Genomic DNA, 57,671 nt, shown 5'->3' with positions numbered 1-57,671 from the left:
GTGCCGCCGAGGGATGGCGCAGCAAACACGCCAGTCAACAACGCACCCACAATACCGCCCACGCCGTGGACGCCGAACACGTCGAGTGAGTCGTCAGCGCCCAAGAGGCGTTTCAAACCGTTCACACCCCACAGACACAAGAAGCCGCCAGCAGCACCGATCACGATGGCACCCATGGGGCCCACGAAACCGCAAGCTGGGGTGATCGCCACCAAGCCGGCCACAGCACCAGAAGCAGCGCCCAACATAGAGGCCTTGCCTTTAGACAATGCTTCACCTGCAATCCAAGCCAGGGTCGCAGCAGCCGTCGCCACCAAGGTGTTCACGAAAGCGAGGGCAGCAACACCGTTGGCTTCCAGGTTAGAGCCGGCGTTGAAACCGAACCAACCCACCCACAAGAGAGATGCGCCAACCATGGTCAACGTCAAGCTGTGAGGTGCCATGGATTCTTTGCCGTAGCCTGTGCGTTTGCCGATCACGTATGCGCCGACCAAACCAGCCACCGCAGCGTTGATGTGCACCACAGTACCGCCAGCGAAGTCCAAAGCACCCTTGGCCCACAACCAGCCAGCAGCGGCAGTCACAGTTTCCAAAGTCGCAGCATCCGTGATGGCGTCTGGGCCGTCCCAATACCAAACCATGTGGGCCACGGGCAAGTAGCTGAACGTGAACCAGATGGTGCAGAACAACAACACAGCCGAGAAGCGCACACGCTCAGCAAATGCACCCACGATCAAGGCACACGTGATGGCTGCGAATGTGGCTTGGAACGCCACGAATGACAGCTCAGGAATCACAACACCTTTGCTGAACGTGGCAGCAACGGAGTCAGGCGTGATGGTGGCCAAGAACAACTTGTCAAAGCCGCCGAAGAACGGTGAACCGCCAGAGAATGCCAAGGTGTAGCCGTAGACGACCCACAACACATAAATGAGTGAGCTCACGACAAACACTTGCATCAGCACTGACAGCATGTTCTTGCTGCGGACCAAACCGCCGTAGAACAAGGCCAAGCCTGGGATGGTCATCAAGATCACCAACAGCGTGGACACAGTCATCCAAGCGGTGTCGCCTTTGTTAGGCACAGGTGCGGGGGCTGCAGTGGCAGCCGTTGCGGCAGCAGCGGGCGCTGCAGCAGGAGCTGTGACTTTGACGTCAGCAGCAGGGGCAGTTTGTGCCATCGCGGCGGTGCCGCCAAGCAGCAGACCAAACCCGAGGGCCAGAGAGGCTAGAAATTTTTTCATGATGCGTCTTCTTTCTTAAAGCGCTTCCACGCCGGTTTCGCCGGTACGGATGCGGACAACTTGTTCGAGGTCGTAAACAAAAATCTTGCCGTCGCCGATTTTTCCGGTACGGGCAGAACCTTCGATGGCTTCGATGGCGCGGTCAACGTGTTCAGCGTCAACGGCGGCTTCAATCTTGACCTTTGGCAAGAAGTCAACCACGTACTCAGCACCGCGATACAACTCGGTATGGCCTTTCTGACGGCCGAAGCCCTTGACCTCAGTAACAGTGATACCTTGCACCCCAATTTGGGAAAGGGCCTCGCGGACCTCGTCCAACTTGAAAGGTTTGATGATGGCGGTGATGAGTTTCATGGTTGCTCCTAGAGAAGACAGTTAGCTTGGGTTAGAAGCTGTACTTGACGCCGACGACCAAGGCGTTTTTCGACGTGTTGTAACCATTTGAGGTCAGGTTGTCGTTGTATTTGGCTGTTGTTGCGATCGAAGCAACGCTGGCAGACAAACCGTCACCCAAGTCTTTGCTCAAAGTCAATGAGTAATCGGTGTAGCTGTAACCAGCGTTGTTAGCCACGGTTTGACGACCAGCATGTGGGGCGAAGGTGTAACCATTGCCCAAGTCGAAGTTGGCGGTCAAATCAAAATAGCTGCTGTGCTTAGAGCCACCGTTGGCATGCTGACCGAACAAATCAGACAATGTGTATGAGTACTTGGCAGTCAACACACCATAAGTGGCGGCGCCATAAATTTCATCAGTATTTGGATTGGAATAATCGGCACCAATTTTGTTGTAAGTGTTGTTCACGTATTGGTAACGAAGGTAGCCCACGTCATACGCAATGCCAGCAGCTTCAAATTTATAGCCGCCGTACAAGTCGAGCTCAACAGGGCCTTTGGTATCAACACTGTTGTGCGTGCCCGCTTCCTTGATCCACTTGATGGTCGAACCCCAAGCGCCCAAATAGAAGCCATTGGCATTGGCATAGTCCACGCCACCTTGCAAAGCTGCGTCGCCTTTGGTTTGTGCGATACCGCGGTAACGGTATTGGCTCACCACGCCCACGTTGTAAGTGACTTCGGGTGCAACAGGCGCAGTTTGCGCGAATGCAGCAGAAGAGGTGGCCAAGATGGCCAACACGATTTTGGACTTGAGGTTCATAGTTTTCTCCATTGAAAAATTAAGAGGGATACACCTACTTAGCAGGGTCCGTGCCAGCGTTGAAATCCACAAAAGTGCGCTCTTCACTAGAACTAAGACCCAAAGTGATGCAGTAGTCTGGCTACTCATCCATTTTGATGCACACAGTTGGTGCATCACTTTGTCTTACATGCCCCGCTATGGGGATGAAAACTCAAAAAGAGAAGATTTATGACGCTCGCGTTAATTCACAGCCGCGCACTCTTGGGTTTGCAAGCACCGGCCGTGACCGTTGAGGTGCATTTGGCCAATGGCCTGCCCAGCTTCACCTTGGTGGGACTGGCGGATACCGAAGTTAAAGAAGCGCGCGAACGCGTGCGCTGCGCCATTCAAAACGCAGGCTTGGATTTCCCAACGAACAAACGCATCACGGTGAACCTCGCGCCCGCCGACTTGCCCAAAGACTCTGGCCGTTTTGACTTGCCGATTGCTTTGGGCATCTTGGCGGCGAATGGTCAGCTCGACGAGGCCGCATTGGCTTTGCATGAGTTTGCGGGCGAGTTGTCTTTGTCGGGCGAGCTGCGTCCCGTGCGCGGCGCACTCGCCATGGGGCTGGCCCTGCGCAGTGCGGGGGTGCGCACGCGGTTGGTGTTGCCGCCCGGCAGCGCAGAAGAGGCCGCACTCGTGCCCACCGCCGAGGTGTACCGCGCCCAACATTTGAGCGATGTGGTGGCGCACTTTGCCAAACCCGAGGTGAAAGGCTTGGTCGCGCAACGCGAAGAGGCCACGACGCACCCGGTACACACGACCGAAGGATGGTCGCGCATTGAGACGCCCACCTTCAGCGCACCCGCCGCCGCTCACCACCCGGACCTTGCCGACGTGAAGGGCCAAGCAGGCCCGCGACGCGCCCTAGAGATTGCAGCAGCGGGTGGGCACTCTCTTCTATTAGTAGGACCGCCCGGCACAGGCAAGTCCATGCTGGCGCAACGCTTTGCGGCCTTGCTGCCCGACATGACGTTGGACGAGGCCTTGGAAAGCGCTGCGATTGCCAGCCTAGCCGGTCGTTTTGAGTTGAACCAGTGGATGCAGCGCCCTACGCGCAGCCCGCACCACACGGCCACCTCGGTGGCCTTGGTGGGTGGCGGCACACCGCCTAGACCGGGGGAAATTTCTTTGGCACACAACGGCGTGTTGTTTCTGGATGAGTTGGCCGAAGTCAAACGCAGCGCACTCGAAGCGTTGCGTGAACCGCTGGAGAACGGCCACATCACCATTTCACGCGCGGCCACACAGGCCAAATTTCCGGCGCGTTTTCAACTCATCTCGGCCATGAACCCCTGCCCTTGCGGCTACTTGGGCTCGCCCCTCAAGGCTTGCCGATGCACGCCCGACCAAGTGGCGCGTTACCAAGGCAAGCTCAGCGGCCCATTGCTAGACCGCATCGACTTGCAGGTGGAAGTGCCCACGTTGGCCACCGAGGTGTTGATGCAAAGCGGGACGGGTGAATCCACAGCCACCGTTCGTGCGCGTTGTTTGGTCGCGCACGCCAAAGCACTGGTGCGACAAGGCGCCCCCAACCACGGTTTGCAAGGCCAAGCCTTGGAAACGCACATGCACCTCGATGCAGCAGCGGCCACGTTTTTACAAAACGCTGCCAGCAAGCTTGGCTGGTCTAGCCGCAGCACACACCGTGCACTGCGCGTGGCGCGCACGATTGCCGACTTGGCCGACAGCACATCCGTGCAAGTGGCGCATGTGGCCGAAGCACTGCAATACCGGCGCGTGTTGGTCAACCACTGACAGGCATCACACGCGGGTGCCCAGCACCACGCCCTCGCGTTGCAACTGCGCCATGACGTGCGCCCCTTCACGCACAAAAACGGCGGGCTCGGGGTGCGACAGCCATTGGGCCAACACCCTCAGCGCTTGTTCGCCCGTTTGTCCTTCGCGCAGAAGGTCCAACAGCTGCCCACGAAACACGCTGCTCGACAACACATGCAAGGCCTCATTCGTATCGCGCAACATCGACACATGGGTGCTTTCCATGCCCTCGGGTTTGTGTTTGGTGTCTATGCCACGCACAGGCCAGGCGTACGCAGCCTCGACATGGGTGGGGTTGAGCACCACGGGGTGCTGCATCACATCGCCCTGTGCGTCAAACGCAGGCCAATCAACGGGCGCCGCCATCACGGCACTTTGCAACCAATCAAAGTGGGCCAGGTCGTGCAGCCAAGCTTGCAGGCTTTGCATCTCTGGGCTTTCACACACATGGTCCACAAAGGCACGTTGCACGGCGTTGGGCCAAGGCGCATGGCTGGGGGCATTTTTGAGGAATGCGCGCACGGCGTGTGCCCACACCCGCTCACCCAACAAAGCGCGCGTCACCGGAAACGCTGGGTCAAGCACCTCGCACAAATGCGTCACCATCGCTTGCGTGCATGCTGTGACATCCGCAGCAGCTACTCCCTCAGGAGCAGGCACGCACACCGGGTCGCGCAAGTGGCGGGCCAGTGCAAATTGGCATTGGCGGAAATCGTTCAACATGCCACGGCCTCCAAATCCAGCTGCTTCACATCGTCAACGCAGCGGGCCACGCGGCGGTGTGTGTGCGCAAGCACATCCGCCAACAACGGAGACTCGCTGCCGACACGCACATAGTCCACGCTTGCCAATGGCAGTTCTTTTAAGAACGCATGGGCGTCAAAACTGAACCGCAAGGCGTTGGCGGCCAACGCATGTAAATCCAAATGCAAGCTGCAGCCCGACGCACGCACCACGGCGCTGATGAATTGCGCCTCGTTCATCTCCACTTGCAGTGGCTTCATGTGATGCGCCACGTTGCGAATACCGATGCGCAAACCCAAGGCCTCTTGCACTTGGGCAATGCGCGCCACCGTCCAAGCCACCGCCGCTTGCGTGCTGGGAATCGGCAGGTTGATGAACAAGGGGGCATCGTCAGCGCTCCACGCGAGGGCTTCTGAAAACACTTGGACGTTGTGTGTGGCCATGAAGACACGCAAGTCGCGCAGCACGTCTGGGTCCAATGCGCTCGGGCCACCCAAGGACAGGCTTTGGCTCAAACACACACTGGGGTAGCGTTGGGTCAGCTGTTGCAAATCTTGGCCAACGCGACCGCCCACCCCCACCCAGTCGGGCGGTGTGAGTTCTAAAAACTGCAACGCGTCTGGTGCGCATTTTTTCAGCGGCGCCAGCAGCGCGGGGCGCAAGGCCAAGCCTGCCCCGTGCAAGATGTGATGTTTCATAAAGTACCGTCCTATCCATGGGCCAACACTTGGCCTCAGGCGACTACTTCGACACCGATTGGCGGAACATGACGAAACGAATTTGCAAATTAACTTCTTTTTAACTTCGGCCCCAAACTCTCACAAATCACACAAGCGTCAGATTGGATGTTTCAGGCTTCGTATGATCAGCGCTCATGCCTCGTTCCCATTTTTCCCGTCACGATGCCCGCTTCGTTTGGGCGCTGTCCGCGCTGCAACTCATCGCTTGGGGCAGTGTGTTTTACGGTTTCGCCTTGTTCATGGTGCCGTTGGAACAAGCCTTGGGCATGAGCCGCGCCGAGTCGTCGCTGGGCTTTAGTTTGATGCTGTTGGCCGAGGGCGTGCTGGCGTTCCCCGTGGGTCGTTGGATTGACCGCGGTCACGAACGCGCGGTGATGACAGGCGGCTCGCTGCTGGTGGGGTTGGCTTTTTTTCTGCACAGCCGCATTCACACACCCACCGAGTTTTATGCGGTGTGGACGTTGCTGGGCGTGGGCTTGGCGGGCACCTTGTACCCACCGGCTTTTGCGGTGTTGACGCGGCGCTTTCCTAACCATTTCAGACGCGCCATCATCACGCTCACATTTTTGGGTGGTTTGGCCAGCACGGTGTTCATGCCGTTGGTGGCGTGGTTGATCGACGCCTTCGGCTGGCGCGATGCGCTGTGTGTGCTGGGCGCCATACACGTGCTGGTGTGTGTGCCCGTTCACTGGATGCTGCTGCGCAATGCGCCGCAGCGTGCTGTGCTTGCCAGTGCGCACACGGATAGCGACACACTCGCCGGCTACTTGCGCCAGCCCACGTTTTGGCAATTGGCGGTGTTTGTGGTGTTGCTCATGGGCGTGACGTCTGCGCTGCCCGCACACATGGTGAGCCTGTTGCGCGAAGCGGGCATGGATGCGTCATGGGCCATTGCCGTACCCGCCAGCATTGGCGTGTTGCAGGTGATAGGCCGCTTGGGTTTGTACCTGACCGAGCACCGCGTGAATGTGCACGCCGCCAACCGCTGGGTGACGGTGCTGATTCCTCTCGGGTTTTTGATGCTGCTCATCAGCGCTGGCCACGGCATGTGGGGCGCGGTGTTTGTGGTGTTCTACGGTTTGGGCAACGGCATGCTCACCATCGTCAAAGGCACGGTGATGGCGCAATACGTGAGCCGCGAACACATGGGCAGTTTGAACGGTTTGCTGGGATTGCCCATGGCACTGGCGCGCGCCGCAGCGCCGTGGCTCATGGGGCTGCTGTGGTCTGCCGAGACGGGCTACACGGCGGGGCTGTGGTTGATGTTGGTTGCCAGCGTGGTGGGCGTGGCGGCTTTGTGGTCCGCGCAAAAAACCATCGCCTTTGACAAGTAAAAAAGCCCGTATTCAGCGGGCTTTCATGCAAACCACGCGTTTACAAATTAGGCGCCAGCAAACGCTCTAAGTCTTTCACCGCCACGCCTTGGCGTTGCGCCAAGTCTTGCACTTGGTCGTCGCCAATACGGCCCACGTTGAAATACTTGGCTTCGGGGTGGGCCAAGTAAAACCCGCTCACGCTGGCGGCGGGCGTCATGGCCAAGCTGCTGGTCAAACCCATGTCGATTTCTTCGCACTGCAAGACACGGAACATGTCTTGTTTGGCGCTGTGGTCAGGGCAGGCTGGGTAGCCGGGTGCAGGACGAATGCCTTGGTATTTTTCTTTGATGAGGTCTTGGTTACTCAACGCCTCGTCTGCCGCGTAGCCCCACAAATCGGTACGCACGCGGTGGTGCATGCACTCGGCAAAAGCTTCGGCCAAGCGGTCGGCCAAGGCTTTGAACAAAATGGCTGAGTAGTCGTCGTGCGCGTCAATGAAGCGCTTTTCTTGCTTCTCTGCGCCTAGTCCTGCAGTTACAGCAAACAAGCCAACATAGTCAGCCGCTTGGGTTTGGTCGGCCACAAAGTCAGACAAACAACGGTTGGGGTTGTTGTTGGGCTTGACCGTTTGTTGGCGCAAGCCGTGCCATGTCATCACCTGCTGCTGACGGGTTTCGTCGGCGTACAAAACGATGTCGTCGCCCACGCGCTGCGCGGGGTACAAGCCCACCACCGCGTTGGCGGTGAGCCAGCGGTTGGCGATGATTTTTTTCAGCATCGCTTGGCCATCGGCGAACACCTTCTTGGCTTCCACGCCCACCACGGCATCTTCCAAGATGGCAGGGAATGGACCGGCCAAATCCCAAGTTTGGAAGAACGGTGCCCAGTCGATGTATTTTTCTAGCTCAGCGAGGTCAAAGTTTTTGAAGACGCGGCGGCCAATGAACTTGGGTTTCGCGGGCTTGTAATTGTCAAAGCTCACGGGCGTGGCATTGGCACGCGCTTGGGCCAAGGTGACCAACGGCGTTTGTTTTTTGTTGGCGTGTTGCTCGCGCACCTGGGCATAGTCGGCATTCAACTCGGCAATGTATTTGGCCGCTTGGTCTGACAACAAACCTTGTGCCACGCTCACGCTGCGTGAGGCATCGGGCACGTAGACCACGGGGCCGCTGTAGTTGGGGGCAATCTTCACGGCGGTGTGCACGCGGCTGCAGGTCGCACCGCCAATCAGCAATGGCATTTGGCGGTTGCGGAAATACGGGTCTTTCTCCATCTCGCTGGCCACGTATTGCATTTCTTCCAGCGACGGCGTGATGAGGCCGGACAAGCCGATGATGTCTGCGCCCTCTTCTTTGGCCTTGGCCAAAATTTCATGGCAGGGCACCATCACGCCCATGTTCACCACTTCGTAGTTGTTGCACTGCAAAACCACGGTGACGATATTTTTGCCAATGTCATGCACGTCGCCCTTGACCGTGGCGATGACCATCTTGCCCTTGGCTTTCACGTCTTGGCCCGCTTCGGCTTGCAAGCGTTTCTCTTCTTCAATGTAGGGCACCAAGTGCGCCACCGCTTGCTTCATCACGCGGGCCGACTTGACCACTTGCGGCAAGAACATCTTGCCTTGGCCAAACAAATCACCCACCACGTTCATGCCGTCCATCAACGGACCTTCGATGACGTGCAGCGGGCGACCGCCCTTGGCCAAAATGTCGCGATACGCCTCTTCGGTGTCAACGGTGATGAAGTCGGTGATGCCGTGCACCAGTGCGTGGCTCAAACGATGCGCCACCGTCACAGGGGCCTCGGCAGTGCCGCGCCAAGCCAACTTTTGGCTGTCGTCTTTGGCTGCGCCTTTGGCGCTCTCGGCCACTTCAATCAGGCGCTCGCCTGGCGTGAGGTGCGCTTCGCCTTCTTTGTATTGGGGGACGCGGTTCAACACCACGTCTTCCACGCGCTCGCGCAGCGTGGCTTCGAGGTCGTCATACACGCCCACCATGCCGGCGTTGACGATCCCCATGTCCATGCCCGCTTGAATGGCGTGGTACAGAAACACGGTGTGGATGGCTTCGCGCACGGGGTCGTTGCCACGGAATGAAAAGCTCACGTTCGACACACCGCCACTCACCTTCGCGCCGGGCAGGTTTTGCTTGATCCAACGCGTGGCGTTGATGAAGTCCACCGCATAGTTATCGTGCTCTTCAATGCCGGTGGCAATGGCAAAGATGTTGGGGTCGAAGATGATGTCTTCGGGTGGAAAGCCCACCTCGTCTACCAACACGCGGTAAGCGCGTTCGCAAATTTCAATCTTGCGGGCGTAGGTGTCGGCTTGGCCTTTTTCGTCAAACGCCATCACCACCGCTGCCGCGCCGTAACGCTTGACCAGCTTGGCTTGGCGCTTGAACTCGTCCAAGCCTTCTTTCATGCTGATGGAGTTGACGATGCCCTTGCCTTGAATACAACGCAGGCCCGCTTCGATGACCGACCACTTCGATGAGTCCACCATCACCGGCACGCGTGCAATGTCGGGCTCGCCCGCCATGAGGTTCAAGAAACGTACCATCGCGGCTTGGCTGTCCAACATGGCTTCGTCCATGTTGACGTCAATCACTTGTGCGCCGTTTTCCACTTGCTGACGCGCGACGGCCAAGGCTTGCTCGTACTCGCCGTTCAAAATCATGCGCGCAAAGGCTTTGGAGCCAGTGACGTTGGTACGCTCGCCAACGTTGACAAACAAACTGCCCTCGCCGATGGAGACTGGCTCAAGGCCAGACAGCTTCATGGGGGGAACTGCAGTGGAATTCATGGGGGTACTCACCTGGGGCTAACAAAACAGGTGAGCGTCGTTGCAAAAGATTCGGCCCCAAGCCTGACTTCACGCGCAAGTCCTGAAAGGACGGGTGAAGCTGCAACGCTCCTTGAGGAAGGCGATATTTTAACGGGTCGCGCAACCCGCATGCGCCATGCCTAAACAGATGAGCTTTTCTCTGTTACTTTTAGACACAAGCAGAACAACGTTCTGTTTTTAATCATTTTGTACACCGTACATCCGACCCAAACGTTAATAAGGCCTGATCACCTAAAAAGCGCACCCCATGTTCACACGCTTATTGCTCGCATCGCTTCTCGTCATCTCGACGCAAGCACAGGCCCAAGGCCAAGACCAAACCCATACACCGCCCCAAATCTGCACCCGCGAGTACGCGCCTGTTTGCGGGCAATTGGGGCAGGAAACGAAAACGTTCCCCACCCGTTGCGTGATGCTGAGCCAAGGGGGAACTTGGGTGTCTAACGGTGCGTGTCCGGCCACCCCGCCCACCGCGCAGTCCAAAGAAATCACGCTCACCGTGGCCGCCGAAGATGTGGCGTGCATGGGGGCCGCGCCCATGCGCTGTTTGCAAGTGCAAGAGGGCGATGCGCCAACGTGGTCTAAGTTTTACAACCGCATTGAAGGCTTCACCTTCAAGCCGGGCGTGCGCTACACCTTGTTGGTGCGCGTGACGCCCATTCCCAACCCACCCGCCGACATGGCCGACACACGCTATGAGCTGGTGCGCGAGTTGTCGCGCAGTCCCACGTTAGAGCGTCTGCGTTACTTGCGAGAACTCAAAGTCTATTGAGCCGCTGATGAAGGTGTCACGCGCGACGTGGCCGCGTCATCAAGTAAGTGCTGCGGTAGTTGTCCCACTCCACCACGGGCGCATGTGCGCTTAAGAACTCGCGCAGCAACTGGCTGGCTTGCAGCTTGGTCAGGGCTAATTTTTCAGAAATCAGGGTGCGGTTGACGTGGCCATGCTCTTTGTAAATCGCCAGCACAGAGTCGATGCGGCTCTGCAGGTGAACATCGGCAGGAGGGGTGATTGAAATTTCTGTAGACATGAACGGTAACGTTGAACGATTACCGCCATTCTCGAAATCAAATGCCGCCCTGTAAATCCGCTTATTGGCGTATACCCTTATTTACTTTCAGCCCAAAAGATTTCGTTTTGAAGAACGATTAAATACTTAGGCTGCTTCGCGATAAAACGGTCCCGCGCTCAAGGCACGTGCTTTTTGGTCGGCCACCGCATTGCCAATGGCCGCGATGTGCTCGGGCGTGGTGCCGCAGCAGCCGCCCACGATGTTCACCAAACCTTCGGCGGCAAACTCGTGCAGCAAGCGGCTGGTCACATCGGGCGTTTCGTCAAAGCCGGTGTCGCTCATGGGGTTGGGCAAGCCGGCGTTGGGGTAGCAGCTGATGAAGGTGTCGCCCGCGACTTTGTTGAGCTCTTGAATGTAGGGGCGCATCAGCGTGGCACCCAAGGCGCAGTTCAGGCCAATGGCCAGCGGCTGCGCGTGGCGCACGCTGTGCCAAAACGCGGTCACGGTTTGGCCGCTCAAAATGCGGCCCGAAGCATCGGTCACCGTGCCGCTGATGATGAGCGGCAAGCGCTCGCCCGAGGCTTCAAAGAATTCTTCAATCGCAAACAGCGCGGCTTTGGCGTTGAGCGTGTCAAAAATGGTTTCCACCAACAACACATCCGAGCCGCCTTCGACCAAGGCTTTGACTTGGTCGTAATACGCGGCGCGTAACTCTTCAAAGTTGACATTGCGTGCGCCCGCGTCGTTCACATCGGGGCTGATGCTGGCAGTTTTGGGCGTGGGGCCCACGGCGCCCGCCACGAAGCGGGGTTTGTCGGGCGTGCTGTATTTGTCGCAGGCTTCGCGGGCAATGCGGGCCGAGGCCAGGTTCATCTCGTAGGCCAAATCGGCCATGTCGTAGTCAGCTTGGGCGATGGTGGTGGCGCCAAAGGTGTTGGTCTCGATCAGGTCGGCGCCAGCCGCCAAGTAACGTTCGTGAATGTCGCGAATCACATCGGGGCGGGTGAGGCTGAGCAATTCGTTGTTGCCCTTCACGTCTTTGTGGAAGTCTTTGAATCGATCACCGCGGTATTGCTCTTCGGTCAACTTGAAGCGCTGAATCATGGTGCCCATCGCGCCGTCGAGGATGGCGATGCGTTTGGCCAAGATGGCGGGTAATTCTTTTGCGCGTGTGTAGGCTTGGGTCATCCCGCCATTGTAAGAAGCAGGGACAATAGCCGGCTCATGCCCTCGTTGATCCCCACTCACACCCCCTCTGACCGCCTTACCAGCTTGGTCAGCGCACGCCGAAAGCTGCCGTGTCCACGCCTGTGAATCCGCAAGACATCTTGCGCGAAGTCTTTGGCTACGGCGCCTTTCGCGGCCCCCAAGAAGCCATCGTCAACCACGTGTGCGGCGGCGGCGATGCGTTGGTGCTCATGCCCACGGGCGGCGGGAAATCGCTCTGTTACCAAATTCCGGCCATTGCCCGCCAGCGTGCGGGGCACGGCATCACCATCGTGGTGTCGCCGCTCATCGCGCTCATGCACGACCAAGTGGGCGCGCTGCACGAGGCGGGGGTTGAAGCCGCGTTTTTAAATTCCAGCCTCACCGGCGAAGAAGCCAACGCGGTGGAGCAACGCCTGCGCCGTGGCGACATCACTCTGCTCTACGCCGCGCCCGAGCGCATCACCACACCGCGTTTTTTGGCGCAGCTGGATGCCCTGCACGAACAAGGCCAGCTCAGCCTGTTTGCCATTGACGAAGCGCATTGCGTGAGCCAATGGGGCCACGACTTCCGCCCCGAATACCGCGCCCTCACCGTGCTGCACGAGCGCTACGCGGGCGTGCCGCGCATGGCGCTCACCGCCACCGCCGATGCGCTGACGCGCGCCGACATCGTGGAGCGCTTGCAGCTGGAAGACGCGCAACAGTTCGTCAGCAGCTTTGACCGCCCCAACATCCGTTACACCATCGTCGAAAAGAAAGACGCGTCCACCCAGCTACTGCGCTTCATCCAGCGCGAGCACACGGGCCCCTATGGCCAAGACAGCGGCATCGTCTATTGCCAATCGCGCAAGCGGGTGGAAGAAGTGGCCAAGAACTTGTGCGACGCAGGCATTGCCGCGTTGCCATACCACGCAGGTTTGGATGGCGCCATTCGGCAAAAGCACCAAAACCGTTTTTTGCGTGAAGACGGTTTGGTGATGGTCGCCACCGTGGCGTTTGGCATGGGCATCGACAAACCCGATGTGCGCTTTGTGGCGCACTTGGACATGCCCAAAAACATCGAAGGCTATTACCAAGAAACCGGCCGTGGTGGCCGCGACGGCCAAGCTGCGCACGCGTGGATGGCCTACGGCCTGAACGATGTCGTCAACCAACGCCGCATGATTGATGAGAGCCCCGCAGGCGAAGACTTCAAGCAAGTCATGCGCGGCAAACTCGACGCCCTACTGGCCTTGGCCGAAGCCACAGACTGCCGACGCGTGCGTCTGCTGGGCTACTTTGACGAAACCTACAAGTCACCCGAAAACGGCGCACCCCGCTACACCTGCGGCAACTGCGACAACTGCCTCAACCCGCCAGACATTTGGGACGGCACCGAAGCTGCTCGCATGTTGCTGTCCACCATCTACCGCGTGAAGCAACAAAGCGGCATGTCGTTTGGCGCAGGCCACATGATGGACATCTTGCGTGGCAAGGCCACCGAGAAGGTCAACCAATATGGCCACGAGAAGCTCAGCACCTTCGGCATTGGCGCGCACTTCAGCGAGGTGCAGCTGCGCGGTGTGCTGCGCCAGCTCATCGCGCTCGGCGCTTTGGGTGTGGATGCGCAAGCTTTCAACACCTTGTATTTGACCGAGGCCTCGCGCGGCGTGCTCAAAGGCGAAGTCACCGTGCGCTTGCGTGCCTCGGCGTCCACCCCCGCTGACCGCAAAGGCAAACGCGCAGCCAGCGGCGCTTCCAAACCCGCGCCCATCGCGCTGGACGACGCAGGCCAACAACGCTACGACGCGCTCAAGGCTTGGCGTGGCGAGGTGGCCCGCTCGCACAACTTGCCCGCCTACGTCATCTTCCATGACGCCACGCTGGCCGCGATTGCGCAAGCCGAGCCGCACGACTTGGAAGCGCTGCAAGGCATCGCTGGCATCGGCGCCAAAAAGCTCGAAGCCTATGGCGACGAGGTGCTGCGCGTGGTGGCCCTGCCCGCCTAAGCGGGCAGCATCGACGGGTTTACCCTGTCTCCACGACGACTGCAAAGTGGGCGAACTCTCCTAGAATTTGGAGAACTTAAATAGGAGACTAACCATGTCACACCATGACCACGCGGCCGAACAAGATGTTGTTGAAGCCATCGTTCCCTTGATGCCCATCGTGTTGCCCGTTGCTGGCGCCGTGCTGATGTTCTTGTTGGCGTTCATTGCCGTATTCATGGCCTAAGTGCCCTGATGACCGCACCATGTTCGGTCATCAGCCTCAAAAAAGCGCCACTCTTGGCGCTTTTTTGCATTCTTTTGGGTTCTTTTTCCCTTTTTTGATGCCCCTTGAAAGCCTCCGTAAGGGGTTGGTTTCTTAAAATAAGGCACCGTTTCACACGGCCGTAATGAATTGAGGTCAGAGCCTCGCAGCAACTCGCTGGGCTTTGACCTCAATTTTTTGACTTAGGAGCTTCCCATGAACATCAACGCACCCGCGTATGTAAAAAATCCCAAGCTGGTCGCTTGGGTCGGCGAAATGGCCGCTTTGTGCAAGCCAGACACCGTGTACTGGTGTGACGGCAGCGACGAGGAATACAACCGTCTCTGCCAACAATTGGTCGATGCCGGCACATTCAAAAAGCTCAACCCCGCCAAGCGCCCCAACTCTTTTCTAGCTTGCTCTGACCCCTCAGACGTGGCCCGCGTGGAAGACCGCACTTACATCTGCTCAGAGAAAAAAGAAAATGCGGGCCCCACCAACAACTGGATGGCGCCCGCCGAGATGCGCGCCACCTTGAACCCTTTGTTCGACGGCTGTATGAAAGGCCGCACCATGTATGTGGTGCCATTCAGCATGGGCCCCATGGGTTCGCACATCGCGCACGTGGGCATCGAGCTGTCTGACAGCGCTTATGTGGCAGTGAACCAAAAAATCATGACCCGCATGGGCAAAGCCGTGTACGACGTGATTGGCACCGACGGCGCGTTTGTGCCTTGCGTGCACACCGTGGGCGCACCTTTGGCCGCAGGCCAAGCCGACGTGAAGTGGCCTTGCAGCAAGACCAAGTACATCGTGCACTACCCAGAGACCCGCGAAATTTGGTCTTACGGCTCGGGCTACGGCGGCAACGCTTTGCTGGGCAAGAAGTGCTTTGCGTTGCGCATTGCGTCGAACATGGGCCGCGACCAAGGATGGCTCGCCGAGCACATGCTCATCTTGGGCGTGACCAACCCCCAAGGCAAAAAGTACCACGTCGCAGCCGCGTTCCCCAGCGCTTGCGGCAAAACCAACTTCTCGATGTTGGTGCCCCCAGAAGGCTTTGACGGCTGGAAAGTCACCACCATCGGTGACGACATTGCTTGGATCAAGCCGCACTCGGACGGCAAGTTGTACGCGATCAACCCCGAAGCGGGTTACTTTGGCGTGGCACCTGGCACCAACTTCCACACCAACCCCAACTGCATGGCCAGCTTGGACAAGGACGTGATCTTCACCAACGTCGCGCTGACCGACGACGGCGACGTGTGGTGGGAAGGCATGGAAAAAGACACCGGCTCCATGCCCGACCACTTGATCGACTGGCAAGGCAAGGACTGGACGCCAGCCATTGCCAAAGAGACTGGCGCCAAAGCCGCTCACCCCAACGCCCGTTTCACCGTGGCTGCCACCAACAACCCCGCGCTGGACCACCAATGGGACGACGCCGATGGCGTGGCGATTGACGCGTTCATCTTCGGTGGCCGCCGCTCCACCACCGTGCCTTTGGTGACCGAAGCACGCAACTGGACCGAAGGCGTGTACATGGCCGCAACCATGGGCTCTGAAACCACCGCTGCCGCCGCTGGCCAACAAGGCGTGGTGCGCCGCGACCCGTTCGCCATGTTGCCGTTCATGGGCTACAACATGAGCGACTACTTCCAACACTGGCTCAACATGGGCGACAAGCTCAAGGCCGGTGGTGCCAAAGTGCCCGCCATCTACTGCGTCAACTGGTTCCGCAAGGGCGAAGATGGCAAGTTTGTGTGGCCAGGCTACGGCGAAAACATGCGCGTGTTGAAGTGGATGATTGACCGCATCGAAGGCCAAACCAAAGGCAAAGAAAACGTGTTCGGCGTGAGCCCCACGTATGAAGAAATCAACTGGACAGGCCTGAACTTCACGGCTGAGCAATTCAACACCGTCACCAGCATCGACAAAGCCGCTTGGGTCGACGAGTTGAAACTGCACGAAGAGTTGTTCACCCAACTGGCCTACCACCTGCCCGTTGAGATGACCGCAACCAAGGCCGCTTTGGCTGCACGTTTGGAAGCGTGATTCAAGTGCCACTGACAGACGCATCGCAAGATGCGCACTGAATGTGAAGAGCCCCGCATAGCGGGGCTTTTTCTTTGGGGCTTTGATATCTCGTATGCAAATGCCTTTTGCGTTTGCAAGACAATTCGTGCTTCACACATTTTTAGGCGCGGGTTGCCGCAACCCACGCTTGCTTTCAAAGGCCACTTTCGTGAACACCACACTTGCATCAACCCTGCGCACCGCCGCCCTGCTCTTCAGCGTGGCGGCCTTACCCGCCTTCGCTCAAAACGTCATCAAGATTGGCGAGATCAACAGCTACAAGGCCCAGCCCGCCTTCCTCGACCCGTACAAAAAGGGCATGGAGTTGGCGGTGGAAGAGATCAACGCCGCAGGCGGCGTGAACGGCAAACAGCTGCAACTCATCACGCGTGACGACAACGCCTCACCCGGCGACGCCGTGCGTGCCGCCGAAGAGCTGCTGAGCCGCGAAAAGGTGGATGTGCTCTCGGGCGCCTTCCTCTCACACATCGGTTTGGCGCTGGGCGACTTTGCCAAGCAACGCAAAGTGTTCTTCCTCGCGGGCGAGCCGCTGACCGACAAAATGGTCTGGCAAAACGGCAACCGCTACACCTACCGCCTGCGCGCCAGCACCTACATGCAAGTGGCCATGCTGGTGCCCGAAGCCGCCAAGCTCAAGAAAAAACGCTGGGCCGTGGTGTACCCCAACTACGAATACGGCCAATCGGCTGCGGCCACCTTCAAACAACTGCTGAAGGCCGCGCAGCCCGATGTGGAGTTTGTGGCCGAGCAAGCCCCCGCGCTGGGCAAGATTGATGCAGGCTCCGTCACGCAAGCGATTGCCGATGCCAAGCCCGACGCCATCTTCAACGTGCTGTTTGCTACCGACCTGGCCAAGTTTGTGCGCGAAGGCAACACACGCGGTGTGTTCCAAGGCCGTGAAGTGGTGAGCCTGTTAACAGGGGAGCCAGAGTATTTGGAGCCGCTCAAAGACGAAACACCCAATGGCTGGATCGTCACGGGCTACCCTTGGTACGGCGTGCAAACCCCCGAGCACAAAGCCTTTTACTTGGCCTACCACCGCAAGTACAACGACCACCCGCGCTTGGGCTCGGTCGTGGGCTACAGCATGATTCAGGCTTTGGCCGCAGGCATCAGCAAAGCCAAAAGAACCGACAGCGAGAAGCTGGTCACTGCGTTCAGTGGTTTGAAATTCAGCACGCCTTATGGCCCCGTGATGTTCCGCAAGCAAGACAACCAGTCCACCATGGGCGCCTTCTTGGGTCGCACCAAGAATGAAGGCGGCAAGGGTGTGTTGGTAGACTACCGCTACATCGACGGCGCCAGTGTGCAACCCAGCGATGACGTTGTGAAAAAACTCAGACCGAGCAACTAAACGCCCCTCGAACCTCAACACAACGCCCGCCTCTTGCGGGCGTTTTAATTTCAAACCCTCACACCTCATGGACGTCGCCAGCCTCTTCGTACAAGCCCTCAACGGGCTGGCCGCTGCATCGTCTTTGTTTTTGGTGGCGGCGGGCTTGTCGCTCATCTTTGGGGTGACGCGCATCGTCAATTTTGCGCATGGCTCGTTCTTCATGTTGGGTGTGTATGTGGCTTACTCGCTGGTGTCACATGCTGCACCCGCTGTGTCGTCAGCTTTGAGCGTGGCGTTGGGCGATGCTGCGAGCCAAACCACCGCCTACTTTTTAATGTTGCTCTGCGCGGCGCTCGTCACCGGCATGTTGGGTGCGTTGGTGGAGGTGCTGTTGCTGCGCCGCATTTACAAAGCGCCGGAGCTGTTTCAGTTGCTCGCCACGTTTGCCTTGGTGCTCGTCATTCAAGACGGCACGCTGGGGCTGTGGGGTGCGGAAGACTTGCTGGGGCCACGCGCCCCGGGCCTGAGCGGCGCGGTAGATATCTTGGGCCGCCGCTTTCCGACGTATGACCTGTTCTTGATTGCGATTGGCCCGCTCGTATTGGCCGTGTTGTGGTGGTGTTTACAGCACACACGCTTTGGCATGTTGGTACGCGCCGCCACACAAGACCGCGACATGTTGAGCGCTTTGGGCGTGAACCCGCGTCACTTGTTCACTGCGGTGTTTGCGTTGGGCTGCGCGCTGGCCGGTTTGGGCGGCGCACTGCAACTGCCACGCGAGCCTGCGCATTTGGGGCTGGACATGGCCACGATTGGCGACGCCTTTGTGGTGGTGGTGGTGGGCGGCATGGGCTCCATCCCCGGTGCGTTTGTGGCGGCGTTGTTGATTGCCGAAATCAAAGCGCTGTGCATCGCAGTGGGCACGGTGGAAATTTTGGGTGTGTCGTTTGCGTTTTCTAAACTCACGTTGGTTGCTGAGTTTTTGGTGATGGCTGCGGTGTTGATGGTGCGGCCTTGGGGCTTGTTGGGCAAGCCACAAAGCGCGCCGCGCGCCAGCACGGAGCAAGAGACACCGTTTGCTTTGAGTAGCGTGCGCACGCAGTGGGTGTGGCTGTGCATTGGTGCAGCGTTGTTGGCGCTGCCTTTGTTCACGGCAGATTCACCCTACACACTGGTGCTGGGCATTGACTTGGCAGTTGCTGTTTTGTTCGCCGCCAGCTTGCACTTCATCATGGGGCCTGCGGGCATGCACTCGTTCGGTCATGCAGCTTACTTTGGCGTGGGCGCGTATGGCGCTGCGCTGCTGGTGTTGCGTGCGGGCATGTCTAGCGAAACGGCCTTGCTGTTGGCCCCACTCGTCAGCGCCTTGGTGGCGGCACCCATTGCGTGGTTTGCGGTGCGTTTGTCGGGTGTGTACTTGGCCATGCTCACGTTGGCGTTTGCACAAATTGTGTGGTCCATCTGTTTTCAGTGGGACGACTTCACGGGCGGCAGCAACGGCGTCACGGGCGTGTGGCCTAGCGCGTGGTTGCAAGACAAAGCCGCTTATTACTGGCTCACGCTTGTGCTGGTTGCACTCAGCGTGTTTGCGTTACGCCGTGTGCTGATGTCACCGTTGGGCTATGCACTGCGCGCCAGCCGCGACTCGGTGGGTCGCGCCGAAGCCATGGGCTTGGATGTGGCGCGCGTCCAGTGGCTGGGATTTGTGCTGGCCGCTGGCTTTGCGGGTTTGGCGGGTGCCTTATTTGCGTTCTCGAAAGGCAGCATCTCGCCCGATGTGTTGGGTGTGAGCAAGTCGGTGGATGGCTTGGTCATGGTCATGCTCGGTGGCGTGCACACCCTCGTCGGCCCGTTGGTAGGTGCCGTCACATTCACCGCGTTGCAAGACAGCTTGGCCCGCAGCACCGACTACTGGCGCGCCGTGTTGGGTGCCAGCATGTTGTTGCTAGTGTTGGTGTTTCCGCAAGGCATTGCGGGCTCGGTGCAAGCGCTGTGGCAACGTGTGCGAGGAGCATCGGCATGACATTGCTGAGCGTTCAACATTTGCACAAAGCCTTCGGTGGCAACCAAGCCGTCAACGATGTGTCGTTCAACTTGCAAGCGGGCGAACTGTTAGCCCTCATCGGCCCAAATGGCGCAGGCAAGTCCACCACCTTCAATTTGGTCAACGGCCAGCTCACGCCGGACAGCGGCAGTATCACTTTAGACGGTGTATCGCTGCTGGGTCGCAAGCCACATGATTTGTGGCGCATGGGTGTGAGCCGCACGTTTCAAATTGCACAAACCTTTGGCTCGCTCACCGTGATCGAGAACGTGCAAATGGCGTTGCTGTCGTCCGATGGCCAATCGCTCTCGCCTTGGAGCCGCGCGGCAAACTACCGTCGTGCTGACGCGCTGCAATTGCTGGAACACGTGCAACTGGACACACAAGCCCAACGCGCAAGCAGTGCTTTGGCCTACGGCGATGTGAAGCGTCTAGAGTTGGCCATGGCGCTGGCCAACGAGCCGCGCTTGTTGCTGATGGACGAACCCACCGCAGGCATGGCCCCCGACGAACGACACGCATTGATGAACCTCACCCGGAGCTTGGTGACACAGCGCGGCGTGGCTGTGCTGTTCACCGAGCACAGCATGGATGTGGTGTTTGAACACGCCGACCGCGTGTTGGTGATGGCACGCGGCACACTGATCGCACAAGGCACACCCGCGCAAGTGCAAGCCGACCCACACGTGCAAGCGGTGTACTTTGGCACTGGCAAAACTTTTGGTGAACCAGCAGTACGCCAAACATCATATGCAGTGTCTGCCGCTTCACCTAGCACTGAGTCAGAACCATGACGCATTCTTCAACGCCAAACACCGTCACCGCTCCCTTGCTGACCGTGCAAGGCCTCAACGCTTGGTACGGTGCAGCGCAAGTGCTGTTCCATGCAGACCTGCATGTGGCGCGCGGCGAAGTGGTGGCCCTCATTGGACGCAACGGCGCAGGCAAATCCAGCACGCTCAAAGCCATCATGGGTCTGATGCCCCGCCGCACAGGTTGCGTGATGTTTGCGGGGCATGACATTTCGAATGCCCAGCCCTATCAAGCCGCGCGTTTGGGTTTAGGCTATGTGCCCGAAGACCGCCGTATCTTCACTGACTTGACGGTACTGGAGAACTTGCAAGTGGGCGCACAAGCCAAACGTCGCTTCGCGGATAGGTTGGCAAGTGACAACGCAGCACCGCAATGGTCAGTTGAAAAAATATTTGCGCTGTTTCCTAACTTGGCCCCGATGCAGCACCGCCTAGCCAGCCACATGAGCGGGGGCGAGCAACAAATGCTCACCGTCGCTCGCACACTCATGGGCAATCCACAGATGGTGTTGCTGGATGAACCGTCCGAAGGCGTCGCGCCCGTCATCGTGGAGCAAATGGCCGAGATGATTTTGGCGCTCAAGGGTCAAGGCATGGGGGTGTTGCTGTCTGAACAAAACACGCATTTTGCGCAATGGGTAAGCGACCGCAGCTATAGGCTGGATCGCGGCGTGCTCACCGCATGAACATCAGGCCGGTTGCGGACCTGCTTTGCCGCTCTTGACCACATAGCTCGCTTGCGTTTTCAAGCCGGCTTCGCTGCCCGCTGGAAATTTTGTGGTCCGAAAATCACAACGCACGGCATTGGGCGTGACAGTGATCAGGCTGTAGCCACGTTCATCCGAACGGTAGTGCAACAAATCTGAATTGCTCTCTCGGATCAATGCCGCGGGCTTGTCGCCCAAGCCGCGAGAAGTGATGGAGGTGGTGACAAACTCGCTGGCAACAATGGGCGACTGCGGGTTGTTGGGCTCGAGGCGCAAGTTGGCCGCCACATTGCAATGCACATCACCGCCGAGGGTGACGACGTTTTGCAGCTTCGCATCGACCACGGTTTGCAACAGACGCTTGCGGGCTTCGGGATAGCCATCCCACGCATCGTTCCAATAGCTGCGACCAACGGGTGCGGGAATACTGGTGGAGCTGATTTGCGTGGCTTGCGCCAGCAGCTTCCATTGGCGATTGGAATGGCTCAAACGCTCGGTCAGCCAACGCTCTTGCGCCTGCCCCAACATGCTGCGACTGGTGTCGCTCAACTCATCGCACTGCAACACCATGCGACCACCGCCGCGCACGGGGTCGCGACAGGCCTGAACGCTGCGGTACTGGCGGCAATCGAGGGTCCAAATGTCCGCCAACTTGCCCCAGCTGAGCTGGTCATACAAACGCATATTGGCTGGGTTATCAACGTCAGGGCCGAGCAGCAAAGGTTGATGTTCAAAGTACGCTTGATACGCAGCGGCACGGCGTTTGAGTACTTGATGCGGGTCGGTGTAATGGCGATCTTGGTCATTGGCGTAATCGTTGACCACTTCATGGTCATCCCACATCAACACCCACGGATGCGCCGCGTGCGCGGCTTGCAGCATGGGATCGCGCTTGTATTGCTCGTAGCGCTCGCGGTATTGCGGCAAAGTTTTAGGCTCGGCACTGCTGTGTTGGCGCGTCGCGTATTGCGGGTTGCTGCTCTCGTAGATGTAGTCGCCCACAAACAAGACAAAGTCAAGCTGCTGGTTGGCAATCTCCGCGTGAGCTATGTACTGCCCTTGTTCATAGTGTTGGCATGACGACAATGCCATGCGCAGTTGGCGCACATCGGCATTCAACGCAGGTGCCGTGCGGGTGTGGCCGACAGTACTCAGGGCATCACCTTGGCGGAAGCGATACCAATAATCGGTGCCCGGTTGTAAGTGCTGCACATGCACATGCACGCTGTGTCCACGCGCGTCATCTGTGACGACGTCTGTTTTTTGCACACGTTGTTTGAGTGCCTCATCGACAAACACCTCCACATGCACACGCAGCGGGTCAGTGCCTGCTGCACGGTCTTGTTCACTGAACAACACACGGGTCCACAACACGACCGAGTCCGCACGCGGGCGACCACTGGCGACGCCCAATGCAAAAGGGTTGGTAAACCATCTGCGTGCTTTTTCTGTCGGTGCTGCAACGGCAGACATCCATGGCGAAAGGGCCAAGGCAATGGCACTGCGTTGCAGGTGTTGGTTGAAGTCGCGTCTTTTCATTTCATGAGAAATTTCAAATATGTTGCTATGCGCTGGCGATAAGGTGGCCAAACCAAACGCACCGCATTGAAACGCGCTTGGTAAAAAATGGGGCGCATCTTGGAAAAATTCACAAACCCTTCATACCCGTGGTAATGGCCCATGCCACTCTCGCCCACGCCACCAAAGGGCAAACTGTGTTGTGCCGCATGCAGCAGTGCATCGTTCACGACCACGCCGCCGGACATGGTCCGCATCACCAAGTCCTGAATGATTTGCCGGTTGTTGCTGAATGGGTAGAAAGCCAAAGGGCGCGGTGCCGCATGAATGCTTTGCACCACCTCATCCAAGGTGGTGTAGCCCATCACTGGCAACACGGGGCCAAATATTTCGTGAGTTTGCAGGGCACATCCGGGTGGCAGATTGAGCACCAAGTGCGGCGCGATCTTGCGCGTGCGCTCATCCCAAGGCAGGCCTGGCAACAAGGGAACGAGGGTTGCGCCCTGCGCTTGCGCCTCTTGCAAGGCCGCCACTAAGCGGTGGAACGACTTGGCGTCAATGATGGCCGTGAAGTCAGGGCTATCGAGCGTGTCATAGCGTTTTTGCACGATCTCTTTTGCCAACGCCACAAATGCAGCAATGTTGTGCCGAGGCAGGTACACATGGTCGACATCGGTACAAATTTGCCCTGCGTTGAAGCACTTGGCAAACAGTATCCGCTCGGCAGCAGTTCGCAAGGGGAAGTCCTCGCACACCACCGCGGGTGACTTGCCCCCCAGCTCCAAGGTCACAGGACACAAGTTGGGGGCTGCAGCCGCCATGACCGCTTTGCCCGTTTCTGTCGACCCCGTGAAGACCAAATGGTCAAACTTGAGCTTTGAAAACGCCACACCCACGCCACCAGTTTCTTCAAAAAAAATCAATTTGTCGGGACTGAAATAACGAGGCATCAAGTCCATCAATGCCCGCGTCAGGTGACGCGAGTTCTCTGACATCTTGACCATGGCACGATTGCCAGCCGCAAAGACATCCACCAAAACTAGACAACTCAAATTAATGGGGAAATTCCACGGCACGATGATGCCCACCACGCCCAAGGGCTGTGGCAACACACGATTTTTCGCACCGAAGAATTTCATCCAATCGACGCTGCGACGCTGTGGCTTCATCCATCGCTTGAGGTGTTTGAGCGCATGGTCCACGCCATGCATGACGGGCAAAACGTCCGCCAGCAAAGTTTCGTGGCGTGAACGGTGGCCGTAATCGGCAGAGATGGCTTGGGCCAACACTTCGGCGTTGTCACGCACCAAGGCCTTGAGATTGAGCAAATCCTGACGACGCTCCGCTTCACTGGCATAGGCGTGCGCCCGGTGCGCGGCGCGCTGGCGTTGCAGCGCTTTGTCTAAAAAAGAATGTTCAATTGGCACCAAAAGTTAACCCCTCTGGCACCCATCCTAAATCAACGCTCGCGCAAGGCTTGCGACACGTTTTGCAAAGGACGGAACAGGTATTCAAGCACCGTCTTTTGACCGGTTCGAATTTCCACACTCGCCGTCATGCCCGGTGTGGGCGCGATCTTCAACCCTTTGCGCACGAGGTTGGGGTCTTTGATGCGCACCAAGATGCGGTAGAAACCTTCGTCCATGTCCGCGGGTGTTGCGCCGGGTTTGCGCTGTTGGCGTTCGTCCTTCATGGTGTCAGGGCTCAGGTGTTCCAGCTCGCCGTCTAGGCCGCCGTATTTGTTGAAGTCATACGACGTGAGTTTGACCACCGCTTTTTGGCCCACTTTCAAAAACGCCACTTCTGCGGGTTTGACGTAGGCCTCGACCATCATTTCATCTTCGGTGGGCACGATTTCCAAAATCGGTTGGCCCGCTTGAATCACGCCGCCCACGGTGGTGACCTGCACGTTTTTCACCACGCCCTTCATGGGCGATTTGATGGTGGTGTGCAGATAAGCATCTTCGCGCGCCGAGGCGTTTTCTTTGGTCTGCGACAGATCGGATGACACACGTGTCAACTCGTTATTCGCATCTGTGAGGTAACGGTTTTTGCGCTCTGCGCGCTGCCCCATCAACTCGGCTTGTTGACGCTTCAGGCGCAACAGCTCCACCTCCGACATCACCCCGCCTTTGACCAAGGGCTCGGTGAGTGTGATTTCACGGGTGATGGCTGCCAGTGAAGCATCCACGGCTTGCAATGATTCTGTCAGCGCCTGCTTGCGCGCTTTGTAGGCCTGCGTTTCTTGCGTGATCAGCTGCGGCTCTGCTTTGAGCTCTGACGGGAACGTCAAAGTCGTGTTGTTGGCTTCTGCACGCAGACGTGCTGCCGTGGCCAGCAAAGACAAATACTTTTCGTTCGCTTCGCGGTAGCCTGCGCCCGAACGTGTGTCATCCATTTGCAAGAGCACTTGGTCTTTTTCAACCACATCACCTTCGCGCACCAACATCTCACTCAAGACACCTGAGTCCAAGCTTTGAATCACCTGTTCACGGCTGGAGGGAATGATTTTTCCTTGGCCACGCGTGATTTCATCCAAGCTAAAAAACCCCGCCCAAATCAACCCAAAAAACAAAGTACCAGCCGTCACCCACACCAACAAGCGGCTGGCTTCGCGCTCGTCGTCTTCCACGGTGCGCACGCCAAAGCCTGCAATCTTTTTGTCGTCTTGCGACAGCTCTTTGAACTTGGCCCACAAGGTTTTGGCTTGCGCCCAAGTTGCTATTAGCTTTTGTTTCATACAGCGACTCCGGCCATCTTGACTTCAACGCCACGCGACAGCTTTTCAATCATTTCTTGTTTGGGCCCGACCATCACGCATTGACCAGCATCAATCACCGCCACCACATCGGCCCACACCAACAACTGGGGTCGGTGTGTCGACATCAGCAAGGTGCGGCCCTGCAACCACTCTTTGAGCACCGCAATCACATGGGCTTCGGTGTTGCCGTCCATGTTGGCGGTGGGTTCATCCATATAGACCAGCTGAGGATCGCGCAACATCATGCGTGCGATCGACAGCAGCTGACGCTGCCCCCCAGACAAACCGCCACCAGCCTCGGTGATGGGCATGTCTAAGCCGCGTGGGTGTGCAGCCACCATTTCGTACAGGTGCAAGGTTTTGAGTACCTCAATGATCTTGGTGTCGCTGATCCATGTTTCCGACAGCACCATGTTTTCGCGCAAAGTGCCCATGAAGAGCTGCGGGTCTTGGCCCACATAACCCATGCAGCTGCGCACTTCAGCGGGTTCAATTTGCTGCATCTCTACGCCGTCTAAACGCACACTGCCCGCCAAGGGTGTGTACAAACCAGCCATCAAACGCAGCAAAGTACTTTTGCCACTGCCCACTCGCCCCAGCAAGGCCACGTGCTCGCCTGGTGCGACCTTGAGCGACAACCGTTTGATGACAGGAATGGCGTGTTCACCTGGATAACCAAACTCTAAAACTTGCGCTTCTAACCCACCCGCAATGTGGTCAGGCACCACATACTTTCGACCGGCGATGCGGTCACGTGGCCGCTTCATCAAGCCGTCCAAAGTTTCGAGTGACGACGACGCCTGTTGGTAGCGCGCAGCCAGCGACATCACGGCGCCCAAAGGTCCCAACGCACGGCCAGCCAAGATGACGGAGGCAATCAGACCGCCCAAAGTTAACAAGTTGGCGTGGATCATGTACACACCGGCCACCACCATAAAGACCGTGACCAGTTGTGACACCGCGGCAGTGCAACCCATGATCCAGTTGGTGATGGCGCGAATTTCTTTGTACGAATCTGAACCTGCTTTGTTGGAAGCTTCCCAGCGCCGCTGTAAATAGCTTTCCGCGTTGTGTGCCTTGAGCAACTCCAAATTCAGCACCGACTCGACCAGCACGCTTTGTTTGTCACCGGCTTCTTTCATGTTGGCACGCATGGCTGTCATCAACGGTTTTTGCGCCCAAATGCCTTGTGCCACCAACAACGGTACTGCCAAGGCCGGAATCCATGCCAAAGGGCCGCTGACCATCGCAATCAAAGCCAAGAACAACAACACAAACGGCATGTCGGCCAACACCACCAACGATGCAGACGAAAAGAAATCGCGCAGCGATTCAAAGTCGCGCATCGAACTGGCAAACGTGCCCATGGACTGCGGACGGTTTTCTAAGCGAATGCCCATCACCTCGCGCAACAGCGTCGCGTTGATGGCGAGGTCGGCTTTTTTACCGCCCAAATCCACCAACCGCGCTTTGAGCCAGCGCATGATGAACTCCATCACAATCGCCACCGTCGTCCCGATGGCCAATGTCCACAACGATGAATACGCTTGTGTTGGCACCACACGGTCGTACACGTTCATGGTGAAAAACACGCTCGCCAACGTCAGCACATTGGCCACCACTGTGGCCACCATCGACTCCACATAAAAATGACGGAAACGCCACAACGTACCCCAGAACCAACTGAACGCCGCGCCCTGCATAGGCGCCAAGGTTTGGTCGCTGCGCACCGGCAACAACTTGACCACCAACACGTCTTCGCGCGATAGGCCTTGCAGCTGGTCTAATGACACGCGGTCGTCTTGCTCACCCGATTCGGCCCACCACACCACCGCCGTAGGACCGTCGATGGCACGCAACACACAGGCACGACCATCCACCAACGACACCAAAACGGGCAGCACATAACTGGGAATATCCGCCAAGCGCTTGCGTGACCAACCAGCCATCAAGCCGTGCTGATGCGCCAAGTCGGGATACGCCTCTAACGGAATGCGGCCAGCATCGTCGAGCGCAAAGCCTTGGCGCATCGCAGGCACATGCAAGGGATGACCCAACTGCTTGGCCACCAATACCAAACACACCAACAGTGCGTCTGCGGAGCCATCCGATTGGTCAGGAGTTCTCATCGCTTAAAACCTTCTTGCCAAATCACCCATCGCAGCCAACAGACGGGCACGGGTGATTTTTTCGTCGTAGATGGCCGTGGTGGCAGCGCTTTGATAGCTGAATGCCTCGGCCTGAATATTCAATAAGTCCAGCAATTGACGGCGAGCCAGACGGAACTGCAAACGGTAGCCCTCGACCACTTTGTCGCCCACGCGCGCTTGGCTTTCACCTTGCGTGGCACGGCCTTGTGCGTTGACCCAATCTTGGTAAGCCACGCCAGCTTTTTCGCGCGCCAACAAGCGCGCTTCGTCTAACCCGTTTTGTGCTGCCGTCAATTGGCTCGTTGCCGTGCGTATGCCCGCTGATGTGGCGCCGCCGCTGTAAAGCGGCATGTTGACTTGCACTTGCGTGAAGGTGTCTTCTTTGTAGCTGGTCGCAAACAAGCCATTCGACACCGGGTTGAGTTGGCGTGTGGCGGTCAAATCCACCGTCGGCCAATATTGACCTCGCGCCAAAGTCACACCCGCCTCGGCGGCTTGCACCTGCGCTTTTTGCTGCGCAATGGTGGGCAAGTCGTCCGACACCGCGTCCATCACCAACTCGAGCGTTTGGGGCACTTGGCCCAAACGCCCCGTGGGAACAAGCGCCTCATTCAAGCCTATTGGTTTGACTGGCAACGGACCTTGCCAAAAGCGCCCCAGGCGTTGACGCGTTTGTAGCAACTCGGTTTGACGTTGTAGCTTGGTCAACGAGGCGTTGTCCATGCGCACTTGCGCTTGCTCTAAATCGATGCGGCGACCAGTGTCGACATCCACAATTTTTTGAATGTCACTGAGCGTGATGCGATGGGACTCGAAATTTTTAGCTGCCAACTCAAACATATCAATGGCACGCGCCCAGTTGATATAAGCCTCTGCCGCCAACAACGCCACATCATCCCGCGTGATCGCTTCTTGGTACTCGCTGCTGTAACTCAAGGCTTCGGCACGCTCGGCGTCTGCCTCTATGCGGCCACCCGACCAGAGGTTAAAGCGCACCGAAGGCGAACGCATGTTTGAATGCAGAGATGCTGGAAGATCTGAGTTTGCATACTTGCTGCGTGTGTAGCCGTAATTGATTTGAGGCATGTGCGCGGCACGGGCACGGTCAATGTCTGAGCGCTGCGCCTCGGTCTTGGCCCTGGCGGACAACATGCTTGGGTAAATGGCCAATGCGTTTTGAATCACCTCGGTGAACGACTGAGCTTTGACAGGCCCACCAAGAATGAGCAAAGCAGCACCTACGCACGTCCATTTGATTTGCTGAGTTCTTGTTTTCATATTTGTTAGTTTCTATGAATTTCCACTTCTAAATATTAAAACTTGTAAATCATTAGGATGTATTTTTAAATCAATACATACTCACAAATCGAAAAATCTGTGACTAGTGGTTAACCCTGCAGGGTAGAGGTTTCACTGCGTGCCGTCTATACGCCCCGTGGCGTACAGACGGTGTGGTTCATCAGCCCGTCACGGTGATGTTGGCAATCGTGCTTTGGACGAGCAGCTCGTCGTTATGGATGTGATAAACCCAGTAACTGCTGCCGTCGACGGTGCGCGTGGTGGCGTCGTGCTGGATTGGTGTTGATGCGTCGGCGATTGAAAACAAAACCGTATCGCCCGCATCGCCCTTGATGTAGAGACGATGGTTGGTGCCGTCAAAGGTGTCTGTTTGTAGCAAACTAGACAGGTTCAGTTTGATGGTGTTGTGCGGGGTTGTCTTTGAGTTCAGATTGGGCAATGTCTGCCTTGACAGGCGTGAGTGTGGCGCGACCATCACCGTATTCAAAAACGCGTATATAAAAATTTTGCGCAGCTTGTGACTTGAACTTGGCCGTCGCATCTTGGAAATTTTTGAGCTCGCTGCCAGTCTGAACCATACGGGCTGAGAGCAACAGCTCGGCGGGGTCCACGCAGACTTCGGTATATCCACCCAACTGCAAGGATGTCAGGTAATGGCCATTAATTTCTAAGTGCGCAGCACCAGGAGCAAAACCATGCGCCGGACGATAAAAAGTAATGCGGGCCAACTTAGGATTGAGTTTTTGCGGCGCAACATATTCCTCACCCTGAGGCTCTGTCACGCTGCCACTGAGTTCGAAGTCAGCATAGACGCTGGCAGGTGGGGTTCGCTGCGCGTGCACCAGTGGTGCGCACGCCCCCAAAAACACAAAGAGGGCGACAGTGGTTGCAGCACAATGGCTGCTGAATAAGCGCGTAGAAATCAGATTCATAAGTACTCTTTTAAATTTGCAAACCACGGGAAAACGATTACATTTTGCCTCATATTTCTTGGTGGTTACGGATTTAGATTAACAATTCCGTTATTTTTGCAGTTTAAAGATCAATAAAGTATTAAGTTTTGTTAACGTAACTCGACAGCAACTTCAACTTCCACTCTTCGGGGAGATAAACCAAAAAGCTTCGCTTTTTGTTTTTCCTCGGCCCCGCGACCCTCGTGTGTCAAAGTGGTTGAACGCAAACCTTGAGCTTTGAAAAATGCGCGAACGCTTTTGGCGCGTTCTTCAGAAATACGGCGATTTAAGGTGTCATCCGCCTCATCGTCGGCAAAGCCCACCACGTGAACTTTGACGGCTTTGAAAGTCTTGTACTTAACATTGATTTTTTCGACAATTTGCTTCAGCTCTTGCCGACCTTGTGTGCTGATCGCATGAATTTCAGTTTTCCTATGTTCAAAAATAGCGTCTGAACCAAAGGTGATGATGTTGGGATCGAAAGCAAAACGGGTTTCTTCCGCTTCCCGACACGTTTGCGCGTTAGGAACACGGCTAAGCGTATGCATTTGTTGCTGCGCATCCGTGAGATCCTTGAGTGCAACTTGTGCGGTGACGGGATCGATGCGACTTGTGTTGCCTGCAATCTCAGTGATGCGCAAATACACAGACTCACCACCACTCATGGCGATAGCAAAGTGGGTGTCGAGTTCAGGACGTATGTCAGCGCTATGGTTGGGCAAATAACGGGTACGAACGTCTGTTTTTTTGCCAATGAAGCAAACCACCGTGAATGCGTCTTTTTGTAAAGATGCGTGGTAACGCCCATTCAAATAAACCGAGATAACGCCAGCGGCATCGCGGGCGGATGCGCGGTAAAAGACAATGCGCGTTTGTTCGTCAGCAACGCTTCTGACCTCAGCGTAGGTATCACCCAAAGGTTTGTTAACACCGTACTTGGGCTGGCTGTCTGACGCGCGGGCGTTGTCCCCTTGCGCGTGCGCTTGCCATATAAACCCGGCGATTCCAAGCGCAAAAGTAACAAAGCACCAACGCCCCACGCGTTGGCTGAAAATTAAACCCATCGCAAACCACCAGAACTAGGTTCGGTAATTGCAGACGCAAGAATGCAAGAACCAAAAAAACAACAAATTCAACGCATCGGCGAAAAATCAGAAAAATTCATTGTCTGGGGTTTTCCCTGTTTCGTACATACGCCAACTGGCGTATTAGGTAAGCGTCAGATAGTTTTTGGTGTGCTTAGGTGGCCCTTCTCAAGCTTCGCTGCGCTGCATGCGCTCGCTTTTCCAGTACACGTCATCGCCACCGTTCAAGCGATTGAGGACACGGGCAATCACAAACATCAAGTCGCTCAATCGGTTGAGGTATTGGCGCGGCGCATCGCCAATGGCTTCTTCGTTGCCTAATGCCACCACCGCACGTTCGGCACGGCGTGCCACCGTGCGGCAGACGTGCGAAAGCGCTGCGCCGCGTGTGCCTGCAGGCAAGATGAATTCTTCGAGCTTCGGGAGCTGGCTGTTGTATTTTTCGAGTGCCTGGTCGAGTGCTTGAACCGCTTCTTCTTTGAGCAGCTCAAACCCTGGAATCGACAACTCACCACCCAGGTTAAAAAGCTGGTGCTGAATCTCGACCAACACATCGCGCACGTCTTGCGGCATGTCTTCGCACAGCAAAACGCCGATGTCTGAGTTGAGTTCGTCCACCTCGCCCATGGCATGAACGCGCAGGCTGTTTTTAGAGACGCGTTGGTTGTTGCCCAAGCCGGTGGTGCCCGCATCTCCGGTGCGGGTGGCGATTTGTGAAAGTCGGTTGCCCATATACGTTTGCCTCGTGAGTTTGATTTTTGGCTTATTTTGCCTGTCACGTGGGCGCTTTTGGCTGACAAGGCTTCTTCTTAAAATGAGCGATTGCTTAGGAGAAAACCCCATGAACGCCCCCACCGCCCACCAGCACTTAACGCCAGCCCTCGCACCACGCGAGGTGCCCGCCGAATTGATTGCGGCACTGCAAGCCCGATTTGGCGCAAATTGCTCAACTGCGTTGGTGGTGCGAGAGCAGCATGGACGCGATGAGTCACCCTTCGTGCATGTGCCGCCCCCCGCGGCGGTGGTGTTTGCCGAAAGCACGCAAGACGTGGCGGATGCCGTCACTCTGGCCGCGCAATACAAAGCGCCCGTCATTCCATTTGGTGTGGGTTCGTCGCTAGAAGGCCACTTGCTGGCCGTGCAAGGCGGTATCAGCCTGGACGTGAGCCGCATGAACAAGGTGCTGAGCATCAACGCCGAAGACTTGACGGTGACGGTGCAACCCGGCGTGACGCGCAAGCAGCTGAACGAAGAAATCAAAAGCACGGGTTTGTTTTTCCCCATCGACCCAGGTGCGGACGCATCGATTGGCGGCATGTGCGCCACACGTGCCAGCGGTACCAACGCCGTGCGCTACGGCACGATGCGCGAAAACGTGTTGACGCTTGAAGTGGTAACCGCCAGTGGCGAGGTGATTCGCACAGGCACGCGTGCCAAAAAGTCGGCCGCAGGCTACGACCTGACGCGCCTGTTTGTGGGCAGCGAAGGCACGCTGGGTGTGATGACCGAAATCACGCTGCGCATTTACCCACTGCCTGAGGCGGTGCTGGCTGCCGTGTGTTCATTCCCCAGCATTGAAGCGGCGGTACACACCACGATTACAACCATTCAAATGGGCGTACCAATTGCGCGAGTGGAACTGCTGGACGGCCAATCGGTGGGCATGGTGAACCAATACGCAAAATTGAATTTAGCTGAAACACCCATGCTGTTGATGGAGTTTCACGGCTCACCCGCCGGCGTGAAAGAGCAAGCGGAGACGGTGCAAGAAATTGCAGCAGAACATGGTGGTGTCTCGTTTGAATGGGCCACGACACCTGAAGAGCGCACACGCTTGTGGACGGCGCGACACAACGCCTACTTTGCCGCGATTCAAAGCCGACCCGGCTGCCGCGCAGTGACGACCGACACCTGTGTGCCCATTAGCAAACTGGCAGACGCCATGCTGGACTCGGTTGCCGAAGTCAATGCGTCTGGCCTGCACTACTTCTTAGTGGGTCACGTTGGTGATGGCAATTTCCATGTGGGTTATTTGATCGACCCCAACAACGCGCAAGAGTGCGCCTTGGCCGAAGACTTGAACCACAAACTGGTGACACGCGCCCTGAGTCTGGGCGGCACATGCACCGGCGAACACGGCATCGGTTTGCACAAGATGGAATTCTTGCGTACCGAAACCGGCGAAGGTGCGGTGGACATGATGCGCACCATCAAACGGGCTCTGGACCCGGACAACATCATGAACCCAGGGAAGATTTTTTCTCTGTGAGCATTTGCTCGACTTGAGCGCAGAGCTTGACGGCATCAAATGGCTTGAGCACCACAGCGCTCACGCCGGCATCGGCAAAGCGCTCAAGGTCTTGCGGGTTGACGTTCGCGGTGAGCCCCAAGACTGGGGTGTCACGCGTGGGCTGGTCAAAGCTTAAACGCAACGCCGTGGTGGCTTCGATGCCATCCATTTCGGGCATGACCATGTCCATGAGCACCACATCAAACTCTTGTTGACGCAGCGCATCCAGCGCTTTGATGCCGTTGTCGGCTTCGACCAGTTCACAATTTTTCCAATTGTTTTTCAGGATTTGACGCACCAGCAATCGGTTGATCGGATGGTCGTCTACAACCAAAAAGCGCGGCACTGTGACGCTCGTGGCCGCGGGCGTTTTGGCCCGTGGGGCCTCCACCTCAGGAGGTGCCACCTCCACCAGTGGCAAAGTGAACCAAAACATGGAACCTTCACCGGGCTTGCTTTCAAAACCAATATGGCCGCCCATCAACTCGACAAGGCGCTGCGTGATGGACAAGCCCAAACCGTTGCCGCCGTAGCGCGACTGGATGTCATCCTCGGCTTGCACAAAGCGTTGGAAAATTTTGGGCTGTTGCGCTTCGGGAATGCCGATGCCCGTATCACGCACGGAGAAGTGCACGCACAGCGGTTGCTGGCGGACATGCAAAATCACATGGCCTTGGTGCGTGAACTTGATGGCGTTGCCCAACAAGTTCACCAAAATTTGCATGAGCCGATGACGGTCCGCATGCACCCAGTGCGGCACGTTGTCGTCAATGGTGCAGGTGTATTTCAGATGCATGCTCTCGACGCGCTGCGCGAACAAATCGAATGCGGTGTGAACGGTATCGCGCAAGGCAAAGGTTTCGTACTGCACATTGATCTTGCCCGCTTGCAACTGTGAGTAATCCAACACATCGTTGATCACGGTGAGCAAGTGGTCTGCGGACTGGCGCGTGTGGTTCAAAATTTTCAGCGCTTGCGGGTTGTCAGACACGCGCGCAAGCAGCATGTTGTTGAAACCCAAGATGGCATTCATGGGTGTGCGCAGTTCGTGGCTGACAGTGGCAATGAACTGTTCGCGCAAGGCCGCTGTACGCAGAAGTTCTTTGCGTTTTTCTTCTAGCTCTAAGTTGCGCTGAAGACTCGCGGCATAGGCTTGGCGAAAGAGGCTGTCATACAAAAACGGCACAGTGATCACGATGAGCGTGACCACCGTGTAGCTGGCAAACGAGGACATGATTTGTGCAGCCCCCAGCGTTGGGTTGTCGGGCAACCAACCGTGCCAAGTGATGTAGGCCATGGCAAGCTCCACGCACAACACCAACACCAACCACGCCATGCCCGTGAAACGACTGATGGCGTAAAACGGTATCAAAGGAATCGCGGCCAACCACGCCATGCGTGGCGAAAAAATGCCGCCGGACATCCAAGCGGCATAACAAACTTGCAGCAGTCCGGCGAGCAAACCTAGGTTGACCGCCCATTTCAAAGGCAGGCCCCAGATAAACAAAAGCTGCAAGATCAGCAACACGCAGGCAAAGGCCAGAGGCACAGGCACGCCGTTGGGGTAAGGCGTGATCACCGCCAGCACCACCATCGCGCCAATGAGCAACCACACGATCAAAAACAAATAGGGCAAGCGCCCTTCTTGAAAACGCTTGGGTAAGCGCGGCACAACCCAAGTGGCAAGAGCCTCAAACTTGGTGCTGCTCACGGCGTTTCCTTTGCCGCGTGCAGCGCGAGCGCATTCGAGATTTTGGCGATGAGTTGTTGCTCGTCTAATGGCTTGTGTATGACGTCGTTCATGCCCGAGGCCAAGCAACGGTCTTGGTCCACAGGATTGGCACTGGCGGTGAGTGCCAACACCGGCATGTGACAGACCGGCGCAGGAAAGGTGTTTCGCAAAATTTGGGTGACTTGCATGCCATCCATCTCAGGCATGACCATGTCCATCAAAATCAAGTCAAAGGGCTGTGCGCGCAGTTTTTCTAGCGCGATGGGGCCGCTGTTGGCTTCCACAATGTCTGCTTTGGGGAAACACTTTTTGAGCATCATGCGGGCGACAAGCAAGTTCACCGCATTGTCATCGACGAGCAAAATTTGCAAAGCTTTGTCGACCAACATGCGCGCCATTTCGGCGGCGGCTTTGGCCTCTTGCACAGCCACGCTGCGCATGGGCAACTGAAACCAAAACCGTGCGCCATGACCTTGCACACTGCTCACCCCAATGGTGCCGCCTTGCAAACGAACCAAGCGCTCGCAGATGGACAAGCCCAAGCCAGTGCCGCCGTATTGGCGATTGGTTTGCACATCGGCGTGTTCAAACCCATTGAAGATTTGTTTTTGACGATCGGGGGCAATGCCAATGCCCGTGTCTTGCACCTCAAACAACACGCCACCGCCCACCGCTTGTGCACGCACATGAATGCTGCCTGCGGCCGTGAATTTGAGCGCGTTGTCGAGTAAGTTGTTCAGCACTTGGGCCAAGCGTTGGCGATCGCCCTTGACCCACATGTTGTGCACAGCAGCGGCATCTAAGTGCAATGCAATGCCTTTGGCTTGCGCCTTGACCTCGAAGGACGCAAGCACCGTTGTCAACGTTTCACGCAACGAGAACTCGTCTTCGCGCAGCGTGAGACGCCCGGCTTGGAGTTGCGAAAAATCCAAAATATCGTTCACCACTTGCAGCAGCTGTTCTGTCGAACGACGGATGTGGTCGACCACCTCGGCATCTTCTGCGCGTGAGGAAAGCTCCGTGCGCAAGATGCCGTTGAGACCCAAAATGGCGTTCATGGGTGTGCGCAGCTCATGGCCCACCGATGCAATGAATTCATCTTTGTGGGCTTGTGCGCGTATCAAGGCTTGGTGGGTTTTTTCTAGCTCTGCATTGCTTTCGTCCATGTCTGCCACTTGGCTGCGGTGCATGCGTTCGGCAACAAACACCACGAACATGGCCAAGCTCAACACGAAGAGTTTGTTGGCCACCGTCCAGGCCATGACCTCGTTGGCCATGTTGATGTCGCTGTTGACCAAGCCCTGTTGACTGATGAGCAGCAACAGCAAGTTGACCACGAACACCACGACGACCCAAAAGAAAGCAGCCCCCCGGTCAAGCAACAAGATGGCAGGCAGCACCACCGCAGTGATCCACACCAACACGGGTGAGTTGATGCCTCCGGTCATCGCCGCTAAATAAGCGACATAAGAAATCGACCAGAGCAACGTGCCGTTGGCAATGAACACATACGGGGCACCCAACCAGAGCAGCACCAGCAAGCCCCAATACCCCGCGGTGCCGACCAAGTTTGCGACGTGGTTGTAATCGGGGTGGTGGATGAAATAAAACGGCAACGAACACGCGCCCACCAAAAGCAGCATGTACGTGAGCAAGCTGCGACGACGCTGGAGCGGCGAACCTTGGAAAAAGCCCTTTGGTAAGAATCCGTTTTGCAGCGTTTCTGCCATCTGTTTTTACGATTTGCGAAGTTTGTCGATCAGTCCGTTGAGTTCATCAAGCGATCCAAACTGAATCGCCAACTCGCCCATTTCTTCGACTCTGCCATGACGCTTGACGCGCTTTTTAACGCGCACTTCAACTTGCGCTGTGAGCAAATCGGAAAGCTCTTCTTCGATGCGTTTGATGTCGCGTGATTTTTCGCTTTTGGGTTTTTGCGGCACGAGGTTGAATTCGGCGCTGAGCTTTTTGACCAGGCTTTCGGCTTCGCGCACCGACATTTTCTTGGCGCTGATTTGATTGGCTGCAGTGATTTGCGTCCCGCGGTCCAGCGCCAACAAAGCACGGGCATGGCCCATGTCAATGTCGCCCGCCATGAGCATGGACTGCACGGGGTCGGCCAAGTTGAGCAAGCGCAGCAAATTGCTGGCGGCGCTGCGTGAGCGGCCCACGGCTTGGGCGGCGAGTTCGTGCGTGAGGCCAAACTCTTTGATGAGGCGTTGCAAGCCTTGCGCTTCTTCGAGCGGGTTGAGGTCTTCGCGCTGGATGTTTTCAATCAGCGCCATCGCCGCGGCAGCTTCGTTAGGCACATTGCGCACCAGCACGGGCACAGTGTCAAGGCCGGCTAACTTGGCGGCGCGGCTGCGACGTTCACCCGCGATGATTTCGTATTTGCCAGCGTTGGGGCCATCGGTGAGCTGACGCACAAGGATGGGCTGCATGATGCCTTGGGCTTTGATGCTTTCGGCCAACTCATACAAAGCACCCTCGTCCATGCGCGTGCGTGGCTGGTACATGCCGGGCACCATTTGGGTGAGCGGCAAGGTGCTGGGCAAACCGTCCGCAGCCGCCGCTTGTGCAGCCATGCTGTCGTCTACTTTGGGGCCGAGCAAGGCTTCAAGGCCGCGGCCTAAGCCTTTGGGTTTTTTAGTGACCATGGGTAACTTCTTCTTTGAGTAAATCTTGTAACAAGGCAAAGCCTTCGGGCCAATCGCCCAAGTTGGCGTCGGCATTGATGTGGCCGCTCATGCCGCAATCGACCATGCGCGAGCCCCACGCGTGCGCCAAAGCACTGGCGCGCATGAAGCTGCAATAAGGGTCGTTACGGCTGGTGGCCATCACGCTGGGGAACGGTAAACGCGCGCGCGCGATGGGGCTCCAACTGTGGAGCATCTGTTGCATCTCGGCGCGCTCGACATCTGCAGGTGCCACCAACAATGCGGCTTTGACACGGTGTGTTTGCAACGAATGTGCGGCCCACGCCGCCACCAACAAACAGCCCAAGCTGTGGGCCACCAACACGGCGTCCGGGTTGGCCAACACGGCTTCTTCCAGCTGCATCATCCAGTCACCACGCAAGGGCCAATCCCAGCTGTGCTGCTCCACACGCACGTAGCCGTGCGTCTGCTGCCACAGGCTTTGCCAGTGGGTGGGGCCGCTGTTGTGCCAGCCGGGCAGGATAAGAACTGAAGCCGTCATACGGATGCGGTTTTGGACTTAGAACGCTTTGACGCGTTCCACCATTTCTTGCGCAAAGTCGACAAACGCGTGGCTGCCTTTGGCCGAAGGATCAAACACAACGCCGGGCAGACCATAGCTGGGAGCTTCCGCCAAACGCACGTTGCGAGGAATAACAGCGCTGAACACTTTGTCGCCAAAGTGGTCTTTGAGTTGGTCGCTCACCTGTTGCTGCAAGGTGATGCGTGGGTCAAACATGACGCGCAAGAGGCCAATGATTTTGAGGTCGCGGTTGAGGTTGGCATGCACTTGCTTGATGGTGTTGACCAAGTCGGTCAAGCCTTCAAGGGCAAAGTATTCACACTGCATCGGCACGATCACGCCATGCGCGCAGCACAAGCCGTTGAGGGTGAGCATGGAGAGCGACGGGGGGCAATCGATAAGAATAAAGTCGTATTCCGCATCCACGGCAGCCAAGGCTTGTTTCAATCGGTTTTCGCGGCGCTCCAGAGACACCAGCTCCACTTCGGCACCGGCCAAATCGCGGTTGGCACCCAACACGTCGTAGGTTGGAATTTTGGCGCGCACGCCCTCTGTGCCCCAGTTGCTGCGGATGCGCGCTTCGGCCACCGTGGCCTCTTCGAGCAACACGTCGTAGACCGACAGCTCCATCTCACGCTTGTCCACGCCCGAACTCATGGTGGCATTGCCCTGTGGGTCAAGGTCGACCATCAACACGCGCTGGCCAACGAATGCCAAACCTGCAGACAAGTTGACGGTGGTGGTGGTTTTACCCACACCGCCTTTTTGGTTTGCAACGCAAAAGATTTTGGCCATACAGAGCTTTCGAAAGAGACAGAAAAATTATTAAAACAGCGCCAACTTCAGGCCAAAACCCATGAGCAAGGTGCCCGCTACTTTGTTGAGCATCACGCTCACCATCGGATTGGCGCGCACGCGCTTGGCCAAATGGTGGGCGAGCAAAACAACCACCAACCCATAAAGAAAAGTAAGCGCCGCAATGGTGATGGCCATAAAACCAAAGGTGACCAAACCTTGATGAACCGCCGGGTCTACAAACAAAGGAAAGAAAGCCATGTAAAACACAATCGCTTTGGGGTTCAACACCGTGATGAACAGCCCTTGGCGAAAGTAGTGATCGGGCTTCATATTCAACACGGGCGCATCACCCGGCTTGCTGTTGAACAAGGAATAGCCCAAACCCAACAAGTAAGCAGCACCCGCCCATTTGACCGAGCTGTACAAACCAGGATAGTTGATGAGCACCGCCGACAAACCCGCCACGGCCAACCACAACAACACCTGGTCACCCGCGATCACGCCCAGCGTGGCGGCCAAACCCGAACGCACCCCACCCTTGCCCGTTGCGGTGAGCAAGGCCAAGTTCCCGGGGCCTGGAATGGCCAAAAAGACAATGATGGCCACGACGAAAGCGCCGTAGTCCGCGATACCGAACATAGAAGACTCAGATTTATAACTGAGGGAAGTTTAACCGCGCATCCAGATGATGCAGCGCTCGGCATCTAAGCCGGGCACCTGAAGCTGTTCCACGTGAAACACTGTGACGCTTTCTGGCAACACAGCCAACTCAAGGTCTGGGTGTTTGCCCTTCATCGCCATCCACACGCCATGCGTGGCCAGGGCAGATTTGGACCATGTGGTGAAGTCCACCAGCGAAGCAAAAGCACGAGAACAAACCACATCGTAGGGCTGGGTCAGGCTTTCGACCCGTGCATGCAGACCCTTGAGATTGGGCAACCTCAAAGTCGCCGCAACCTGCTGAATGAAGGCGGCCTTTTTGGCCACCGTATCCACACAAGTCACCGCCACATCGGGGCAAGTGATGGCAATGACGATGCCGGGCAAGCCAGCGCCCGAACCCACGTCGAGCAAGCTGAACTTCGGATGAGTCACGGCAAGCGTCGAGGCCTCACCTTGTTCTGCCGAATTTGGCACAGCCAACTTGGTCAACTCGCGGCGCAACGGCGCAACAACCGCCAAGCTGTCGAGCAAGTGATGGGTGAGCATTTCGTTGGCATCACGCACCGCCGTCAGGTTGTAGACCTTGGTCCACTTGGCGATCAAATCCATGTAAGCCAACAACTGGGCTTGCTGGTCACCGGACAAAGGCAAGCCCAAATCGTGAAGCCCCTTTTGCAGAGCTGGCAACAAAGGATGCATCAGACGGCCTCGGTCGAATTGTTGACAGCAGACTCTTGAGCAAAACCTTTGACACGCGATCGCTTGAGGTGAATGAGCAACAAAGAAATGGCCGCAGGCGTGATGCCCGACAGGCGCGACGCCTGCCCCAGGGTTTCGGGTCGCTGGCGACTCAGACGCTGACGCACCTCAAACGACAAAGCGGTGACTTGGTTGTAGTCCAAGTCTTCGGGCAACTGTAGGTTTTCGTAATTGGCAGCACGCGCCACCTCGTCGCGTTGGCGGTCGATGTAACCAGAGTATTTGGCAGCAATCTCGATCTGCTCAATGACAGCTCGGGTTATTTCACGTGAAACCTCGTCACCCGCCAAGGCGTCTACAAGCTCTTGGTTCTGGTGCTTGGCATCATCCAAAGACATCAGACCTTGGTAACTCACATCGGGGCGGCGAAGCAAGTCGGCCAAGTTGTATTCACGGTCAATGGCCTTGCCCAGCACACGCTCGGCTTCTGCCACCGACAAGTTACGAGGGTTGACCCAGATCGATTTAAGGCGCTCTGTTTCACGTGAAACAGCATCTCGTTTGCGGTTGAAAGCTTCCCAGCGGGCATCATCGACCAGGCCCATTTGGCGGCCAATCTCTGTCAAGCGCATGTCGGCGTTGTCCTCGCGCAGCTGCAAGCGAAACTCGGCTCGGCTGGTGAACATGCGGTAAGGCTCGGTCACGCCCTTGGTGGTGAGGTCGTCCACCAACACACCCAAGTAGGCTTGGTCGCGGCCCGGTGTCCACGCACCGCCAAAGTCGTTGGCGGCGCCGGCCAGGCTGCGGCACTGCAAAGCAGCGTTGATACCGGCAAACAAACCTTGGGCCGCCGCCTCTTCGTAACCCGTGGTGCCGTTGATTTGTCCGGCAAAGAACAGGCCACCGATGGCGCGGGTTTCGAAACTGCGCTTGAGTTCGCGCGGGTCAAAGTAGTCGTACTCGATGGCGTAGCCGGGGCGAATGATGTGGGCGTTTTCCAAGCCCTTCATGGAACGCACCAAGTCGTACTGGATGTCAAACGGCAAACTGGTGCTGATGCCGTTGGGGTAATACTCGTGGGTGGTCAGGCCTTCGGGCTCTAAGAAAATTTGGTGGCTATCTTTGTCAGCAAATCGGTTGATCTTGTCTTCCACACTCGGGCAGTAGCGGGGGCCGACGCCCTCGATCTTGCCGGTGAACATGGGGCTACGGTCGAAGCCGGAACGGATGATGTCGTGCGTACGCTGGTTGGTGTGGGTCACCCAACAAGGCATGTGCTGCGGGTGCATGGACGGACGCCCCATGAAGCTGAACACGGGCACTTCGCCCAGCACGCCCGCCGACGGAGCACCCGTCGCCGTCTGCGAAGCAACCCCATCACCCGGCTGTTCGGCACATTGGCTGAAGTCAATCGTGCGGCCATCGATGCGCGGAGGCGTGCCCGTTTTGAGTCGGCCCTGTGGCAGCTTGAGTTCTTTGAGTCGAGCCGACAAGCTGACGGCAGGCGGGTCACCCGCGCGGCCACCGGCGTAGTTGTTCAGTCCGACGTGGATCTTGCCGTCCAAGAACGTGCCAGCCGTCAGCACCACGGTGCGGCTGCGGAATCGAATGCCCGCTTGTGTGCAGGCGCCCACCACGCGGTCGCCCTCCACCATCAAGTCGTCCACCGCTTGTTGGAACAGCCACAGGTTGGGCTGGTTTTCCAACATGCGGCGAATGGCGGCTTTGTACAAAATGCGGTCGGCTTGGGCACGGGTCGCACGCACAGCCGGGCCTTTGGAACTGTTCAAGATGCGAAACTGAATACCGCCCTCGTCCGTGGCCAAAGCCATGGCGCCACCCAAAGCGTCCACCTCTTTGACCAAATGGCCTTTGCCAATGCCGCCAATGGACGGGTTGCAGCTCATCTGGCCCAAAGTTTCGATGTTGTGACTTAAGAGTAAAGTTTTAGCCCCCATGCGTGCCGCGGCCAACGCGGCTTCGGTGCCAGCGTGACCACCGCCAACGACGATGACATCAAACTCTTCGGGGTACAACATAAAACCAACCTTTGGGTGTGCACAAGTGCGAGGCCTCAGGGTTGTGCGCCGCCCTTTTAGCCGAGGGGGCGATTTTACAAGGGCTTGTTCAAAGTGATGCTGACGCGCAAGCCGTGGGGGCTTTCGGTTTGCATGGTCACTTTGGCGCCGAGCAATCGCACATATTCACTGACGATGGCCAAACCCAAACCCGAGCCCTCTTTGAGGGCCTCACCCGCTGAGCCCTGCACCCACCGTTGCGTGAGCTTTTTGAGCTGCTCAGGCGACACGCCAGGGCCGTTGTCAATCACCGCCAACACCACCGCTTGCGGGGCATCCACCACCGACACCGTGATGTGGCTTTCGCCATCAGGCGCGCGGCCATAACGCAAGGCGTTATCGAGCAAATTATTCAACACGCCTTCTATCAAAGCCGCATTGGCAAACGCCCACACGGGTTGTTCAATGCCACGCGCGCCCAGGTCAACACCGGCAGCATCGGCTCGGGGCAAAAAGCGCAACACCGCTTCGCCCACCAGCGCATCGATGGCGACAGGCGTTTGTTCTAAGGTGTGTTGCGCTTCATCCGCCAAGGCCAGTGCCAACAACTGGTCGACCAAATGGCTCGCCCGTTCTTGGCTTTGTGCGATGCCAAGCAGCTGCTCGCGCCACACCTGTGGATCGCTTTGACGCAGGCCGTAATCGGCCAAAGCCCGAATGCCAGCGAGGGGCGTGCGCAACTCATGCGCCACATTGCCCGAGAACTCGCGCTGCGCTTGCACACTGTGCGCAATGCGCCCCAACAACGCATTGATGGCTTGACCCAAGCGCTGCACATCACGCGTGGTCGCGCTGACAGGCACAGGAGTGAGGTCACGCGCGTCGCGGCGGCCCACGGCATGTTCAAGGTCAGCGAGCGGCACCAAATCGTCTTCAATTGCGCGCTGCAACCAAGCAGCCAAACCCATGAGCAACAGCAGTTGCGGAACAATAGAAAACGTGAGCAAGCGCTGCAACAAGTGATCGCGGCTGGCCGTGGTTTGAGCCATCACCACATAAAAATTACCCGGATGCTCGCGGTAAATGGTGACGCTGCGCAACACACGGCCTTGGTATTCAATGGCATCGAAATGCGGTTTTAAATTGTCGTCAAACTGCGGCGGACGCAACCCGGCATGACCTGCCAACAAAGCGCCGCTGGGGCTCAGCACCGCAAAGTACAACGATTCACTTTGGTCAAACAAAACCGTGCTCATCTCTTGGGCGGAGAGACTCAGATCCAACGCGCCTGACTCGCCCGTCACACGGCGTACGTGGCTGGCCACCAAATAAGCATCGTCTAGCAAAGCACGGTCAAACGCCTGCTGTGCAAAGTAAGAAGCAATGCCCACGACCAACGCAGAGCCCAGCAACCACGTCACCGCCAGCGGCACCAAGACATGACGCAACAAACGGTTGCGCAACGAGGGTTTGCTGTGCGTGGCTTTCATGGCTGCTCTTCCAAGACATAGCCAATCCCACGCAAGGTGCGAATGGTGGCACCGCTGTCTGCCAATTTTTTACGCAACCTGGAAATGAAAGCCTCTAAAGCGTTATCGCCCAAAGCCTCATCAAACCCCGAAAGCTTGTCAGACAACACACGCTTGCTCACCGCGCGGCCCGGTGGCATCATCAACTCGCACAGCACCTCAAACTCACGTGCGGGCAAGGCCAAATCGGCATCGCCCAAAAAGACCCGATGATGCCTGCGGTGCAAACGCAAGTGGCCCACTTGCACTTCGTCATCCACGCCCTGACTGCGGCGAACCAAGGCACGTAGACGGGCCTCGACCTCTTCCAAATCAAAGGGTTTGCCAAGGTAGTCGTCTGCACCAGCGTCTAAGCCGGCAATGCGTTCGTCGGTGCGGTTACGCGCCGTCAACACCAGCACCGGTGTGCGGTCGCCACGGGCACGCGCTTCGCGCAAAAGCTGCAAACCACTGCCTTGTTGGGCATGGGGCTGGCCGTTGAGCGGCAAATTCAAATCCAGCAATACCGCGTCATAGGCCTGCACTTGCCAGTAGTGCGCGCCTTCTTCCAAATGGCTGGCAGCGTCCACGCGATGACCCGCATCGCTGAGGCTGCGCAGCATGACCGCTTGCAACACGGCGTCGTCTTCAATCAACAAAATTCGCAAGTGAGACCCAAAGAAATATGAAGTCAGGGGCTGGTCAGCCACGATGAACGATAAACCTGTCTATGAGCATACGACAGAACCCGCAAGACCGCTTGCGCCAAACCATCCGCAACTTGTTAGACACCCCCGCCAAGCGCTACGGCGCAGCTGGCGGCTTGGTCGCACTTCTGGTGGCGGCCTATGCCTTGCTGAGTCAAGAAGCCCCCACCAAACCACCCGCGCCTCAACCCATCGTGCAAGGCCAACAACTGCGCTTTCCCGCAGGCCACCCACAGCTGGCCCTGCTAAGCACCGTTGAAGCCAAAGCCGCCGAAAGCGTGACCATTGAATTACCGGCGCGCTTGGTGTGGAACGAGGAGAGGACCCAACGCATTTACCCCGCCTTCGCAGGCCGCGTGTTGACCCTCAACGCCGACATTGGTCAGAGCGTCAACGCGGGTCAAGTGTTGGCCACGTTGGCCTCGCCCGAGTTTGGCGCGGCCCAGGCTGACACCGCCAAAGCCATGGCCGATGCCCAAGTGGCCGACCGCGCCTTGGCACGTCACCAAACTTTGTTTGAGGCGGATGTCATCTCGCGCAAAGAGCTCGACCTGACCGAAGCCGATGCCATGCGCGCCCGTGCCGAACTGGCTCGCGCCCAAGCACGTACCCGCATGTATGGCAGCGCCAATGGCGTGAACCAACAACTGGGCATTTCCGCCACCGTCAAAGGCGTGATCGTCGAACGCAACCTCAGCGCGGGCCAAGAAGTGCGCCCCGACCAAGGCGGCCCTGGCAACCAAGCCCTGTTTGTGGTGAGCGACCCCAGTGTGCTGTGGGTGCAAATTGATGCACGGGAATCAGACACGGCGTCACTCAAACCTGGCACCAAAATTTCGCTGACCTTGCCCAACTTTCCCGGCCAAACCTTTGAAGCCAAGATCACCGCGACCGGTGACTTCATTGACAGCAACACCCGCTCCATCAAAGTGCGCGCCGTCATCGACAACGCGCAACGCACGCTCAAAGCCGAAATGCTGGGCACCGCCCGCATCGAACGCAAGCTGAGTGCTGGCGTGTTGGTGCCCGCCAGCGCCGTGCAACTGCGCGGCATTGAACACTGGGCCTATGTACAAACCGAACCCGGCGTGTTTGAACCCCGCCGCGTAAAGCTGGGCTACGAAGGCTTACAAGAAGTGCTCATCGTCGATGGCGTACAAGCCAACGAACTGGTGGTGAAAGAAAACAGCTTGCTGTTGGCCCGTGAGTTCCGCAACGCCCAAGACGAGGCCATGCAACACACGCCAGCCCCCGGCTCTGCCGCGCCCGCCACTGCCACCGCCAGCAGCGCAGGTCACAAATGAAGCGTCTCATTGACTATGCGTTGAACCAGCCGCTGTTCATCCTGCTGGGCACCCTGCTGTTTGTGATGGCAGGCGTGTTCGCCTTTAAAAACCTGTCGGTCGAAGCTTTCCCCGACGTCACCGACACCCAAGTGACGGTGATTGCGCTCTACCCCGGCCGCGCCGCCGAAGAGGTGGAAAAAGAAGTGACCTTGCCCATTGAGGTGGCCCTGTCGGGTTTGCCCAATTCGATTCGCGTGTTCTCGCACACGCAGTTTGGTTTGTCGTTCACCGTGGTCACGTATGACGACAAGGCAGAGGTCAACCTCGCACGTCAACAAGTCAACGAACGCTTGAGCAGCGTGGACTTGCCCACAGGCGTGCAAGCCAACGTCATGCCCAACGCCACCCCTGTGGGTGAAGTGATGCGTTACCGCCTCAAGGGCGATGGCAAAACATCGACCGAGCTACGCACCATCCAAGACTGGACAGTCGAGCGCGCGTTGCGCCAAATCCCAGGTGTGGCCGACGTGGTGGGCATGGGCGGCTACATCAAGCAATACGAAGTGCAGCCCGACATGCAAAAGCTGCGAGCCTACAAGCTCACGCTGCAAGATTTGCAAGACGCCATGGGCCGTGGCAATTCCAACGCGGGTGGTAGCTACGTGGCGCAAGGCGCACAACAGTTCGCCATTCGCGGCATTGGCTTGCTGCACTCGGCGCAAGACATCGGCAACATCGTGGTCACGGCGCGCGGCAACACGCCCGTGTTGGTGAAAGACGTGGCCACCGTCGCCATTGGTGCCGTGCCTCGCTTGGGCACTGTAGGCCAAGACATGGACGACGATGTGGTGACCGGCATCATCATCATGCGCAAGGGCGAGAACCCCAGCGTGGTTCTGAAAGGCATCAAAGAAAAGCTCGTTGACCTCAACGAACGCGTGCTGCCCAAGGGCGTGCAAATCGTGCCGTTTTACGACCGCACCTGGTTAATGGGCAAGACCCTCACCACCGTGTTCAAAAACCTGGTGGAAGGCGCCTTGTTGGTGTCTTTGGTGTTGTACCTGTTCTTGTCCAACATGCGCGCTTCGCTGGCGGTGGTGGTGGTCATTCCACTCGCTTTGTTGTCCACGTTTTTGGGCCTCAAGATTTTGGGCGTGCCTGCGAATTTGCTGAGCTTGGGTGCGATGGACTTCGGCATCATCGTCGATGGTGCAGTGATCGTGATTGAAAACATCATGCACCGCTTGGCCGAGCGCGGCGAAGGCATGAACGAGAAAGAGCGGCGCACCCTCATCACCAATGCTGCCAGCGAGGTAGGACGCCCCACCGTGTTCTCGATGCTCATCATCATTGCAGCGCACATTCCTATTTTTGCGCTGCAACGCCACGAAGGCCGCATCTTCCAACCCATGGCTTTGTCAGTCACGACGGCGCTGGTGGGCTCGCTCATCTTCTCGCTGACCCTCGTGCCGTTGCTGGCCTATTGGATGCTGCGCAAGGGCATTCCACACGGTGACAACGGCGTCGTGTCTTGGGCCAAGCGCGTGTACGAACCCGTGTTGAACTGGGCGCTTGAGAAACCCCGCAAAGTGGTGGGCATTGCCTTGAGTGGTTTTGCCATCTCTGTTTTAGCCGCCGCCAGTTTGGGTTCGGAGTTTTTACCTGAGCTCAACGAAGGCACGTTCTGGGTGAACTGGGACATGCCTGCCAGCGTGTCGCAAGAAGAAGCGGCCAAGGTGCTGCGCAAAGCGCGCTTGCAACTGCTGACCATTCCCGAAGTGCGCACCGTCGTATCCAAAGCCGGTCAGCCCGAAGACGGCACCGACCCCAAAACCCTCAGCATGGCCGAGGTATTTGTGGATGTGAAGCCCGCCGAGGAATGGCGCAAAGGCATGACGCGCGATTTGCTGATTGAAGAAATGGACCAAAAGCTGGCCATCATTCCTGGCGTCGACCCTGCGTTCTCCATGCCCATTCGCGACAACGTGTTGGAGTCGATTTCGCAAATCAAAGGACAAATTGTGGTGAAAGTGTCGGGCGATGACTTAGACGAATTGCGCCGCACCACCGAAGCCATGCAACGCGAGTTCAAGCAAGTCGTGGGCGTGCAACGCGCCGAGATTGACCGCTTGGGAGAGGTGCCACAACTCATCGTTGACATCGACCGTGACCGCGCGGCACGTTTGGGCCTCAACGTGGGCGACATTCAAGACGTGATTGAGTCGGCCTTGGCAGGTCGTGCCACCACTGAGATTTGGGAAGGCGAACGCAAGTTCTCGGTCGTGTTGCGTTTGGCGGGTGACCGACGCTCGGTCATCAACCTGCCGGCCACGCCCATCGCTTTGCCCGGCGGCGGCTACGCCACGCTAGAAAACGTAGCCACCATTCGCCAAGGCAGCGGCGCGATGAACATCGCGCGCGAAGCCGGCCGACGCACCATGGCCATTGGTATCTTTGTGAAGGGCCGCGATATGGGCTCAGTCGTGGCCGACATGAAGGCACGCGTCGACAAGAACGTGAAGATTGCTGACAGTTACGCGGTCACTTGGTCGGGCGAATTTGAAAACCAAGAGCGCGCCATGCAACGCTTGGGCGTGGTGGTGCCGATTTCGCTGTTGCTGATTTTTGTGTTGTTGTTCGACGCCTTCGGTTCGTTCAAAACGGCAGGTTTGATTTTGATCAACGTGCCACTCGCTTTGATTGGCGGTTTTGTGGCGCTGTGGATTTTCAGCATTCCGCTGTCCGTCTCTGCGGCCATTGGCTTTATTGCGTTGTCGGGCCAAGCGGTGCTGAATGGCGTGGTGATGCTCTCGGTCTTCCAGCAGTTGCGCAATGCGGGCTACACCGTGATTGAGGCAGTCAAAGAGGGCGCTCTGCAACGCCTGCGTACCGTCTTAATGACGGCCATGCTCGCCGCGCTGGGCTTGTTGCCCATGGCCTTGAGCCACGACATCGGTTCTGAAACCCAGCGCCCCTTGGCCATCGTCGTGATTGGTGGCTTGGTCACCGCCACGCTGCTGACGCTGGTGGTGCTGCCCGCGCTCTACGTGTCGTGGTTTTCAACACCCAAAGCGTCAACGGTGAACGACAAGGCAAGCGCTTAAGTGCATCAACCAGCGATCAAGGTTTCCAACGCTTCAACAACAAAGCGTTGGTCATCACGCTGACGGAACTCAACGCCATGGCGGCACCCGCGACGACAGGGCTCAAATAGCCCATGGCAGCCAGCGGGATGCCTGCGGCGTTGTAAACAAACGCCCAAAACAAGTTTTGCCGAATCTTGGCGACCGTGCGCGCCGAGATGTCCAACGCACCGGCGACCAAGGCCACGTCACCGCGCATGAGAGTGATGCCTGCGGCTTGCATGGCCACATCGGTGCCACCACGCTGGCCATCTGCGTTGAGGTTGGCCATGGCCAAGCCCACATCAGCTGCAGCCAAGGCGGGCGCGTCATTGATGCCATCGCCCACAAAAGCGACCACATGGGGAGAGCCATGTGGGTTGTGTTGCAAGCGTTTCACCAACGCCGCTTTGTCACCGGGCATCACGTCGGCGTGTACCTCGTCTGAACGCAAACCCAAGCGTGCGGCCATGGCTTGTGCGGCACCCGCGTTGTCACCAGAGATCATCACCAAACGCAAACCACGCGCGCGCAACTTAGCCAAGGCAGCTTGCACACCCGGCTTGGGTTCATCGCCAAACGCGAGAACAGCGCGTGGCACGACCCCTTGCGCCGTTCGTTCAGCCAACACCGACACCGTGGCGCCCTGGGCTTGCAAAGCGCTCGCTTGCGCGAGCCATGCACCTTCTGGCAAAGCCAGTTCGGTCATCCAACGCAAGCTGCCAAGCAGCAAAGTGCGGCCCTGCACTACACCTTCGCTGCCAAAGCCGGGAACCGCCTTCGCGCTGTCAGGGGCTGCAAACGCCACGCCTTGGGCCTTGGCCGCTTGCACCACCGCATGAGCCAACGGATGTTCGCTGCCGCTTTGCAAACTCGCCGTGAGCGTGAGCAAGGTTTGAGTCTCTGCCGCCGAGTCAGACCCTGCAGTGGCAAGCAACGACAACAAACGCGGCTGACCCACGGTCAAGGTGCCCGTTTTGTCAAACGCGACCGTGTCCACCTTGTGCGCCACTTCTAAGGCCTGAGCATCTTTGATCAAGATGCCGTGCTTAGCGGCCACACCCGTGCCCGCCATGATGGCCGCTGGCGTAGCCAGCCCCAAAGCACACGGGCACGCAATGACCAGCACCGCGACGCAATGGATGAGCGACACCTCAAGGCTATGGCCCGTGAACCACCAAACCAACAACGTGGCCAAGGCCAGCACCAAGACCACTGGCACAAACACCGCAGACACCTGATCCACCAAGCGCTGAATGGGCGCCTTGGCCGCTTGTGCGTCTTCCACCAAGCGAATGATGTTGGCCAACACCGTGGCCGTGCCTGTCGCGCTGACGCGAATCACCACACGGCCTTCACCATTGATGCTGCCACCCGTCACGCGTGAATCCACCACCTTGTGCACGGGCAATGGTTCACCCGTGAGCATGGCTTCATCGACTTGCGTTTGACCCTCAAGCACCACACCATCTGCTGCAAAACGCTCACCTGGCAAGACGACCAAACGGTCGCCAAGCAACAGTTCTTCAATCGGAATTTCCAGCTCGCCATCTAGGGTGATCACGCGTGCGCGCGCTGGACGCAAGGCATGCAAAGCGCGAATGGCATCGGTTGTTTGACGCTTGGCGCGGGCCTCTAGCCATTTGCCCAACAACACCAAGGTGATGACAACGGCGGAGCCTTCGAAATACAAATGCACCATGGCCCCTGCTGGGGCGGTGAGCCACAACCACACGGACAACGCCCAACCCGCGCTGGTGCCCAAGGCAACCAACAAATCCATATTGCCACTGCCCGCCAACAGCGCGTGCCAACCCGCTTTGTAAAAGCGCGCACCCAACACAAACTGCACAGGCGTCGCCAGCAAAAACTGCCACAGCGCGGGCAACATCCAATGCTGACCCAAGGCATCGCCCAGCATGGGCAAAACCAATGGCGCACTGAGCAAGAGACCCAAAGCAACCGGCGAAAACCCCGCCCACGCACCTGCAGGTGCTTGCTCTAAATGCTCAGCCGCCAAAGGCTCGTAGCCCGCATCGCGGACGGCCCGCCGCAGACGGGCTTGCTGGGTTTGTTCATCCTCAGCAGCCTGCGAAGCAGCCCAAGTCACCCTGGCAGACTCGGTGGCCAAGTTGACACTCACCGATTCAACCCCTGGCAGTTTGGCAATCGCGCGTTCCACACGGGCCACGCAGGACGCACAGGTCATTCCACCAATACCAATATCGCAAGACAATTCAGACATAAGTTAAGGTTACATCTTTTACAAGGAGCAAATGATGGACAACACGTTTCAAGTTCAGGGCATGACATGCGGCCATTGCGAAATGGCCGTCAAAAAAGCCATTGCACGCTTGGATCCGGAAGCTAAAGTGGAGATTGACCGCAGCACAGGCAAGGTCGATGTGCACAGCACCAAACCACGCGAAGACATTGCACATGCCATTGCCGACGAAGGCTACCAAGTCGCGTAAAGGCAAAGCCACGCTACAAAACTTTACGCAACTTGTGCTGAGACGCACAGACGCGTTACACAGACCGTTCACAGTACGAACTTGACCGAGGCATTTCGCCTCTCACTTCAAGGAAGCTTCTATGACCCGTTTGAACACCACCCGTTTTGCACTGTCTGTTTTGTTAGCTGGAACTGCCTTGGCCGCTGTCGTGCCTGCACAAGCCCAACCCATGATGGGCGAAATGGGCGTCCACCACGATGAGGGCCGCATGCATGAACGCATGACCAAGCATTGGGAGAAGCGTCAGACAGAACTGAAAGCCAAGCTGCATTTAACGGCTACACAAGAGCCCGCATGGAATGCCTTTGTACAAGGCATGAAAATGCCCGCAAAGCCCCTCATGCAACCTCTTGATCGAGACGCCATGGCCAAGCTGAGCACGCCAGAGCGCATGGAAAAAATGAATTCGGTGCATGAAGCCAATTTGGCTGCCATGCAAGCGCACGTCAAACAACGCTCAGAAGCGACGCGTACGTTCTACAACCAACTGACGGCTGAACAGCAAAAGGTGTTTGATGCCGAAACCCTTCCAGAGCATTCACGCTGGAAGGGCAAGCGCGATTAAATATCGATGTTGGCAGCGCGCAAAGCGTTGTTTTCGATGAAGTTGCGGCGAGGCTCGACCTCGTCGCCCATCAACATGGTGAACACGCGATCGGCTTCAATGGCATCGTCAATTTGCACACGCAACAAGCGGCGAACCGTCGGGTCCATCGTGGTTTCCCACAGCTGCGCGGGGTTCATCTCACCCAAACCCTTGTAGCGTTGACGTGCCGTGGCGTTTTCGGCTTGACCAATCAACCACTTCATGGCTTGGCGGAAGTCAGAGACCTTTTCTTCTTTGGCTTTTTCACCTTCGCCGCGGTGTACTTTAGAACCCTCGCCCACCAAATCACGGAAGGTTTGTGCAGCTTCGGCCAAAGCACCGTAATCGGCACCGTGCACGAAGTCTTGGGTAATCACGCTGCTCTTGACGTTGCCATGGTGGCGACGGCTGATGCGCAAGATGGGTTTATCAGTACGCACATCAAACTCGCCCGAGGCTTCTGAGCCGCTGCCGAGTTCGCGCAATTTTTCTTGCATGGTCACAGCCGACTTTTCAGCGTCTGCCACGGTGTCGAGGTTGATAGACACACCATCCGCAATCGCGCGCAAGGCTTCTGCGTCCATGAAGCCGCTCAAGCGGGCAATGACAGATTCAGCCACTTGGTGCTTGCGCGCCAATTCGGCTAAGGTGTCGCCGCTCAAGGTTTGCGCATTTGCTCCGCCGGTGGTGATGCTGGCGTCTTTCAATGCAATGCGCAACAAGAAGCCATCCAATGCGGATGCGTCTTTGAGGTACAGCTCTTCTTTGCCTGCCTTGACCTTGTACAAAGGGGGTTGTGCAATGTAGATGTGGCCACGCTCGACCAACTCTGGCATTTGGCGATAGAAGAACGTGAGCAACAGCGTACGAATGTGCGCACCGTCCACGTCCGCGTCGGTCATGATGATGATGCGGTGGTAGCGCAGCTTGTCGACGTTGAAGTCATCGGTGGCCGACTTGCCAGACTCGGCACTGGCTTTGCCAATACCAGTGCCCAGGGCGGTGATGAGCGTCAAGATTTCGTTGCTGGTCAGCAGCTTCTCGTAACGCGCTTTTTCAACGTTCAAGATCTTGCCGCGCAAGGGCAAGATCGCTTGGAATTTGCGGTCACGGCCTTGCTTGGCTGAACCACCCGCGGAGTCACCCTCCACGATGTAGATTTCGCACAGCGCTGGGTCTTTTTCTTGGCAATCCGCCAGCTTACCGGGCAAGCCCATGCCGTCCAACACACCTTTGCGGCGTGTCATCTCACGGGCTTTACGGGCAGCTTCGCGGGCGCGCGCGGCTTCCACGATCTTGCCGCAAATGATCTTGGCGTCGTTAGGACGCTCTTGCAGGTAGTCGGTGAGCGTCTTCGCCACGATGTCTTCCACAGGCGCACGCACCTCGCTGGACACGAGCTTGTCTTTGGTTTGGCTACTGAACTTGGGCTCAGGCACTTTGACCGACAGCACACAGCACAAGCCTTCGCGCATGTCGTCGCCCGTGACTTCAACCTTGGCCTTTTTCGCGAACTCGTTTTCTTCGATGTACTTGTTGATGACACGCGTCATCGCAGCACGCAAACCAGTCAAATGGGTACCACCGTCACGTTGTGGAATGTTGTTGGTAAAGCACAAAACGTTTTCGTTGTAACCATCGTTCCACTGCATGGACACTTCCACGCCAATGCTGGTGCCAGGAATACCGCCATAGGTGTCCGCAGGACGATCACCTTCGGCATAGAACGCATTGGGATGCAACACCTTCTTGCCTGAGTTGATGAAGTCCACAAAGCCCTTCACACCACCCGCGCCAGAGAAGTCGTCTTCTTTGCCTGTGCGCTCATCCATCAAGCGGATACGCACACCGTTGTTCAAAAAGCTGAGTTCGCGCAAACGCTTGCTCAAAATTTCGTAATGAAAATCTGTGTTTTGCGTGAAAATTTCTGTGTCGGGCAAGAAATGAACTTCTGTGCCGCGCTTCTCGGTATCACCCGTGATGCGCATAGGGGACACTTCCACACCGTTCACCACTTCAATCAAACGGTTTTGTACAAAACCCTTGGAGAACTCCAAGGTATGTACCTTGCCATCACGGCGAACCACCAAACGCAATGACTTGGACAGCGCGTTCACACAAGACACACCCACACCGTGCAAACCACCAGACACTTTGTAACTGTTCTGGTTGAATTTGCCGCCCGCGTGCAATTCGGTCAAAGCAATTTCAGCCGCACTGCGCTTGGGCTCGTGCTTGTCATCCATCTTCACGCCTGTGGGAATACCACGACCGTTGTCAGTCACGCTGATGGAGTTGTCGCTGTGGATGGTGACCACGATGTCATCGCAATGACCCGCCAAAGCCTCGTCAATCGAGTTGTCCACCACCTCAAACACCAAGTGGTGCAAACCTGAACCATCGGATGTATCGCCGATGTACATGCCGGGACGCTTACGAACCGCCTCAAGGCCTTCCAAAATTTGGATAGAGCCTTCACCGTAGCCTTCACCGGCTGGAGGTGTTACTGGATTTTCAGGGGTTTGAGTGGGTTCGGTCATAGCAAGTCTTCGTGCGTGAGACACAAGCGCCTCACAATTTCAATCAGTAAAAGGGGAAACAACAACGCGTCAGATACGCATTGGCATCACCACGTATTTGAAGGTGGCGTTGTCTGGAATGGTGATCAATGCAGAGCTGTTGGAATCTGCCAAATCAACCTGCACCATTTCTTGGTCCATATTGGTCAATGCGTCGATCAAATAGGTCACATTGAAACCAATTTCAATAGCGTCGCCGCTGTAATCAATTTCAAGTTCGTCCACAGCTTCTTCTTGCTCAGCGTTGCTTGATGCCACGCGCAACACACCTGGCTCGAGGTTGAGGCGAACGCCTTTGAACTTCTCGCTGGTCAAAATCGCAGTGCGTTGCAAGGTGGCCAACAAAGCCGTACGACCCATGGTGATGGTGTTCTTGTGGTTCTTTGGAATCACGCGGTTGTAGTCAGGGAACTTGCCTTCGACCAACTTGGTCACAAACTCCATGCCCTCAAAAGTGAACTTGGCTTGGTTGCCTGCAAATTGCATTTCAATCGCGCCTTCTTTGTCGCTCAACAAACGCTGCATTTCCAGCACTGTTTTGCGCGGCAAGATGACTTCTTGGCGTGGCACTTCCACATCCAGCGTGGCCGAAGAAAAAGCCAAACGGTGACCATCCGTGGCCACCAAGCTCAACTGTTTGCCTTCTGCCACAAACAAAATACCGTTGAGGTAGTAGCGGATGTCATGCACAGCCATGGCGAATGACACTTGGTGCAACAACTCTTTGAGTGTCTTTTGTGGCACGCTGAAGGAAGGGCCAAAGTTGGCAGCTTCTTGCACCAGTGGAAAATCTTCAGCTGGCAGGCTTTGCAAGGTGAAGCGGCTTTTGCCACCCTTCAAGATCAATTTGTTTTGGTTGGACTCCAAACTCACGGTTTGATCCGAAGGCATGGTGCGCAAGATGTCGATCAACTTGCGTGCGCCCACTGTCGTGGTGAAGTTACCTGCATCACCATCCAGCTCGGCTGTGGTGCGAATTTGAATTTCTAAATCGCTGGTGGTGAGTTGCAATGCACTGCCTGTTTTGCGAATCAACACATTGGCCAAGATTGGCAATGTGTGACGACGTTCAACGATGCCTGCAACAGATTGCAGAACTGACAAAACCTTGTCTTGTGTTGCTTTCAGTACGATCATCTCTTCCTCTTGTTTTCTTTATTTAAATTAGTAGTAGTAGATAAGCAAAGCATCTTTCTGTGGACAACAGCATTTTCCTCTTTTTTTTCAAGCACTTGGGTTGACCCATAAGGTGTTGGCAAGCTTGCTTTTCTGCTGTCGTTCAAAACTGGATAACTTTATTTTTTCTACTTTTCTGTGGATAACTCTGGTGTTATCCAGAAACCATCCACAAGGTTGTTCTTTTGCTGATTAGCCCTTGAGTGTTTGTTCTAAAACGTGCAGTTGTTGGTTCAGGTCAGCCATTTGTTGACGCTCTGCCGTGATTTTGCGAACGGCATGTAGGACGGTGGTGTGGTCTCGTCCGCCAAACAGCTCACCAATTTCAGGAAGGCTCTTTTGCGTGAGTTCTTTGGCCAAGTACATGGCAATCTGACGTGGACGTGCAATCGAGGCAGGGCGCTTCTTAGAGTACATGTCCGCCACTTTGATCTTGTAATAGTCGGCAACGGTTTTTTGGATGTTCTCTACGGAAATCTGGCGATTCTGAATAGAGAGCAAATCACGCAGTGCGTCGCGAGCCAGTTGAATTGAAATTTCTTTTTGATTGAAACGCGAATAAGCCAAAATTTTGCGCAAGGCGCCTTCGAGCTCGCGCACGTTGGAACGCACGTTCTTTGCAACGAAGAAGGCCACTTCTTCAGGCATTTCAGAGCCTTCAGCGCGTGATTTACTGATCAAGATGGCCACACGCATTTCGAGTTCAGGCGGTTCAATCGCCACTGTCAAACCCGCATCAAAACGCGACACCAAACGTTCATGAATGTCGGTCAACCCTTTTGGATAGGTATCACTCGTCATAATGATGTGCGATTTTTTAGCCAGCAAGGCTTCAAATGCGTTGAAAAACTCTTCTTGGGTGCGTTCTTTGTTGGCAAAAAACTGAACATCGTCGATCAAAAGCAGATCTAACGAGTGATAACGCTCTTTGAATTCGTCAAAAGTTTTACGTTGATAGGCTTTAACCACATCAGAAACAAACTGTTCCGCATGGATGTAGAGAACTTTAGCCTCGGGACGTTCGGACAACAGCTTGTTGCCGACTGCATGCATCAAATGGGTCTTGCCCAAACCCACACCGCCATAGATGAACAAAGGGTTGTACAACTGCCCTGGCATGGTGGCCACATGCATCGCAGCAGCACGTGCCATGCGGTTAGCGGTACCTTCAACCAAGGTGTCAAAGGTCAAGGCTGTATTGAGGCGTGTACGAGGGCCGCTGGGAATACCCTCTTCAAGGCCCACAAAGCTTTCGGGCAAAGACTCAAGCTCTTGGGAAAATGAGACAGGCTTAATTCTGACGGGGGTTTCTTTGGGAGTAATCGCTAACTCCACTTGAATCGATTGCCCGCGCATTTGTTGTAACAAGCCTGCAATTCGATTGGCGTATTGGGCGCGAATCCAGTCTAATTTGAAGCGGTTGCCGACCAAAATAACCACTTTGCTGAAGTCTTCAGCGACGTTGGCGACCAGCGGTTTGATCCAAGTATTGAACTGCTGTTCGGGCAATTCTTGCGCCAATTGATCGACGCAGGCCTGCCACAAACCCTCACCAGAACCTGGTGGTAGGCTGTCGGCGGCAGAAGATGGAAGACCCTGGTTCATGCAATATTTTTTCTGTGGATAGCTGCCTCAAAAAGACAGGCAACTGGACACTTTATCAAAAAATTATCCACAGGTCACCTAAAACTGCGAGACTTTTAAA

General features: G+C 56.9%; 46 protein-coding genes and 1 riboswitch (1 of these 47 running past the window's edge). Of the genes, 15 read left to right on the top strand and 31 right to left on the bottom strand.

Annotated elements, in window-relative coordinates; all coding sequences use genetic code 11:
• The 3 genes in view from amt to QMG15_RS00220 are tightly spaced (at most 31 nt apart) and all read right to left on the bottom strand, a layout consistent with a single transcriptional unit that may run on beyond the window.
• Positions 1 to 1,244: the 5' portion of an ammonium transporter gene (gene amt, locus QMG15_RS00230; protein WP_281788972.1), read on the bottom strand. Its footprint begins 226 nt before the window's first position; the window shows 1,244 of its 1,470 coding nt (coding positions 1-1,244); its start codon is at positions 1,242 to 1,244; its stop codon lies beyond the left edge, outside the window.
• Between the two features lie 15 nt (positions 1,245 to 1,259).
• Positions 1,260 to 1,598 (bottom strand): P-II family nitrogen regulator, encoded by a 339-nt coding sequence (locus QMG15_RS00225; protein ID WP_108359522.1) that lies wholly within the window; start codon positions 1,596 to 1,598, stop codon positions 1,260 to 1,262.
• A gap of 31 nt (positions 1,599 to 1,629) precedes the next feature.
• Positions 1,630 to 2,400: a TorF family putative porin gene (locus tag QMG15_RS00220; protein ID WP_281788971.1), complete on the bottom strand. Its 771-nt coding sequence runs from the start codon at positions 2,398 to 2,400 to the stop codon at positions 1,630 to 1,632.
• Positions 2,401 to 2,610: 210 nt separating this feature from the next.
• Here QMG15_RS00220 and QMG15_RS00215 point away from each other — a divergent pair, with 210 nt between their 5' ends.
• Positions 2,611 to 4,182 carry a YifB family Mg chelatase-like AAA ATPase gene (locus tag QMG15_RS00215; RefSeq protein WP_281788970.1) on the top strand — a complete coding sequence of 524 codons (1,572 nt, stop codon included), beginning with the start codon at positions 2,611 to 2,613 and terminating at the stop codon, positions 4,180 to 4,182.
• A gap of 6 nt (positions 4,183 to 4,188) precedes the next feature.
• Here QMG15_RS00215 and QMG15_RS00210 read toward each other — a convergent pair whose 3' ends face one another.
• Positions 4,189 to 4,926 carry a putative DNA-binding domain-containing protein gene (locus tag QMG15_RS00210; RefSeq protein WP_281788968.1) on the bottom strand — a complete coding sequence of 246 codons (738 nt, stop codon included), beginning with the start codon at positions 4,924 to 4,926 and terminating at the stop codon, positions 4,189 to 4,191.
• The gene (locus tag QMG15_RS00205; protein ID WP_281788967.1) at positions 4,920 to 5,645 is read right to left on the bottom strand and encodes a DUF692 family multinuclear iron-containing protein; all 726 of its coding nucleotides are present in this window, start codon (positions 5,643 to 5,645) and stop codon (positions 4,920 to 4,922) included. The genes QMG15_RS00210 and QMG15_RS00205 overlap by 7 nt, the downstream gene beginning before the upstream one ends.
• 176 nt (positions 5,646 to 5,821) lie before the next feature.
• On the opposite strand from QMG15_RS00205, the gene QMG15_RS00200 reads away from it, so the two are divergent.
• Positions 5,822 to 7,021, top strand: a complete 1,200-nt coding sequence (locus tag QMG15_RS00200) for an MFS transporter (RefSeq protein WP_281788966.1) — start codon at positions 5,822 to 5,824, stop codon at positions 7,019 to 7,021.
• Between the two features lie 40 nt (positions 7,022 to 7,061).
• Here QMG15_RS00200 and metH read toward each other — a convergent pair whose 3' ends face one another.
• Complete coding sequence (gene metH / locus QMG15_RS00195) at positions 7,062 to 9,809, bottom strand: methionine synthase (RefSeq protein WP_281788965.1); 2,748 nt, start codon at positions 9,807 to 9,809, stop codon at positions 7,062 to 7,064.
• A 25-nt stretch (positions 9,810 to 9,834) separates the two neighbouring features.
• Positions 9,835 to 9,929, bottom strand: a riboswitch (S-adenosyl-L-homocysteine riboswitch).
• Positions 9,930 to 10,098: 169 nt separating this feature from the next.
• On the opposite strand from metH, the gene QMG15_RS00190 reads away from it, so the two are divergent.
• The gene (locus QMG15_RS00190; RefSeq protein ID WP_281788964.1) at positions 10,099 to 10,623 is read left to right on the top strand and encodes a DUF4377 domain-containing protein; all 525 of its coding nucleotides are present in this window, start codon (positions 10,099 to 10,101) and stop codon (positions 10,621 to 10,623) included.
• A 16-nt stretch (positions 10,624 to 10,639) separates the two neighbouring features.
• On the opposite strand, the gene QMG15_RS00185 is transcribed toward QMG15_RS00190, so the two are convergent.
• Both QMG15_RS00185 and QMG15_RS00180 read right to left on the bottom strand, forming a co-directional pair.
• On the bottom strand, positions 10,640 to 10,882 hold the full coding sequence (locus tag QMG15_RS00185) for a hypothetical protein (RefSeq protein ID WP_281788963.1): 243 nt from the start codon (positions 10,880 to 10,882) through the stop codon (positions 10,640 to 10,642).
• A gap of 126 nt (positions 10,883 to 11,008) precedes the next feature.
• On the bottom strand, positions 11,009 to 12,052 hold the full coding sequence (locus tag QMG15_RS00180) for a homocysteine S-methyltransferase family protein (protein WP_281788962.1): 1,044 nt from the start codon (positions 12,050 to 12,052) through the stop codon (positions 11,009 to 11,011).
• A gap of 110 nt (positions 12,053 to 12,162) precedes the next feature.
• On the opposite strand from QMG15_RS00180, the gene recQ reads away from it, so the two are divergent.
• The 7 genes from recQ (at position 12,163) to QMG15_RS00145 (ending at position 21,280) form a co-directional block, all read left to right on the top strand.
• Positions 12,163 to 14,061, top strand: a complete 1,899-nt coding sequence (recQ, locus tag QMG15_RS00175; RefSeq protein ID WP_281788961.1) for a DNA helicase RecQ — start codon at positions 12,163 to 12,165, stop codon at positions 14,059 to 14,061.
• A 94-nt stretch (positions 14,062 to 14,155) separates the two neighbouring features.
• Positions 14,156 to 14,287 carry a hypothetical protein gene (locus QMG15_RS00170; RefSeq protein ID WP_281788960.1) on the top strand — a complete coding sequence of 44 codons (132 nt, stop codon included), beginning with the start codon at positions 14,156 to 14,158 and terminating at the stop codon, positions 14,285 to 14,287.
• Between the two features lie 234 nt (positions 14,288 to 14,521).
• Complete coding sequence (locus tag QMG15_RS00165) at positions 14,522 to 16,360, top strand: phosphoenolpyruvate carboxykinase (GTP) (RefSeq protein ID WP_281788959.1); 1,839 nt, start codon at positions 14,522 to 14,524, stop codon at positions 16,358 to 16,360.
• A 190-nt stretch (positions 16,361 to 16,550) separates the two neighbouring features.
• Positions 16,551 to 17,756, top strand: a complete 1,206-nt coding sequence (locus tag QMG15_RS00160) for an ABC transporter substrate-binding protein (RefSeq protein WP_281788958.1) — start codon at positions 16,551 to 16,553, stop codon at positions 17,754 to 17,756.
• A 67-nt stretch (positions 17,757 to 17,823) separates the two neighbouring features.
• Positions 17,824 to 19,761, top strand: coding sequence for an ABC transporter permease (locus tag QMG15_RS00155; protein WP_281788957.1), 1,938 nt, complete (start codon positions 17,824 to 17,826; stop codon positions 19,759 to 19,761).
• Complete coding sequence (locus tag QMG15_RS00150) at positions 19,758 to 20,576, top strand: ABC transporter ATP-binding protein (protein ID WP_281788956.1); 819 nt, start codon at positions 19,758 to 19,760, stop codon at positions 20,574 to 20,576. The genes QMG15_RS00155 and QMG15_RS00150 overlap by 4 nt, the downstream gene beginning before the upstream one ends.
• Positions 20,573 to 21,280, top strand: a complete 708-nt coding sequence (locus tag QMG15_RS00145; RefSeq protein WP_281788955.1) for an ABC transporter ATP-binding protein — start codon at positions 20,573 to 20,575, stop codon at positions 21,278 to 21,280. The genes QMG15_RS00150 and QMG15_RS00145 overlap by 4 nt, the downstream gene beginning before the upstream one ends.
• Positions 21,281 to 21,283: 3 nt before the next feature.
• On the opposite strand, the gene QMG15_RS00140 is transcribed toward QMG15_RS00145, so the two are convergent.
• From QMG15_RS00140 to QMG15_RS00100, 9 genes are all read right to left on the bottom strand, one after another.
• Complete coding sequence (locus QMG15_RS00140) at positions 21,284 to 22,840, bottom strand: alkaline phosphatase D family protein (RefSeq protein WP_281788954.1); 1,557 nt, start codon at positions 22,838 to 22,840, stop codon at positions 21,284 to 21,286.
• A complete protein-coding gene (locus QMG15_RS00135) occupies positions 22,837 to 24,246 on the bottom strand; it encodes a coniferyl aldehyde dehydrogenase (protein ID WP_281788953.1) in 1,410 nt (469 codons plus the stop codon). Before QMG15_RS00135 ends, QMG15_RS00140 begins: the two co-directional genes overlap by 4 nt.
• A 32-nt stretch (positions 24,247 to 24,278) precedes the next feature.
• Positions 24,279 to 25,559, bottom strand: a complete 1,281-nt coding sequence (locus QMG15_RS00130; RefSeq protein ID WP_281788952.1) for an HlyD family type I secretion periplasmic adaptor subunit — start codon at positions 25,557 to 25,559, stop codon at positions 24,279 to 24,281.
• Positions 25,556 to 27,709 carry a type I secretion system permease/ATPase gene (locus tag QMG15_RS00125; RefSeq protein ID WP_281788951.1) on the bottom strand — a complete coding sequence of 718 codons (2,154 nt, stop codon included), beginning with the start codon at positions 27,707 to 27,709 and terminating at the stop codon, positions 25,556 to 25,558. Before QMG15_RS00125 ends, QMG15_RS00130 begins: the two co-directional genes overlap by 4 nt.
• 3 nt (positions 27,710 to 27,712) lie before the next feature.
• Entirely contained in the window at positions 27,713 to 29,008 is a 1,296-nt protein-coding gene (locus tag QMG15_RS00120) for a TolC family protein (RefSeq protein ID WP_281788949.1), read from the bottom strand.
• Between the two features lie 181 nt (positions 29,009 to 29,189).
• Positions 29,190 to 29,408, bottom strand: a complete 219-nt coding sequence (locus tag QMG15_RS00115; RefSeq protein WP_281788948.1) for a hypothetical protein — start codon at positions 29,406 to 29,408, stop codon at positions 29,190 to 29,192.
• Between the two features lies 1 nt (position 29,409).
• Positions 29,410 to 29,961 carry a hypothetical protein gene (locus QMG15_RS00110; RefSeq protein WP_281788947.1) on the bottom strand — a complete coding sequence of 184 codons (552 nt, stop codon included), beginning with the start codon at positions 29,959 to 29,961 and terminating at the stop codon, positions 29,410 to 29,412.
• A gap of 131 nt (positions 29,962 to 30,092) precedes the next feature.
• Entirely contained in the window at positions 30,093 to 31,046 is a 954-nt protein-coding gene (locus QMG15_RS00105) for an OmpA family protein (RefSeq protein WP_281788946.1), read from the bottom strand.
• 189 nt (positions 31,047 to 31,235) lie between these two features.
• The gene (locus QMG15_RS00100; RefSeq protein ID WP_281788945.1) at positions 31,236 to 31,799 is read right to left on the bottom strand and encodes a cob(I)yrinic acid a,c-diamide adenosyltransferase; all 564 of its coding nucleotides are present in this window, start codon (positions 31,797 to 31,799) and stop codon (positions 31,236 to 31,238) included.
• A gap of 109 nt (positions 31,800 to 31,908) precedes the next feature.
• Between QMG15_RS00100 and QMG15_RS00095 the strand changes: the two genes are divergently transcribed.
• Positions 31,909 to 33,336 (top strand): FAD-linked oxidase C-terminal domain-containing protein, encoded by a 1,428-nt coding sequence (locus QMG15_RS00095; protein WP_281788944.1) that lies wholly within the window; start codon positions 31,909 to 31,911, stop codon positions 33,334 to 33,336.
• On the opposite strand, the gene QMG15_RS00090 is transcribed toward QMG15_RS00095, so the two are convergent.
• From QMG15_RS00090 to QMG15_RS00045, 10 genes are all read right to left on the bottom strand, one after another.
• A complete protein-coding gene (locus tag QMG15_RS00090; protein WP_281788943.1) occupies positions 33,305 to 35,068 on the bottom strand; it encodes an ATP-binding protein in 1,764 nt (587 codons plus the stop codon). The two genes, QMG15_RS00095 and QMG15_RS00090, sit on opposite strands and share 32 nt — an antisense overlap.
• On the bottom strand, positions 35,065 to 36,819 hold the full coding sequence (locus QMG15_RS00085; protein ID WP_281788942.1) for an ATP-binding protein: 1,755 nt from the start codon (positions 36,817 to 36,819) through the stop codon (positions 35,065 to 35,067). The genes QMG15_RS00090 and QMG15_RS00085 overlap by 4 nt, the downstream gene beginning before the upstream one ends.
• Positions 36,820 to 36,825: 6 nt before the next feature.
• Positions 36,826 to 37,746 carry a ParB/RepB/Spo0J family partition protein gene (locus QMG15_RS00080; protein ID WP_281788941.1) on the bottom strand — a complete coding sequence of 307 codons (921 nt, stop codon included), beginning with the start codon at positions 37,744 to 37,746 and terminating at the stop codon, positions 36,826 to 36,828.
• The gene (locus QMG15_RS00075) at positions 37,736 to 38,287 is read right to left on the bottom strand and encodes an alpha/beta fold hydrolase (protein WP_108359489.1); all 552 of its coding nucleotides are present in this window, start codon (positions 38,285 to 38,287) and stop codon (positions 37,736 to 37,738) included. The genes QMG15_RS00080 and QMG15_RS00075 overlap by 11 nt, the downstream gene beginning before the upstream one ends.
• Before the next feature lie 18 nt (positions 38,288 to 38,305).
• Positions 38,306 to 39,103, bottom strand: coding sequence for an AAA family ATPase (locus QMG15_RS00070; protein ID WP_281788940.1), 798 nt, complete (start codon positions 39,101 to 39,103; stop codon positions 38,306 to 38,308).
• A 30-nt stretch (positions 39,104 to 39,133) separates the two neighbouring features.
• Positions 39,134 to 39,745, bottom strand: coding sequence for a LysE family translocator (locus QMG15_RS00065; protein ID WP_281788938.1), 612 nt, complete (start codon positions 39,743 to 39,745; stop codon positions 39,134 to 39,136).
• Between the two features lie 30 nt (positions 39,746 to 39,775).
• Entirely contained in the window at positions 39,776 to 40,468 is a 693-nt protein-coding gene (gene rsmG, locus QMG15_RS00060; protein ID WP_281788937.1) for a 16S rRNA (guanine(527)-N(7))-methyltransferase RsmG, read from the bottom strand.
• Complete coding sequence (gene mnmG / locus QMG15_RS00055; protein ID WP_281788936.1) at positions 40,468 to 42,507, bottom strand: tRNA uridine-5-carboxymethylaminomethyl(34) synthesis enzyme MnmG; 2,040 nt, start codon at positions 42,505 to 42,507, stop codon at positions 40,468 to 40,470. The genes rsmG and mnmG overlap by 1 nt, the downstream gene beginning before the upstream one ends.
• Positions 42,508 to 42,581: 74 nt before the next feature.
• Positions 42,582 to 43,976: a sensor histidine kinase gene (locus QMG15_RS00050; protein ID WP_281788935.1), complete on the bottom strand. Its 1,395-nt coding sequence runs from the start codon at positions 43,974 to 43,976 to the stop codon at positions 42,582 to 42,584.
• The gene (locus QMG15_RS00045) at positions 43,973 to 44,662 is read right to left on the bottom strand and encodes a response regulator transcription factor (RefSeq protein ID WP_281790150.1); all 690 of its coding nucleotides are present in this window, start codon (positions 44,660 to 44,662) and stop codon (positions 43,973 to 43,975) included. The genes QMG15_RS00050 and QMG15_RS00045 overlap by 4 nt, the downstream gene beginning before the upstream one ends.
• A gap of 62 nt (positions 44,663 to 44,724) precedes the next feature.
• Between QMG15_RS00045 and QMG15_RS00040 the strand changes: the two genes are divergently transcribed.
• Both QMG15_RS00040 and QMG15_RS00035 read left to right on the top strand, forming a co-directional pair.
• The gene (locus QMG15_RS00040) at positions 44,725 to 46,005 is read left to right on the top strand and encodes an efflux RND transporter periplasmic adaptor subunit (protein WP_281788934.1); all 1,281 of its coding nucleotides are present in this window, start codon (positions 44,725 to 44,727) and stop codon (positions 46,003 to 46,005) included.
• Positions 46,002 to 49,091: a CusA/CzcA family heavy metal efflux RND transporter gene (locus QMG15_RS00035; RefSeq protein WP_281788933.1), complete on the top strand. Its 3,090-nt coding sequence runs from the start codon at positions 46,002 to 46,004 to the stop codon at positions 49,089 to 49,091. Before QMG15_RS00040 ends, QMG15_RS00035 begins: the two co-directional genes overlap by 4 nt.
• 16 nt (positions 49,092 to 49,107) lie before the next feature.
• On the opposite strand, the gene QMG15_RS00030 is transcribed toward QMG15_RS00035, so the two are convergent.
• The gene (locus QMG15_RS00030) at positions 49,108 to 51,354 is read right to left on the bottom strand and encodes a heavy metal translocating P-type ATPase (protein ID WP_281788932.1); all 2,247 of its coding nucleotides are present in this window, start codon (positions 51,352 to 51,354) and stop codon (positions 49,108 to 49,110) included.
• A gap of 34 nt (positions 51,355 to 51,388) precedes the next feature.
• On the opposite strand from QMG15_RS00030, the gene QMG15_RS00025 reads away from it, so the two are divergent.
• Positions 51,389 to 51,583, top strand: a complete 195-nt coding sequence (locus tag QMG15_RS00025) for a cation transporter (RefSeq protein WP_108402849.1) — start codon at positions 51,389 to 51,391, stop codon at positions 51,581 to 51,583.
• Positions 51,584 to 51,704: 121 nt separating this feature from the next.
• Positions 51,705 to 52,190, top strand: coding sequence for a Spy/CpxP family protein refolding chaperone (locus tag QMG15_RS00020; RefSeq protein ID WP_281788931.1), 486 nt, complete (start codon positions 51,705 to 51,707; stop codon positions 52,188 to 52,190).
• Here QMG15_RS00020 and gyrB read toward each other — a convergent pair.
• From gyrB to dnaA, 3 genes are all read right to left on the bottom strand, one after another.
• Positions 52,187 to 54,751 carry a DNA topoisomerase (ATP-hydrolyzing) subunit B gene (gene gyrB / locus QMG15_RS00015; protein ID WP_281788930.1) on the bottom strand — a complete coding sequence of 855 codons (2,565 nt, stop codon included), beginning with the start codon at positions 54,749 to 54,751 and terminating at the stop codon, positions 52,187 to 52,189. The genes QMG15_RS00020 and gyrB overlap by 4 nt on opposite strands.
• 69 nt (positions 54,752 to 54,820) lie before the next feature.
• Complete coding sequence (dnaN, locus tag QMG15_RS00010) at positions 54,821 to 55,927, bottom strand: DNA polymerase III subunit beta (protein WP_281788929.1); 1,107 nt, start codon at positions 55,925 to 55,927, stop codon at positions 54,821 to 54,823.
• 231 nt (positions 55,928 to 56,158) lie between these two features.
• Entirely contained in the window at positions 56,159 to 57,571 is a 1,413-nt protein-coding gene (gene dnaA / locus QMG15_RS00005; RefSeq protein WP_281788928.1) for a chromosomal replication initiator protein DnaA, read from the bottom strand.
• Positions 57,572 to 57,671: the final 100 nt, after the last annotated feature.

The organism is Limnohabitans sp. INBF002 (assembly GCF_027924905.1).
Taxonomy (GTDB): domain Bacteria; phylum Pseudomonadota; class Gammaproteobacteria; order Burkholderiales; family Burkholderiaceae_C; genus Limnohabitans.
Note: the sequence above shows the minus strand (reverse complement) of the source record. Positions and strands in the feature narration are given on the sequence as shown.

Excerpts from the sequence above, each read along its gene's own strand:
- QMG15_RS00225 (WP_108359522.1), bottom strand. The coding sequence starts at position 1,598 with ATGAAACTCATCACCGCCATCATCAAACCTTTCAAGTTGGACGAGGTC.
- QMG15_RS00220 (WP_281788971.1), bottom strand. The coding sequence starts at position 2,400 with ATGAACCTCAAGTCCAAAATCGTGTTGGCCATCTTGGCCACCTCTTCT.
- QMG15_RS00215 (WP_281788970.1), top strand. The coding sequence starts at position 2,611 with ATGACGCTCGCGTTAATTCACAGCCGCGCACTCTTGGGTTTGCAAGCA.
- QMG15_RS00210 (WP_281788968.1), bottom strand. The coding sequence starts at position 4,926 with ATGTTGAACGATTTCCGCCAATGCCAATTTGCACTGGCCCGCCACTTG.
- QMG15_RS00205 (WP_281788967.1), bottom strand. The coding sequence starts at position 5,645 with ATGAAACATCACATCTTGCACGGGGCAGGCTTGGCCTTGCGCCCCGCG.
- QMG15_RS00200 (WP_281788966.1), top strand. The coding sequence starts at position 5,822 with ATGCCTCGTTCCCATTTTTCCCGTCACGATGCCCGCTTCGTTTGGGCG.
- metH (WP_281788965.1), bottom strand. The coding sequence starts at position 9,809 with ATGAATTCCACTGCAGTTCCCCCCATGAAGCTGTCTGGCCTTGAGCCA.
- QMG15_RS00190 (WP_281788964.1), top strand. The coding sequence starts at position 10,099 with ATGTTCACACGCTTATTGCTCGCATCGCTTCTCGTCATCTCGACGCAA.
- QMG15_RS00185 (WP_281788963.1), bottom strand. The coding sequence starts at position 10,882 with ATGTCTACAGAAATTTCAATCACCCCTCCTGCCGATGTTCACCTGCAG.
- QMG15_RS00180 (WP_281788962.1), bottom strand. The coding sequence starts at position 12,052 with ATGACCCAAGCCTACACACGCGCAAAAGAATTACCCGCCATCTTGGCC.
- QMG15_RS00170 (WP_281788960.1), top strand. The coding sequence starts at position 14,156 with ATGTCACACCATGACCACGCGGCCGAACAAGATGTTGTTGAAGCCATC.
- QMG15_RS00165 (WP_281788959.1), top strand. The coding sequence starts at position 14,522 with ATGAACATCAACGCACCCGCGTATGTAAAAAATCCCAAGCTGGTCGCT.
- QMG15_RS00155 (WP_281788957.1), top strand. The coding sequence starts at position 17,824 with ATGGACGTCGCCAGCCTCTTCGTACAAGCCCTCAACGGGCTGGCCGCT.
- QMG15_RS00150 (WP_281788956.1), top strand. The coding sequence starts at position 19,758 with ATGACATTGCTGAGCGTTCAACATTTGCACAAAGCCTTCGGTGGCAAC.
- QMG15_RS00145 (WP_281788955.1), top strand. The coding sequence starts at position 20,573 with ATGACGCATTCTTCAACGCCAAACACCGTCACCGCTCCCTTGCTGACC.
- QMG15_RS00140 (WP_281788954.1), bottom strand. The coding sequence starts at position 22,840 with ATGAAAAGACGCGACTTCAACCAACACCTGCAACGCAGTGCCATTGCC.
- QMG15_RS00130 (WP_281788952.1), bottom strand. The coding sequence starts at position 25,559 with ATGAAACAAAAGCTAATAGCAACTTGGGCGCAAGCCAAAACCTTGTGG.
- QMG15_RS00125 (WP_281788951.1), bottom strand. The coding sequence starts at position 27,709 with ATGAGAACTCCTGACCAATCGGATGGCTCCGCAGACGCACTGTTGGTG.
- QMG15_RS00120 (WP_281788949.1), bottom strand. The coding sequence starts at position 29,008 with ATGAAAACAAGAACTCAGCAAATCAAATGGACGTGCGTAGGTGCTGCT.
- QMG15_RS00110 (WP_281788947.1), bottom strand. The coding sequence starts at position 29,961 with ATGAATCTGATTTCTACGCGCTTATTCAGCAGCCATTGTGCTGCAACC.
- QMG15_RS00105 (WP_281788946.1), bottom strand. The coding sequence starts at position 31,046 with ATGGGTTTAATTTTCAGCCAACGCGTGGGGCGTTGGTGCTTTGTTACT.
- QMG15_RS00100 (WP_281788945.1), bottom strand. The coding sequence starts at position 31,799 with ATGGGCAACCGACTTTCACAAATCGCCACCCGCACCGGAGATGCGGGC.
- QMG15_RS00095 (WP_281788944.1), top strand. The coding sequence starts at position 31,909 with ATGAACGCCCCCACCGCCCACCAGCACTTAACGCCAGCCCTCGCACCA.
- QMG15_RS00085 (WP_281788942.1), bottom strand. The coding sequence starts at position 36,819 with ATGGCAGAAACGCTGCAAAACGGATTCTTACCAAAGGGCTTTTTCCAA.
- QMG15_RS00080 (WP_281788941.1), bottom strand. The coding sequence starts at position 37,746 with ATGGTCACTAAAAAACCCAAAGGCTTAGGCCGCGGCCTTGAAGCCTTG.
- QMG15_RS00075 (WP_108359489.1), bottom strand. The coding sequence starts at position 38,287 with ATGACGGCTTCAGTTCTTATCCTGCCCGGCTGGCACAACAGCGGCCCC.
- QMG15_RS00070 (WP_281788940.1), bottom strand. The coding sequence starts at position 39,103 with ATGGCCAAAATCTTTTGCGTTGCAAACCAAAAAGGCGGTGTGGGTAAA.
- QMG15_RS00065 (WP_281788938.1), bottom strand. The coding sequence starts at position 39,745 with ATGTTCGGTATCGCGGACTACGGCGCTTTCGTCGTGGCCATCATTGTC.
- rsmG (WP_281788937.1), bottom strand. The coding sequence starts at position 40,468 with ATGCATCCTTTGTTGCCAGCTCTGCAAAAGGGGCTTCACGATTTGGGC.
- mnmG (WP_281788936.1), bottom strand. The coding sequence starts at position 42,507 with ATGTTGTACCCCGAAGAGTTTGATGTCATCGTCGTTGGCGGTGGTCAC.
- QMG15_RS00050 (WP_281788935.1), bottom strand. The coding sequence starts at position 43,976 with ATGAAAGCCACGCACAGCAAACCCTCGTTGCGCAACCGTTTGTTGCGT.
- QMG15_RS00040 (WP_281788934.1), top strand. The coding sequence starts at position 44,725 with ATGAGCATACGACAGAACCCGCAAGACCGCTTGCGCCAAACCATCCGC.
- QMG15_RS00035 (WP_281788933.1), top strand. The coding sequence starts at position 46,002 with ATGAAGCGTCTCATTGACTATGCGTTGAACCAGCCGCTGTTCATCCTG.
- QMG15_RS00030 (WP_281788932.1), bottom strand. The coding sequence starts at position 51,354 with ATGTCTGAATTGTCTTGCGATATTGGTATTGGTGGAATGACCTGTGCG.
- QMG15_RS00025 (WP_108402849.1), top strand. The coding sequence starts at position 51,389 with ATGGACAACACGTTTCAAGTTCAGGGCATGACATGCGGCCATTGCGAA.
- QMG15_RS00020 (WP_281788931.1), top strand. The coding sequence starts at position 51,705 with ATGACCCGTTTGAACACCACCCGTTTTGCACTGTCTGTTTTGTTAGCT.
- gyrB (WP_281788930.1), bottom strand. The coding sequence starts at position 54,751 with ATGACCGAACCCACTCAAACCCCTGAAAATCCAGTAACACCTCCAGCC.
- dnaN (WP_281788929.1), bottom strand. The coding sequence starts at position 55,927 with ATGATCGTACTGAAAGCAACACAAGACAAGGTTTTGTCAGTTCTGCAA.
- dnaA (WP_281788928.1), bottom strand. The coding sequence starts at position 57,571 with ATGAACCAGGGTCTTCCATCTTCTGCCGCCGACAGCCTACCACCAGGT.